At 69.2% G+C, this 54,414-nt stretch carries 59 protein-coding genes and 3 pseudogenes (1 of these 62 only partly in view); 25 read left to right on the top strand and 37 right to left on the bottom strand.

Annotated elements, in window-relative coordinates; genetic code table 11:
- The 4 genes from R6U01_RS04905 to trxA all read right to left on the bottom strand — a co-directional run.
- Window positions 1–145 carry the start of a DoxX family protein gene (locus R6U01_RS04905; RefSeq protein ID WP_410285341.1) on the bottom strand. It extends 956 nt beyond the left edge of the window, so only the first 145 of its 1,101 coding nucleotides appear in the window; it begins with the start codon at window positions 143–145; its stop codon lies off the left edge, out of view.
- 183 nt (window positions 146–328) lie between these two features.
- On the bottom strand, window positions 329–886 hold the full coding sequence (locus R6U01_RS04900) for a class I SAM-dependent methyltransferase (RefSeq protein ID WP_410285340.1): 558 nt from the start codon (window positions 884–886) through the stop codon (window positions 329–331).
- Between the two features lie 87 nt (window positions 887–973).
- Window positions 974–2,113 carry an aminotransferase class V-fold PLP-dependent enzyme gene (locus R6U01_RS04895; protein WP_410285339.1) on the bottom strand — a complete coding sequence of 380 codons (1,140 nt, stop codon included), beginning with the start codon at window positions 2,111–2,113 and terminating at the stop codon, window positions 974–976.
- Complete coding sequence (gene trxA / locus R6U01_RS04890) at window positions 2,114–2,455, bottom strand: thioredoxin (protein ID WP_410285338.1); 342 nt, start codon at window positions 2,453–2,455, stop codon at window positions 2,114–2,116.
- Window positions 2,456–2,598: 143 nt separating this feature from the next.
- On the opposite strand from trxA, the gene R6U01_RS04885 reads away from it, so the two are divergent.
- Complete coding sequence (locus R6U01_RS04885; protein WP_410285337.1) at window positions 2,599–3,876, top strand: AGE family epimerase/isomerase; 1,278 nt, start codon at window positions 2,599–2,601, stop codon at window positions 3,874–3,876.
- Between the two features lie 76 nt (window positions 3,877–3,952).
- Here R6U01_RS04885 and R6U01_RS04880 read toward each other — a convergent pair whose 3' ends face one another.
- The 6 genes from R6U01_RS04880 to R6U01_RS04855 all read right to left on the bottom strand — a co-directional run bounded on the left by R6U01_RS04880 (window position 3,953) and on the right by R6U01_RS04855 (window position 9,653).
- Window positions 3,953–4,972: a sulfite exporter TauE/SafE family protein gene (locus R6U01_RS04880; RefSeq protein ID WP_410285336.1), complete on the bottom strand. Its 1,020-nt coding sequence runs from the start codon at window positions 4,970–4,972 to the stop codon at window positions 3,953–3,955.
- Window positions 4,973–5,131 (bottom strand): hypothetical protein, encoded by a 159-nt coding sequence (locus R6U01_RS04875; protein WP_410285335.1) that lies wholly within the window; start codon window positions 5,129–5,131, stop codon window positions 4,973–4,975.
- Window positions 5,132–5,515: 384 nt separating this feature from the next.
- A complete protein-coding gene (locus tag R6U01_RS04870) occupies window positions 5,516–6,133 on the bottom strand; it encodes a metal-dependent hydrolase (RefSeq protein WP_410285334.1) in 618 nt (205 codons plus the stop codon).
- 116 nt (window positions 6,134–6,249) lie between these two features.
- Window positions 6,250–7,035, bottom strand: a complete 786-nt coding sequence (locus R6U01_RS04865) for an ABC transporter permease subunit (RefSeq protein ID WP_410285333.1) — start codon at window positions 7,033–7,035, stop codon at window positions 6,250–6,252.
- Window positions 7,028–8,065, bottom strand: a complete 1,038-nt coding sequence (locus R6U01_RS04860; protein WP_410285332.1) for an ABC transporter ATP-binding protein — start codon at window positions 8,063–8,065, stop codon at window positions 7,028–7,030. The genes R6U01_RS04865 and R6U01_RS04860 overlap by 8 nt, the downstream gene beginning before the upstream one ends.
- The gene (locus tag R6U01_RS04855) at window positions 8,055–9,653 is read right to left on the bottom strand and encodes an NEW3 domain-containing protein (protein ID WP_410285331.1); all 1,599 of its coding nucleotides are present in this window, start codon (window positions 9,651–9,653) and stop codon (window positions 8,055–8,057) included. The genes R6U01_RS04860 and R6U01_RS04855 overlap by 11 nt, the downstream gene beginning before the upstream one ends.
- 186 nt (window positions 9,654–9,839) lie before the next feature.
- On the opposite strand from R6U01_RS04855, the gene R6U01_RS04850 reads away from it, so the two are divergent.
- Entirely contained in the window at window positions 9,840–10,943 is a 1,104-nt protein-coding gene (locus tag R6U01_RS04850; protein WP_410285330.1) for a pyridoxal-phosphate-dependent aminotransferase family protein, read from the top strand.
- A gap of 111 nt (window positions 10,944–11,054) precedes the next feature.
- On the opposite strand, the gene R6U01_RS04845 is transcribed toward R6U01_RS04850, so the two are convergent.
- Window positions 11,055–11,306, bottom strand: a complete 252-nt coding sequence (locus R6U01_RS04845; RefSeq protein ID WP_410285329.1) for a hypothetical protein — start codon at window positions 11,304–11,306, stop codon at window positions 11,055–11,057.
- Between the two features lie 172 nt (window positions 11,307–11,478).
- On the opposite strand from R6U01_RS04845, the gene R6U01_RS04840 reads away from it, so the two are divergent.
- A complete protein-coding gene (locus R6U01_RS04840; RefSeq protein ID WP_410285328.1) occupies window positions 11,479–12,498 on the top strand; it encodes an aldo/keto reductase in 1,020 nt (339 codons plus the stop codon).
- A 126-nt stretch (window positions 12,499–12,624) separates the two neighbouring features.
- Window positions 12,625–13,509 (top strand): succinylglutamate desuccinylase/aspartoacylase family protein, encoded by an 885-nt coding sequence (locus R6U01_RS04835; RefSeq protein WP_410285327.1) that lies wholly within the window; start codon window positions 12,625–12,627, stop codon window positions 13,507–13,509.
- A 7-nt stretch (window positions 13,510–13,516) separates the two neighbouring features.
- On the opposite strand, the gene R6U01_RS04830 is transcribed toward R6U01_RS04835, so the two are convergent.
- The 3 genes from R6U01_RS04830 to pan2 form a co-directional block, all read right to left on the bottom strand.
- Window positions 13,517–13,894: a DUF5811 family protein gene (locus tag R6U01_RS04830; protein WP_410285326.1), complete on the bottom strand. Its 378-nt coding sequence runs from the start codon at window positions 13,892–13,894 to the stop codon at window positions 13,517–13,519.
- Window positions 13,895–14,019: 125 nt separating this feature from the next.
- On the bottom strand, window positions 14,020–14,565 hold the full coding sequence (locus R6U01_RS04825; protein ID WP_410285325.1) for a pyruvoyl-dependent arginine decarboxylase: 546 nt from the start codon (window positions 14,563–14,565) through the stop codon (window positions 14,020–14,022).
- A gap of 503 nt (window positions 14,566–15,068) precedes the next feature.
- Window positions 15,069–16,292 (bottom strand): proteasome-activating nucleotidase Pan2, encoded by a 1,224-nt coding sequence (pan2, locus tag R6U01_RS04820; RefSeq protein WP_410285324.1) that lies wholly within the window; start codon window positions 16,290–16,292, stop codon window positions 15,069–15,071.
- A 259-nt stretch (window positions 16,293–16,551) separates the two neighbouring features.
- Between pan2 and R6U01_RS04815 the strand changes: the two genes are divergently transcribed.
- Window positions 16,552–17,103 carry a response regulator gene (locus R6U01_RS04815; RefSeq protein WP_410285323.1) on the top strand — a complete coding sequence of 184 codons (552 nt, stop codon included), beginning with the start codon at window positions 16,552–16,554 and terminating at the stop codon, window positions 17,101–17,103.
- Between the two features lie 10 nt (window positions 17,104–17,113).
- On the opposite strand, the gene R6U01_RS04810 is transcribed toward R6U01_RS04815, so the two are convergent.
- The 5 genes from R6U01_RS04810 to R6U01_RS04790 all read right to left on the bottom strand — a co-directional run bounded on the left by R6U01_RS04810 (window position 17,114) and on the right by R6U01_RS04790 (window position 20,577).
- Window positions 17,114–17,398, bottom strand: coding sequence for an amphi-Trp domain-containing protein (locus R6U01_RS04810; protein ID WP_410285322.1), 285 nt, complete (start codon window positions 17,396–17,398; stop codon window positions 17,114–17,116).
- A 93-nt stretch (window positions 17,399–17,491) separates the two neighbouring features.
- Window positions 17,492–18,571, bottom strand: a complete 1,080-nt coding sequence (locus R6U01_RS04805) for an aminopeptidase (RefSeq protein WP_410285321.1) — start codon at window positions 18,569–18,571, stop codon at window positions 17,492–17,494.
- An 84-nt stretch (window positions 18,572–18,655) separates the two neighbouring features.
- Window positions 18,656–19,075, bottom strand: coding sequence for an acyl-CoA thioesterase (locus R6U01_RS04800; RefSeq protein ID WP_410285320.1), 420 nt, complete (start codon window positions 19,073–19,075; stop codon window positions 18,656–18,658).
- Complete coding sequence (locus tag R6U01_RS04795; protein WP_410285319.1) at window positions 19,072–19,803, bottom strand: haloacid dehalogenase type II; 732 nt, start codon at window positions 19,801–19,803, stop codon at window positions 19,072–19,074. The genes R6U01_RS04800 and R6U01_RS04795 overlap by 4 nt, the downstream gene beginning before the upstream one ends.
- Window positions 19,804–19,959: 156 nt before the next feature.
- Entirely contained in the window at window positions 19,960–20,577 is a 618-nt protein-coding gene (locus R6U01_RS04790; protein WP_410285318.1) for a LysE family translocator, read from the bottom strand.
- A gap of 95 nt (window positions 20,578–20,672) precedes the next feature.
- On the opposite strand from R6U01_RS04790, the gene R6U01_RS04785 reads away from it, so the two are divergent.
- The 3 genes from R6U01_RS04785 to R6U01_RS04775 all read left to right on the top strand — a co-directional run bounded on the left by R6U01_RS04785 (window position 20,673) and on the right by R6U01_RS04775 (window position 24,085).
- Entirely contained in the window at window positions 20,673–21,635 is a 963-nt protein-coding gene (locus R6U01_RS04785) for a DUF6293 family protein (RefSeq protein ID WP_410285317.1), read from the top strand.
- Window positions 21,636–22,173: 538 nt separating this feature from the next.
- Entirely contained in the window at window positions 22,174–23,622 is a 1,449-nt protein-coding gene (gene cofH / locus R6U01_RS04780; protein ID WP_410285316.1) for a 7,8-didemethyl-8-hydroxy-5-deazariboflavin synthase subunit CofH, read from the top strand.
- 133 nt (window positions 23,623–23,755) lie between these two features.
- Window positions 23,756–24,085: a DUF2250 domain-containing protein gene (locus R6U01_RS04775; RefSeq protein WP_410285315.1), complete on the top strand. Its 330-nt coding sequence runs from the start codon at window positions 23,756–23,758 to the stop codon at window positions 24,083–24,085.
- Between the two features lie 48 nt (window positions 24,086–24,133).
- On the opposite strand, the gene hmgA is transcribed toward R6U01_RS04775, so the two are convergent.
- Together hmgA and R6U01_RS04765 are read right to left on the bottom strand one after the other, a co-directional pair.
- Window positions 24,134–25,357: a hydroxymethylglutaryl-CoA reductase (NADPH) gene (hmgA, locus tag R6U01_RS04770; protein WP_410285314.1), complete on the bottom strand. Its 1,224-nt coding sequence runs from the start codon at window positions 25,355–25,357 to the stop codon at window positions 24,134–24,136.
- A gap of 61 nt (window positions 25,358–25,418) precedes the next feature.
- The gene (locus tag R6U01_RS04765; protein WP_410285313.1) at window positions 25,419–25,892 is read right to left on the bottom strand and encodes a GNAT family N-acetyltransferase; all 474 of its coding nucleotides are present in this window, start codon (window positions 25,890–25,892) and stop codon (window positions 25,419–25,421) included.
- Between the two features lie 236 nt (window positions 25,893–26,128).
- Here R6U01_RS04765 and R6U01_RS04760 point away from each other — a divergent pair, with 236 nt between their 5' ends.
- From R6U01_RS04760 to R6U01_RS04745, 4 genes are all read left to right on the top strand, one after another.
- Window positions 26,129–26,653, top strand: coding sequence for an archease (locus R6U01_RS04760; RefSeq protein WP_410285312.1), 525 nt, complete (start codon window positions 26,129–26,131; stop codon window positions 26,651–26,653).
- 69 nt (window positions 26,654–26,722) lie between these two features.
- The gene (locus R6U01_RS04755; RefSeq protein WP_410285311.1) at window positions 26,723–27,250 is read left to right on the top strand and encodes a hypothetical protein; all 528 of its coding nucleotides are present in this window, start codon (window positions 26,723–26,725) and stop codon (window positions 27,248–27,250) included.
- 85 nt (window positions 27,251–27,335) lie between these two features.
- Window positions 27,336–28,844 (top strand): RtcB family protein, encoded by a 1,509-nt coding sequence (locus R6U01_RS04750; protein WP_410285310.1) that lies wholly within the window; start codon window positions 27,336–27,338, stop codon window positions 28,842–28,844.
- A 123-nt stretch (window positions 28,845–28,967) separates the two neighbouring features.
- Entirely contained in the window at window positions 28,968–29,660 is a 693-nt protein-coding gene (locus R6U01_RS04745) for a hypothetical protein (protein ID WP_410285309.1), read from the top strand.
- A 36-nt stretch (window positions 29,661–29,696) separates the two neighbouring features.
- Here R6U01_RS04745 and R6U01_RS04740 read toward each other — a convergent pair whose 3' ends face one another.
- From R6U01_RS04740 to R6U01_RS04730, 3 genes are read right to left on the bottom strand one after another with little or no spacing between them, the layout of a single operon-like run.
- Entirely contained in the window at window positions 29,697–30,008 is a 312-nt protein-coding gene (locus tag R6U01_RS04740) for an MTH1187 family thiamine-binding protein (protein WP_410285308.1), read from the bottom strand.
- A gap of 25 nt (window positions 30,009–30,033) precedes the next feature.
- A complete protein-coding gene (locus R6U01_RS04735; protein ID WP_410285307.1) occupies window positions 30,034–31,032 on the bottom strand; it encodes an alpha/beta hydrolase in 999 nt (332 codons plus the stop codon).
- Complete coding sequence (locus R6U01_RS04730; protein ID WP_410285306.1) at window positions 31,029–31,406, bottom strand: hypothetical protein; 378 nt, start codon at window positions 31,404–31,406, stop codon at window positions 31,029–31,031. The genes R6U01_RS04735 and R6U01_RS04730 overlap by 4 nt, the downstream gene beginning before the upstream one ends.
- 292 nt (window positions 31,407–31,698) lie before the next feature.
- Between R6U01_RS04730 and R6U01_RS04725 the strand changes: the two genes are divergently transcribed.
- On the top strand, window positions 31,699–32,820 hold the full coding sequence (locus R6U01_RS04725; protein ID WP_410285305.1) for a DUF4013 domain-containing protein: 1,122 nt from the start codon (window positions 31,699–31,701) through the stop codon (window positions 32,818–32,820).
- Between the two features lie 25 nt (window positions 32,821–32,845).
- Complete coding sequence (locus R6U01_RS04720) at window positions 32,846–33,913, top strand: mRNA surveillance protein pelota (protein ID WP_410285304.1); 1,068 nt, start codon at window positions 32,846–32,848, stop codon at window positions 33,911–33,913.
- A gap of 323 nt (window positions 33,914–34,236) precedes the next feature.
- Here R6U01_RS04720 and R6U01_RS04715 read toward each other — a convergent pair whose 3' ends face one another.
- The 5 genes and pseudogenes from R6U01_RS04715 to glyA form a co-directional block, all read right to left on the bottom strand.
- Window positions 34,237–34,656, bottom strand: coding sequence for a CBS domain-containing protein (locus tag R6U01_RS04715; protein ID WP_410285303.1), 420 nt, complete (start codon window positions 34,654–34,656; stop codon window positions 34,237–34,239).
- A 105-nt stretch (window positions 34,657–34,761) separates the two neighbouring features.
- Entirely contained in the window at window positions 34,762–35,760 is a 999-nt protein-coding gene (locus tag R6U01_RS04710) for an ornithine cyclodeaminase family protein (protein WP_410285302.1), read from the bottom strand.
- A gap of 86 nt (window positions 35,761–35,846) precedes the next feature.
- Window positions 35,847–36,117 (bottom strand): annotated as a pseudogene (locus R6U01_RS04705) (hypothetical protein).
- Window positions 36,118–36,372: 255 nt separating this feature from the next.
- On the bottom strand, window positions 36,373–36,783 hold the full coding sequence (locus R6U01_RS04700) for a DUF3054 domain-containing protein (protein WP_410285301.1): 411 nt from the start codon (window positions 36,781–36,783) through the stop codon (window positions 36,373–36,375).
- Window positions 36,784–36,860: 77 nt separating this feature from the next.
- Entirely contained in the window at window positions 36,861–38,108 is a 1,248-nt protein-coding gene (gene glyA / locus R6U01_RS04695; protein WP_410285300.1) for a serine hydroxymethyltransferase, read from the bottom strand.
- A 309-nt stretch (window positions 38,109–38,417) separates the two neighbouring features.
- Between glyA and tbsP the strand changes: the two genes are divergently transcribed.
- The 9 genes and pseudogenes from tbsP to R6U01_RS04650 all read left to right on the top strand — a co-directional run bounded on the left by tbsP (window position 38,418) and on the right by R6U01_RS04650 (window position 46,306).
- The gene (gene tbsP / locus R6U01_RS04690) at window positions 38,418–39,224 is read left to right on the top strand and encodes a transcriptional regulator TbsP (protein WP_410285299.1); all 807 of its coding nucleotides are present in this window, start codon (window positions 38,418–38,420) and stop codon (window positions 39,222–39,224) included.
- Window positions 39,225–39,320: 96 nt separating this feature from the next.
- Window positions 39,321–41,012, top strand: a complete 1,692-nt coding sequence (locus R6U01_RS04685; RefSeq protein WP_410285298.1) for a YcaO-like family protein — start codon at window positions 39,321–39,323, stop codon at window positions 41,010–41,012.
- Between the two features lie 38 nt (window positions 41,013–41,050).
- Window positions 41,051–41,389: a cupin domain-containing protein gene (locus R6U01_RS04680; protein ID WP_410285297.1), complete on the top strand. Its 339-nt coding sequence runs from the start codon at window positions 41,051–41,053 to the stop codon at window positions 41,387–41,389.
- 540 nt (window positions 41,390–41,929) lie between these two features.
- Window positions 41,930–42,928 carry a beta-ribofuranosylaminobenzene 5'-phosphate synthase family protein gene (locus tag R6U01_RS04675; RefSeq protein ID WP_410285296.1) on the top strand — a complete coding sequence of 333 codons (999 nt, stop codon included), beginning with the start codon at window positions 41,930–41,932 and terminating at the stop codon, window positions 42,926–42,928.
- Window positions 42,929–43,013: 85 nt separating this feature from the next.
- Window positions 43,014–43,850 carry an RAD55 family ATPase gene (locus tag R6U01_RS04670; protein ID WP_410285295.1) on the top strand — a complete coding sequence of 279 codons (837 nt, stop codon included), beginning with the start codon at window positions 43,014–43,016 and terminating at the stop codon, window positions 43,848–43,850.
- A 124-nt stretch (window positions 43,851–43,974) separates the two neighbouring features.
- Window positions 43,975–44,849, top strand: a pseudogene (locus R6U01_RS04665) (hypothetical protein); the annotation flags it as partial.
- 15 nt (window positions 44,850–44,864) lie between these two features.
- Entirely contained in the window at window positions 44,865–45,284 is a 420-nt protein-coding gene (locus R6U01_RS04660) for a hypothetical protein (protein ID WP_410285348.1), read from the top strand.
- Between the two features lie 85 nt (window positions 45,285–45,369).
- Window positions 45,370–45,564 (top strand): hypothetical protein, encoded by a 195-nt coding sequence (locus R6U01_RS04655; protein ID WP_410285349.1) that lies wholly within the window; start codon window positions 45,370–45,372, stop codon window positions 45,562–45,564.
- Window positions 45,565–45,976: 412 nt separating this feature from the next.
- Entirely contained in the window at window positions 45,977–46,306 is a 330-nt protein-coding gene (locus R6U01_RS04650) for a transcription factor S (protein ID WP_410285294.1), read from the top strand.
- A gap of 44 nt (window positions 46,307–46,350) precedes the next feature.
- On the opposite strand, the gene R6U01_RS04645 is transcribed toward R6U01_RS04650, so the two are convergent.
- The 6 genes from R6U01_RS04645 to R6U01_RS04620 form a co-directional block, all read right to left on the bottom strand.
- Entirely contained in the window at window positions 46,351–46,923 is a 573-nt protein-coding gene (locus R6U01_RS04645) for a class I SAM-dependent methyltransferase (RefSeq protein ID WP_410285293.1), read from the bottom strand.
- 196 nt (window positions 46,924–47,119) lie between these two features.
- Entirely contained in the window at window positions 47,120–47,743 is a 624-nt protein-coding gene (locus tag R6U01_RS04640; protein WP_410285292.1) for a CocE/NonD family hydrolase, read from the bottom strand.
- Window positions 47,744–47,766: 23 nt separating this feature from the next.
- Window positions 47,767–48,165 (bottom strand): DUF5778 family protein, encoded by a 399-nt coding sequence (locus R6U01_RS04635; RefSeq protein WP_410285291.1) that lies wholly within the window; start codon window positions 48,163–48,165, stop codon window positions 47,767–47,769.
- 88 nt (window positions 48,166–48,253) lie between these two features.
- Window positions 48,254–49,222, bottom strand: coding sequence for an A/G-specific adenine glycosylase (locus R6U01_RS04630; RefSeq protein ID WP_410285290.1), 969 nt, complete (start codon window positions 49,220–49,222; stop codon window positions 48,254–48,256).
- Window positions 49,223–49,247: 25 nt separating this feature from the next.
- Window positions 49,248–49,901, bottom strand: coding sequence for a hypothetical protein (locus R6U01_RS04625; protein ID WP_410285289.1), 654 nt, complete (start codon window positions 49,899–49,901; stop codon window positions 49,248–49,250).
- A 102-nt stretch (window positions 49,902–50,003) separates the two neighbouring features.
- A complete protein-coding gene (locus tag R6U01_RS04620) occupies window positions 50,004–50,702 on the bottom strand; it encodes a haloacid dehalogenase type II (RefSeq protein ID WP_410285288.1) in 699 nt (232 codons plus the stop codon).
- Between the two features lie 258 nt (window positions 50,703–50,960).
- Between R6U01_RS04620 and R6U01_RS04615 the strand changes: the two genes are divergently transcribed.
- Window positions 50,961–51,968, top strand: a complete 1,008-nt coding sequence (locus tag R6U01_RS04615) for a tyrosine-type recombinase/integrase (protein ID WP_410285347.1) — start codon at window positions 50,961–50,963, stop codon at window positions 51,966–51,968.
- Between the two features lie 4 nt (window positions 51,969–51,972).
- On the opposite strand, the gene R6U01_RS04610 is transcribed toward R6U01_RS04615, so the two are convergent.
- Complete coding sequence (locus tag R6U01_RS04610; RefSeq protein WP_410285287.1) at window positions 51,973–52,743, bottom strand: hypothetical protein; 771 nt, start codon at window positions 52,741–52,743, stop codon at window positions 51,973–51,975.
- A gap of 248 nt (window positions 52,744–52,991) precedes the next feature.
- On the opposite strand from R6U01_RS04610, the gene R6U01_RS04605 reads away from it, so the two are divergent.
- Window positions 52,992–53,333 carry a DUF6176 family protein gene (locus R6U01_RS04605; protein ID WP_410285286.1) on the top strand — a complete coding sequence of 114 codons (342 nt, stop codon included), beginning with the start codon at window positions 52,992–52,994 and terminating at the stop codon, window positions 53,331–53,333.
- Between the two features lie 266 nt (window positions 53,334–53,599).
- Here the strand turns inward: R6U01_RS04605 and R6U01_RS04600 are convergent.
- Window positions 53,600–54,349 (bottom strand): annotated as a pseudogene (locus R6U01_RS04600) (transposase); the annotation flags it as partial.
- Window positions 54,350–54,414: the final 65 nt, after the last annotated feature.

Raw genomic sequence — 54,414 nt, 5'->3', positions numbered from 1 at the left:
AGACCTCGACGGTGAACGCCACCGCGTCGAGCGGGTCGCCCGAGTCCTCGGTGACGTAATCGACGTGGGCCGCGGCCGGTCGCGCGGCGAGCGTCGCGAACAGGGCGAACGCGGCGACGGCGACCGATCTGGAGCGAGCGGACATGCGTTTCCTACGAGCCGCACGCACCTAACGGTGTTTCCTCATGGACGTTCGGGAGCGACTCTGACGCGGCCGATATATCGAAAAACCCGTCGACCGGGGCGCGCTCCCCGCTGGTGGACGACGCCGCTCGGCTTCCGGCCGTGTATATAAAAGAGTGGGACGGAAATCTGTGGAGGAGGGAAGCTACGGCGCGCGGGCGACGACGCCGAACGTCTCCGTCCGCGTGGCCGCCGAGACGACCTCGAACCCCGCCGCCTCCAGCGCCGCGACCGCGTCGTCCGCGGTGAACCGCTCCTCGACCGGCGGACCCTGCTCGCCGGTGCCGTCGCCCGCCCAGTCGAACGTCACGACGAGGCCGCCCGACCGGACGACGCGCGCGAGCTCCGCCACCGCCGCGTCGCTCGCGAACTCGTGGTACGTCATCGTCGAGAAGGCGCCGTCGAGCTCGCCGTCCGCGAACGGGAGGTCGGCCACGTCGCTCGCGACGAGCTCGACGTTCTCCGGCGTCCCATTCTCGCGGTACCGGTCGTGCATCTCGGGCTGCACGTCGACGCCGTAGACGGTCTCGACGTGCGGCGCCACGTCGTCGGTATAAAAGCCGGTGCCGCTCCCGAGGTCGGCGGCGACCTCGACGCCGGCCTCGACGAGCGGGCCGACCAGTTCCTCTGCGGACACCCAGCGGTAGCGGTCGAGACGGTCCAGCCGCTCCGCCTCGGAGGCGTCGAACGTGTGGAAACCCATGCGCGGTCTTGGGCGTCGAGTGCTAAAACGCGTCCGGTCGGCGCCCCCGAGCGATCGGGGTCGCCCGCCGGGCGGCCGGGACCCGTCTCACCACTCCGCGTCGAGCGCGTCGACCAGCCGGTCGATCTCCGACTCGGTGGAGACGGCGTGGACGGAGGCGCGGATCCCGTTCGGGTGCGGCAGCGAGCGCACGACGATGTCCCGCTCCGCGAAGCGCTCGACGGTCGCCTCGGGGTCGTCGACGTCGATCGTGACGAGCCCGCTCTCGAACTCGCGGGGGCTCAGGAGCCGGTCGGCGGGGACGCCGTCCTTGAGCCGGTCGGTGAGCGACTCGATCCGCGACTCGATCCTGTCCAGCCCGACCGCATCGATCGCGTCGAGCGCCTCGACGAGGCCGACGTGGGCGGCCGCGGTCGTCGATCCGATCTCGAACCGCTTCGCGCCCGGCTTGAACTCGATCTCCGACGCGTTCGGGTCGTCGACGCTACGGTAGCCGACCGCACGGGGCGCGAGCCCGTCGGCGGCCCCGCGGTCGACGTAGAGGAAGCCGGCGCCCCACGGTCCGAGGACCCACTTGTGGCCCGCGGCGGCGACCGCGTCCGCCCCCCACGCCGAGACGTCCATCGGCCCCTGCCCGGGCGACTGGACGGCGTCGACGAGGGTGAACGCGCCGGCCTCGTTCGCGACCTTCACGAGCTCGGCGACGGGCAACCGCGTTCCGTGGGTCCACGTAATCGCGCTGAAGCAGACGAGGCGCGCGTCGGCGACCGCCTCGGCGTACTCGTCGCGGTCGACGCGACCGTCCTCGGTCTCCAGGACGCGGACCTCGATCCCCTCGCGTTCGAGTCGCTTCCACGGGAGGATCCCGGCCGGATGCTCCAGGTCGGTCCGGACGACGACGTCGCCCGGCTCCCAGTCGATCGCGCCGGCGATCCGGTTTATGCCGTCGGTCGTGCTCTCAGTGAGGGCGATCTCGTCGGGCTCGCTCCCGACGAACGCGGCGATCCGCTCGCGGACCGACTCGTACGTCTCGAAGGCGTGACCGTAGGGGTCGGTCGCTGCCGAGCCGTACTCGTGGTCGGCGATGAACGCCGACGCGGCCTCGACGACGTACTCCGGGCTCGGCCCGTGCGCGCCGAAGTTGAAGTACGCCGCGTCACCCAGCGCCGGCACGTCGGCGCGCAGCTCTCGCGGCGTCATCGCGTCCCAGTCGGACTCGAGGGACATTCAGGCCGCGTGCGCCGCGATCGCGTCGGTCAACGCGTCCTCGGTCTGCGCGCCGACCATGCGGTCGGCCAGCTCGCCGTCGGCGAACACGAGCAGCGTCGGGATGCCCTGCACGCCGTACTCGCCCGCGAGCGACTGATGGACGTCGACGTCGACCTTCACCACGGCGGCGTCGGTCTCCGCCGCGACCGCCTCCACGGCGGGCTCCATCATCCGGCACGGGCCGCACCAGTCGGCGTAGAAGTCGACGAGCACCACGTCGTACTCGGCGACGAGGTCGTCGAAGTCGTCGGGGTCGGACAGCTGGATCGGTTCCGCGGGAACGGACTCGGTCGAACTCATACGCACTCGTACGCCCCGGGCGCTGATAATAGTTTTGGGTATTTCATACAATACCGTGTGGGCGAGTGTCAGTGGCCCGCGTCCGATTCGAGCGGTCCGCTCGCCGACAGTCATTAAACGGTGAGGTCGCGTCGTTGGAAGCGATGACCGACGCGACGGAGACGGACGCGACCCAGACCGACGCGACGCCGGAGGACGCCCGACGACGGGCCCGGTCGAACCGGGCGCGGCTGCTCGCGACGCTGCGCGTGCAGTACCCGGACGCGCTCGCCGACCGCGGATACCGACTGCTCCACCCGGAGACGGGGGACCGCTACACCGGCGACCGACGACATCTGGTCGCCACCTGTCGGTCGATCGCAAACTTCGCGCTCGGCGCTCTCGCGGACGGCCCGGACTGGTGTCTCCCGGCCGCGGAACACGGCCTGACCTTCCTCCGCGAGGGTCACCGGAGCGACGGAGACGGCGGCTATGACCTCGTCGTCTCGGCGGACGGCGCTCCGGTCGATCGAACCCGGTCGGCGTACGGTCACGCGTTCGTCCTGCTGGCGTACGCACGCGCGACCCACGCCGGGGTCGACGGCGCCCGCGAGAGGCTCGCCGCGACCCACGCGCTGGTCGAGGAGCGGTTCCGCGACGACGCCGGACTGCTCCGGAGCGACTGCGACGAGGAGTGGACCGAACTGGAGCCGTACCGCGGACAGAACGCCAACATGCACGCCTGCGAGGCGTACCTCGCCGCCTACGAGGCGACGGACGAGGCGGCGTACCTCGACCGGGCGCGTCACCTCGCCGCGGCGATCGCGGTCGATCTGGCGGCCGAGACGGACGGGCTCCTCTGGGAGCACTACACTCCCGAGTGGGAGCACGACTTCGACTACAACGCGGACGAGCCCCGCCACCAGTTCCGGCCCCCGGGCTACCAGCCGGGCCACCACGTCGAGTGGGCGAAGCTCCTCGCGCTCCTCGACCGCTACGACGAGGGGGAGGAGCCCACGGAATCGGGCGACGGCGCCGGCCGCGACTGGTACGAGCGCGGACTGGAGCTGTTCGACGCCGCCGTCGACTACGGCTGGGCGGAGAACGGGTTCGTGTACACCCACGCGGCCGACGGCGCCCCGCTCGTCGAGGACCGGTACGGCTGGGCGCTCGCGGAGGCGATCGGGGCCGCCGCGGCGCTCGCCGAGCGAGCGGCGGCGCGCGGCGACGCGGACGCGGCCGCGCGGCTCCGGCGCTGGCACCGGCGGTTCCTCGTCAGAACGGACCTGTTCCGCGGGCCGGCGGGGGTCTGGTACGAGAAGCGGCTTCCCTCGGATGCAGAGGGAGACCTCGTCGCGCCGGAGCCGCCGGGCGTCGAGCCCGACTACCACCCCGCCGGCGCGTTCTTCGAGAGCTGGCGGTCGGCACGTCGGAACGCGTGACGGCGCCGGTCGGGCGCCGGAGCGTTCACCGCGCCCGAGGGGCGTCAGCGCGCGGCCGACCGCTCGTCGACAGCCGTTACACGGAGGGCGCGACGTCCCGGCGCTCTCGGATCGCGAGCGCGCCGTGGTAGAGGATGACGACGCAGACCAGAAGCGCCGAGCCGATCAGCAGGACGAAGCTGACCCGGTCGAGGACCGGCATCGAGAGCCACGCCGAGACCTCCCCGAGCGCGACGGCGAGACTCGCTATCAGGAGCATGAGCCCGAAGTAGATCGTCACGTCGTCCTCGTCGACGTACGCGGTCGCGCCGGAGCCGATCCGGGCGCCGAGCGCGCTGCCGAGCAGCAGCGCGGTGACGATCCCGACGTCGATGACGCCCGCCCGGCCGTAGGTGAACGCGCCGACGGCCCCGGACATCAGTCCGCCGAACAGGCTGGTTCCGACCGCCGCGGCCAGCGGGGTCCCGATCACGTAGTAGATCGCCGGCATCCGGACGAACCCGCCGCCGACGCCGAGGAACCCGGAGATCAGGCCGACGCCGCCGCCGACCCCGGAGATGGTCCACAGCGACGCCTTGCTCCCGTCCGCGAGCGTCATCATCGGCGGGATGTCGTACGACTTGATCTTTCGGGCGATCTCGGGGACGTCGTCGTCGGGAGCGTCGTCGTCGGCCTCGTCTTCCGCCTCCGTCTCGTCGCCCATCGCGCTCCGGGTAAACAGGATCCCGATGGCCGCCAGCAGGAGGACGTAGGCGACGCCGACGACGACGCTCGCGATGCCGAGCACCTCCAGGCCGAACACGAGTCGGCTTCCGAGCTCGATGCCGAGGGTGATCCCGACGAACATCAGCGCGCCGAGCCGGTAGTCCACCTGCCCGGCGTCGTGGTGTTTCAGCGTCGCGATCACGGCGGTCCCGAACACGAACGCCATCGTGCTGCCGATGGCGACCGGCGCGGGGTACCCGAGGATCAACAGCGCGGGCGTGACGAGGAACGCTCCGCCCATCCCGAAGAAGCCGAAGAACACCCCGACCATGAACCCGAAGACGACGAACAGCGCGAAGACCTCCGCGCTCAGCCCTAGTAGTTCCAACATCTATATCTGTTGTATCCGTTTGAAAACGGCCGGTGCCAACACGTCCTCGAGTATCCCGTAGACGGCGTACAGCAGCACCGCTTCGACGAGGACGAGCCCGATCACGACGAGCGCCGCGACGGTCGGGGACGCGCCGGGGAGCAGCTCCGTGCCCGTCATCGACTCCTCCCTCCGACTCCGGCGTCCGCGTTCGACGGTCGCGTCGGGTACGTCTCTGTCATATACCAGTCCGTAGCGCGCCTGTGCTGATAATAGTTTTGGGATTAACGCACAATACTATATCCGCATGACGGACCGAACACTGTCCATAACTTATGAATGAGTTATTGACTCGATGACCCCGTTCGCTTCCGAACGGACCATCGACCGAGCAGTCCGGCGGTCTCGGCCGCGAATCTCTCGCCGATCGCACCGGATCTCAGAACGGCGGTCGGTTCGCCGACCGATCGGCCCGGATCGCTCCCGACGCGTGTGTCATGTATTGTCACTCAGTACCACGACCAGTGGACCGAGCCGCGACCGGGGCGAACGGGGGACGACGGACTACTTGCCCGACTCCATGTCCGCGTATCGGTCCGGGAGGTACGGTGTCAGCATCGCCGGGACCAGCGGGATCAGGAGGGCGGCGAGCTCCGCGAGGTGCCGGCGGAGGACGGTGTACACGGCGGCGACGAGCAGCGTCCCGCCCACGATCAGCTGGAGCGGCCCGTCGAGGAGGTAGAGGAGCGGGAGCGACAGCCCGACGGAGAGCGCGAGGTCCTCGGCGGCGCCGTCGTACCGAACCCCGCGGCGCGGCGCGATCCAGCGCTTCTGGTAGTGGTCGTACACCGCGCGGTCGGAGTTCCCCTCCCAGGGCCGCAGCTCCAGGCCGCCGCCGTGCATGTCCGAGACGCTGTGGAGCGCCGCCCCGAGGAAGAACAGGGCCGCGGCGACCGTGAGCGCAGACGGAGCCGCCAAGGCGACCATTAGGAAGACGCCGGCGAGCGCGGAGTAGTAGACGGGGTAGTGGAGGGTCTTCCGGTGACCGACGTACATGTCGAGGTCTGGGAAGAGCCCGCCGAGGAAGCCCGCGACGAACCCCACGGTCGCCAGCTCCGGCGCTACGCGCACGAGCGGCGCGGCGAGCAGCATTCCGGCGAGCACGTGGGTCGGGAGCATCATCGTGGCGGAATGAAAGCGACAGAAACATTTGAACGTGTCGGCCGGCGTGGCGCCGATCGATCGTTCGAGCCGCCCGATTCGACCGAGGGGGCGCGAACCCCCCGCGATCCCCCGGCTCAGATGTCTCGGCGCTCGAACAGCGCCTGCGAGAGGATGATCAGGCCGACGAACGCGACGAGCAGGATGGCCGAGTCGATCAGCTCGTAGGAACCGTCTATCAGGATCGGCGTCGGCTCGTAGTACTGCGTCGGGCTCAGGTACTGTATCCAGTCGTAGGCGTCGGCGCCGCCGACGACGGACTCGACGAGATACAGGAGGAACACGACGCCCGCGGCGCCCCGTTCGGCGATCGCGGCGCGGTCGACGGCGACCGAGAACACGAGGCCGATCCCCGCACAGACGAGGAGAAACGGGACCGACAGCAGGTGCGCGAGGAACAGGTGATCGAGCGGGAGCGTCTCCCCGACGGCGACGACGAACAGGTAGATGATTGGACCGCCGAGCGCGTTGACGGCGATTATGGGGACGAGCAGCGCGGCGAACTTCTCGACGAGCAGCCGGGACCGCGTGACGGGAAACGACAGGAGGAGGTCCATTCGCTCCGTCTCGATGTCGCGCGCGACGGTGCCGCCGGCGACGTACGCGAAGTACAGGCCCAACCCGAGGAGCCAGACGAAGTTGAACACCTGCGCGCCGAGAAACCCCTCGATCGTGGACAGGTTTTCGATGCCGAACGCCTCCACCATCGCCGGGGGCAGGTCCTGGAGGACGTCCTCGTAGTCGACGCCCTCCAGGACGGAGAAGTACCAGATGATGAACCCGGCGTACGCCCCGACGCCGGCCGTGAGGATCGCGGCGCCGCGGAGCCGCCGCCTTCCCTCGTACCGAACCGTTTCAAGCATTCGTCGCCCCCGCAGCGTCTCCCTCTTCCGTCGACCCGCCGCTCTCCTCCGCCGACGAGCCGCTCTCCTCCGCCGACGAGCCGCTTCCTTCCCCTGTCTCCGTTCGTCCGTCTCCCTCCTCCGCTCGCCTGTCCCCCTCTTCGCTCCCGTAGTAGTGCGCGAACACGTCCTCGATCGGGGGCTCGCCGACCTCCACGTCGCGCACGTCGTGAGTCGCGAGTTCGCGGAGAAGCGCGTTGACGTCGCCGGCGTAGATGAACTGGACGCCCGCGGCGAACCGGTCGGGGTCGACGACGCCCTCGAGGTCGGCTATCGCCGCGACCGCCGAATCGTCCGCGTGAACGCGCACGTGTTTCCCGCTCCGGTGGAGCAGCGCCTCGACGTCCTCGAGCTCGACGAGCGACCCCGCGCGCAGGATGCCGACACGGTCGCAGACGCGTCGGACCTCGCTCAGCACGTGCGAGGAAAAGAACACGGTCGTGCCGCGGTCGCGCTCGTCCCGGACGAACTCGTTGAACGCCTCCTGTTTGAGCGGGTCGAGCCCGGCGGTGGGCTCGTCCATGATCACGAGGTCGGGGTCGTGCATGAACGCTTGCACCAGTCCGAGCATCCGCTTGTTCCCGCTCGAGTACTCCCGTATCGGCCGCTCGACCGGCGGAGTGAAAAGCTCCAACAGCTCCTCGCGGCGACGCTCGCCCTTCATCGCGCCGTGGTAGTCAAGCACCGCCTCGCCGGTCGCCTCCCCGTCGAACCCGAGAGTCGCCGGGAGGTACCCGATCCGGCGCTTCGCCTGGGTCAGCGCGGCCTCGTCGCGGATGTCGGCGCCGAGCACTCTCGCCGTCCCCGAAGTGGGCTTCAACAGCCCGAGCAGCAGTCGTATCGTCGTCGACTTCCCCGCTCCGTTGGGGCCGAGGAAGCCGAACACCTCCCCCTCGTTCACGGCGAACGACACGGCGTCGTTCGCGACCACGCTCCCGAAGTCCTTCGTGAGGTCCTCGACGACGAGGGGGCGGTCGGGGTCACCGGACATAGAACCACCACGCGCCGGCGACGACGAGGATAAGCAGGACGATCAACACGCCGGCCTCGATGGGGACCTCGCCGCCGGACGACTCGACGACCGAGGCGGCGACCGTCGCCGTGTCGCCGGTGACGCGGACGCCGCCGGAATCGGTGTAGGCGACCTCGACGGTCGCCGGGTACCGGCTCACCGGCGCGTCGCCGTCGACCGTGAGGTCGAACGCGACCCGTCCCGTCTCTCCGGGCGCCAGCGACGGGATCACGGTCGTTCGGAACTCGCTCTCCAGGGGCGGGTCGACGGTGAGGCGCAGTTCGACGTCGCGCAGTTCGACGTCGCGGCGGTTCGTCACGTCGAGCCGCAACACCCCGTCCTCGCCGGCCGCGAACTCCGAGTCGACCGGGGACACCGTCACCGCGTCCCGGCGTTCGGCCACGGGCACGCGCACCGTCTCGCGGGTCGTCCGTTCGGTGTCGGCGGCGCTCCGGTAGCTCGTCGAGAAGGCCACCTGCTGGGGGACCGAGTCGGCGTCCGCCGGGACCTCGCCGCGGAACCGGAAGGCGGCGCTCTCGCCGGCGGCGAGGTCGCCGACGGCGTACCGGGGACTGCGAGGGGCGAACGCCCCGTCGTCGACCGCGAGCACGACCCCCCGAACGTCGGCCGGTCCGTCGTTGCGGATCGTCCCGCTGACGGTTCCGTTCTCGCCGACGCGGAGCGTGGAATCGTCGACCTCGACCGAGAGGGACTGCTCCGCGCGCGGTCGGAGGCCGACCGGGATCCCCTCCTGAGCGTCACGGATGCCGTCGACGCCGGTGTATCGCACGGTGCCGGTGAGGTCGAACGACTCCGCCGCGGCGTCCTCCCGGACGCTCGCCGGGAACCTGACCGTCGCGTTCTCGCCGGGGTCCAGCCGGTCGATCCGGGCGGTGTTCCGGTCCGTCTCGCCGAGCGCGAGGTCGGGACCGTTCGCGGCGAGCTCGACCGAGAGGTCGCGGGCGGGCTCCCCCCCGACGTTGGTCACGTTGGCGACGAGCGTTCCGGAATCGCCGACCTGCACGTCCGAGTCGACCGTCCGCATCGCGAACCGCGGCGCGTCGTCGACGGTCACCGAGACCGACTCGGTCTGCGTTCGCGTCCGGTCCTGGACGACCCCGCTCCGCGGCGCCGAGAGGAAGGTGTGCGAGTACCGGAGCCGCACGTCGAGCGAGTACCGTCCCGGCTCCGCGTCGGCCGGGGCCCTGACCGAGACTGGCACCTCCCGGACCTCCCCCTCGCCGATCGACCCGACGGCGAACCGCCCCGTCTCGACGACGAGCGGCGAGTCGTCGTTTCGAACTGAGACCACGACGCTTCGCGCGGTCGTGACGGTGGCTCTCCGGGCGTCCGACCCCGCCTGCACGTCGCCGTCGTTCGCGATCTGCACCGTGAGGTCGGTCGTCGTCCCCGGCGACACCGTCGAATCCGGGACGTACACGTCCAACTCGGGCTCGCCGCGCACGAACGGCGGCTCCTCTTGGGCGACGGCGAGCCCCGTGAACGCCCCGACGAGGAGGGCGACGACGGCGATGCCGGCGAGGATCGGGAGCGACGGTCGGGACATTCACCTCACCGGCCCGGTGGCCGCGGTGCGTCTATCGGCCGATCGAACCGGTCTCGCTCGACAGTGACGCACGAGTGTCATGTCTCTCTTTCTACCCGCCGATCGTATATGTTTACGTGTGGATACACGTCCGGTCCGATTGAGCCCGTACGGGACGCTTATTTCCGTGGAACCGAGTGTGGACGTATGCTCATGACGCCGGGACCGACCGCGGTCCCCGCCCCCGTCCGCGACGCGATGAGCCGCGAGCTGATCAACCCCGACGTGGACCCCGAGTTCCGCCGGATATACGACCGGCTCACCGACCGGCTGGAGACCGTGTACGGGGTCGAGTCGCGTGGAACGGGTGAGGGGGCCGGTTCGGCCGACGCGCCGGGCCACGACGTCGTCGTCCCCGGCGGCGAGGGAATTCTCGGGTTGGAGGCCGCGATCGCCTCGCTCGTCGAACCGGGCACCGAGGTGCTCTGCCTGTCGAACGGGCTCTACGGCGACGGGTTCGCCGACTTCGTCGAGTCGTACGGGGGCGAGGCGACCTTGGTCTCGACCGCCTACGACGAGCCGCTCCCGCTCGCGGAGCTGGAGTCGGTCCTCGCCGCCGGTGACTTCGAGGTCGCGACGATGGTCCACTGCGAGACGCCGACGGGGACGCTGAACGACCTCGGGCCCGCGCTGGACCTGCTGGCGGGAGCCGACGGGGAGATCGTCACCGTCGTCGACGCCGTCTCCTCGCTCGGCGGGGTGGAGGTCCCCACCGGGCAGATCGACGTGTGTCTGGGCGCGTCCCAGAAGTGTTTCAGCGCGCCGCCGGGGCTCGCCACGGCCGCGATCAGCGAGCGCGCGTGGGCGGCGATGGAGGACAGAGACCCGCACTCGCTGTACACGAACTTCCTGCCGTGGCGGGACACCTCGGAGGGGTTCCCGTACACACACCTCACCACCGAGGTGGTCGCGCTCGACGCGGCGCTCGGCCTGTGGCTGGAGGAGGGGCTCGACGCGGTCCGAGAGCGACACCGGTCGGCCGCGGCGCGGTGTCGCGAGCGCGGCGCGGAACTGGGGCTGGAGCCGTATCCGGACCCCGAGCGCAGCTCGCCGACGGTGACCGCGTTCGAGGTCCCCGGGCGGGCCGAGGAACTACAGGAGCGACTGCGCGAGGAGCGCGACGTGCTCGTCGCGACGGGGCTCGGGGAGTTGGCCGGGGACATCCTGCGCGTCGGACACATGGGCCACAACGCGCGGATCGAGCGCGTGGACGAGACGATGGACGCGCTGGCGGCGGTGCTCACAGAGTAGTGCGGGGGGTAGCGGAGGGCGATTCGCGGGCGTCGGTCGGACCGATCCGCCGGCGACCGGGACCGAGAGACGCCGACCGTCGAGGGCCTCCCCCGAAGTCGACGGACCCGCTCAGTCGGACTCGACGGGGAACCCGCTCTCTTCGAGGTGAGCGAGGGCCGCGTCGAACGCCTCGCCGACCGTCTCGAAGCTGCCCTTGTGCTCCCACTCTCCGTCCGGTGACGCGGTGTACACGTCGAAGTCGCCGCCACGGTACTCGTGGGACTCGACGTACAGTTCCTCCTCGACGGCGCCGTCGTCGAGGAGCAGCCAGACGCCCAGTTCCTTCCCGCCCTCCAGGTCGCGTCGTCTCCGCCAGTGCATGGGCGATCGTTGTCCGTCGACCGCCTAAACGCTGACCCCGCCCGAACGGAGCGCTGGCCGTCGAGGATCCCGACGACGCCGCCCGTCTCCGACCGTCGCGGGCGGCGGTCCGCCCCGACGCCCGCGGTTCCGGCTCCGCAACGTCCTTGCGTCCGCCCGTTCACGTGCCGGTATGAACCACCGCACGCTCGGAGCCGTCGGCGCGGTCAGCGAGGTCGGCTACGGCTCGTGGCAGATCGGGAGCGACTGGGGCGACGTGAGCGAGTCCGAGGCCGTCGCGGCCGTCGAGACCGCCCGCGACGCCGGGATCGACTTCTTCGATACGGCCGACGTGTACGGCGACGGCCGCTCGGAACAGATCCTGGGCGACGTCCTCGAAGACGACATCGCCCGCGGGGACGTGACCGTCGCGACGAAGGCCGGCCGGCGGCTCGACCCCCACGTCGCCGACGGCTACACCGAGGCGAACCTCCGCCGGTTCGTGGACCGCTCGCGTGAGAACCTCGGCGTCGAGACGCTGGACTTGGTCCAGCTCCACTGTCCCCCGACCGATGTCTACTACCGACCGGAGACGTTCGACGCGCTCGCGACGCTCGCGGACGAAGGACGGATCGCGAGCTACGGCGTCAGCGTCGAGCGCGTCGAGGAGGGGCTCAAGGCGGTCGCGTACCCCGGCGTCGAGACGGTCCAGATGATCTTCAACCCCTTCCGACAGCGCCCGGCCGAGCTGTTCCTCGACGAGGCCGCCGCCCGCGACGTGGGCGTGATCTGCCGGGTGCCGCTCGCCTCCGGCCTGCTGACCGGCGCGCTCTCGCGCGACGACGAGTTCCCGGAGAACGACCACCGCAACTACAACCGCGATGGCGACGCCTTCGATGTGGGCGAGACGTTCGCGGGCGTTCCCTACGAGGTCGGCCTCGACGCGGCCGACGCGCTCGCGGACCGCGTCGACGTCGTCGCCGACGATCCGACGGACCCGACCGGCGACGACCTGTCGCTCGCGGAGTTCTCGCTCCGCTGGATCCTCGATCACGAGGCCGTTTCGACCGTGATTCCGGGATCGACGACGCCCGGGCATATCCGGTCGAACGCGGCCGTCAGCGACCGTCCGTCGCTCGACGACGCCGCTCGCGAGGCGGCCCGCGAGGTGTACGACGAGTACGTCCGCGAGCACGTCCACCACCGCTGGTGACCGAGCACGTCCACCGCTGGTGACCGGTCCGGACGAGGTCGGCCGTCTCCCGGGCCGGTCGGGTCGAACAGACTCGTGACCGACGGTCCTCACCCTTTATTATTCGACCGGCGCGTATCGGTTTCCATGCAAACGATCGAGCGCGGGTCGGCCGGCTCGGCTCGCGTCGCGATTGTCGGCGGGATCCACGGCGACGAGCCCGCCGGCGAGCGGATCGTCAGTCGCCTCGCCGACGAGCTCGACGAGAGCGCCTCGGGGAGCGGCGGCGTTCGGCTGATCATCGCCAACGAGCGGGCGCTGGCGGCGGAGACGCGCTACACGGACGCGGACCTGAACCGCGTCTTCCCGGGCGACCCCGACAGCGACGAGTACGAACGGGCGCTCGCGCCGCGCCTCGCGGCCGAGCTGGAGGGGATGGACGCGGTGCTCGCGCTTCACACCTCGCACAGCGCGCCGCCGCCCTTCGCGATCTACAGCGACCTGACCGAGTCGGTGCGCCGCACCGTGACCGGGATGCCGGTGGAGTACGTCGTCGACTCCAGTCGCCTGCGGTCGACGACGCTCGACTCCGTCGTCCCGCACACCGTCTCGATCGAGGTCGGCAGACAGGGGAGCGAGGAGGCGGTCGAGTTCGGCTACGAGGCCTGTCTGGCGTTCCTCCGGGCACACGGCGCGCTCGACGACGAGCCGCCGACGTTCACCGAGAAGACGGTCGTCGCGGGCGACGAGGAGGTGCCGAAAGGCGGCGGCGTCCCGCACGTCTACTTCGCGAACTTCGAGGAGATCCCGCGCGGCGCGGTGTTCGCCGAGGACGACGTGTACACCCACCGCGTCGACGAGGACGGCGTCGTCCCCATCCTCGCGAGCGAGCACGGCTACGAGGAGATATTCGGGATCTACGGCCGCGTGCAGGGGATCTTGGAGCCGCCGGCGGACGGGACGACGGCGAGGGGAGAGACGGCGGACGAGCTCGCGACGGATGAGTCTGGGGGAGAGGAAACGGCGGAGTAGCCCGCGCTCACTTCGCGGTCGGCGTGACGTCGCCGACGGCGTCCATCACCTGCATCGCGGCGCTGGCGGCCAGCCCGCGGGCGACCTCGTCGGTGTCGGCGTCGGCGATCCCGGCCTCCAGCTCGTCCGGATCCGGCGTGAAGCCGGCCGAGACGGGGTGTCCCGCCGGCGGGTTGACGGCGACGGTCGCCTGCGGCCCGTTCGCGCCGACAGACAGCTCCGAGCCGACGACGTAGCTGTTCGGGAGATACGACTCGGTTCGCGAGACGATTCCAGCGACCGCGCGCCGGAGGCGCCGTTCCTGGTCCGGAGAGAGGTCGACGGACGCGGGCTCGCCCGCGTTCGTCACACCCGGTGCCCCGGCGTACGGGTTGTTGCCGTTCATCGAAGACACGCCAGATACGCGGAGCCGGTTCAAAAAGGCGTCGGCGGGGGCGATCCGGGTCGAGTCCGGTTGACGGCGGCCGCGTCTCCGGGGCGACGGTTGTCTGCAGAGACGGGTCCCGCTCGCTACAGGATCGGTTTCGACTCGCCGTACGCGGCGATCACGACCGCCGTCGTGTACCGCTCCGGGGCCGAGGCGGCGGTCTCCACGCGGACATCGCGGTTCGGCAGGTCCCAGTCGCGTAGCTCCGCGCCGGCGTCCAACCCGGTCTCGATGCGCTCGCGGACGTCGTCCGGGTCCTCGCCCGTCACCTCGTAGAAGAGACCGGGTCCGGGCCCGGTCGCCCAGCCCAGTCCGGCGGCCACGTCGGGGTGGCGTCGGGGGGCGCGCTTCGACTCCGCGTCCTCCGCGCCGGCGCGGCCGCCCTCGCGGAAGTCCACCTCGTCGTCCGGGCCGACGGTGCGGCGCGCCTCGACCACGGTGAGCCGGTTCCCGGCGGGACCGAGGTCGGGCACCGTTTCGACCGCCTCGACGGTCGCCTCGGCGGGGACCACGGAGGAGACCGCGACGAGGTTGTAGTTGTGGAGGTTCGCGTCCGCGAGCGCCGCGTCGTAGGAGGCCATCGCCGTGTCGGCGACGCCGACGCCGCCGGCGACGTGGATGGTGTTCATTACGACCAGATCGGCGGCCCCCGCGCTAAGGGGTTACGAAGCGGTCCTGTTCGAGACATCGGCCGAGGCAGGCTATTGAGAACTAATCGTGGTGGCGCGCGCCACCGAGCGGCCGCCAGAGGCGGGCGCGAGGTGCGCGTGCGAGGGAGTCGCTCGCCGTAGGCGAGCGACGAGGTTGGGGAGGCGTGAGGTGCGGTCGCTGTGTGGGGCGGGACTCAAAGGGGCAGGCGCGAGGGCGAAGCCCACCGACGTAAGCATCGCAGCGAGTGAGCGGAGCGAACGAGCGAGGAGCGCAACGAGGTGCGCGAGCCCTCGCGGCTGGGGCTTTGGAGATGTTCACCGTCGTTCTGCGGTCAACTATTTATACACGAGCCGCTGGGACGGCAGAGGGCCCAGAGACTGGCCAGCGAATATAAATAGGCGACTACGAGTCCGAAGAAGCTCACGGCCGATCCGGTGTCAGAACCCCTCGACCGCCCGAACGCGACTGCCGACCAGTACCGTTAGTACTGGTAGTTGATGACCTGCTCTTCGGTCTGTTCCGCGTCCTGGAGCTTCTCGCGGGCCACCTCGAAGTCGGCCTGCGTGACCTCGGTGCGCCCGTCGCGGATCGCGAACATCCCGGCCTCGGTCGCCAGCGAGGCGATGTCGGCCCCGCTGTACCCGTCCAAGTCCGCGGCGACCTCCGAGACGTCGGTCCCCTCGGCGACGTTCATCTCCTCCGTGTGGATCTCGAGGATGCGAGCGCGCCCCTCGGTGTCGGGCTCGGGCACCTCGATGAGGCGGTCGAACCGACCCGGGCGCAGGATCGCCTCGTCGAGCATGTCGAAGCGGTTGGTGGCGGCCATGATCCGCACCTCGCCGCGGTCGTCGAAGCCGTCCATCTCGGAGAGCAGCTGCATCATCGTCCGCTGGACCTCGGCGTCGCCGGAGGTCTTCGAGTCGGTTCGCTTCGAGGCGACGGCGTCGATCTCGTCGATGAAGATGACGGCGGGCTCGCGCTCGCCGGCAAGCTCGAACAGGTCGCGGACGAGCCGCGATCCCTCGCCGATGAACTTCCGGACGAGCTCGGAGCCGGCCATCTTGATGAACGTCGCGTCGGACTCGTTGGCGACGGCCTTCGCGAGCATCGTCTTCCCCGTGCCCGGCGGGCCGTGGAGCAGGACGCCGCTCGGCGGTTCGACGCCGACGGCCTCGAACTGCTCGGGGTTCTCTAAGGGGTCCTCGACGGCCTCGCGCACCTCGCGGATCTGCTCGTCGATGCCGCCGATGTCGGCGTACTCGACGTCCGGGGACTCCGTGACTTCCATCGCCTGCGCCCGGGAGTCGGTCTCATCGTCGAGCACCTGCTGGACCGCGAAGGAGTCGTTGATCGCGACGCGGTCGCCCGGCCGGAGGTCCTCGTCGAGCCGAGCAGACGCCTGCGTCAGCACCTCCTGATTGTTGCCGTGCTGCTTGATGACGACGCCGTCGTCGGTGATCTCCTCGACCGACGCGATGTACAGCGAGGACGTCTTCAACACCTCGTTCTCGCGTTTCAGTTCGTCGACGTCGGTCTTCAGCTCGCCGCGGCGACCCTGCGCGTCGTCCAGCCGCTGCTCCAGTTCCTCGTTCACCTGGAGGATCCGCCGGTAGTGCTGGCGGATCGCTTCGAGCCGTTCCGTCTCGCTCATGTCCGGATCGAGCTCCAGACGCGGACGGTCGGGCAGTGAGGGGCTATGAGACATTCGTTGGTCCACGGTACGGAGCGCGCGTAAATGTGCCTTTGGGTCACGGTGGTTCGACGGTCCGACCGCGGGGACTGCCACCCCGCTCCGCTCGGAAGGCGTCGCCCGCGCCGCCGCAACCGAATATCAACGCCGATACTCGAGGGTCAACGTTTTAACAGGAGGTGTCCGTATCGCCCTACATGAGTGCACGAACAGCGGTCGGTCGCGCCGGTGTGACCTTCTCGGCGGGCGACTCGCAGAGTGAGGGCCGCCGGCCATGACCGACGAGGTGACGGTGCTCGCCGTCGACGACGAGCCCGACCTCGCGGAGCTGTACCGGGTGTACCTCGATTCGGCGTACGACGTCCGGGTCGCCACCGGCGGCGAGTCGGCGATGGCGCAGATGGACGAGTCGGTCGACGTCGTCCTCCTCGACCGGCGGATGCCCGACATGTCCGGCCACGAGGTGCTCTCGGCCATGCGCGAGGCCGGCTACGACGCCCGCGTCGCGATGCTGACCGCGGTGGAGCCCGACGTCGACATCGTCGACATGCCGTTCGACGACTACAAGACCAAACCGGTGACGAAAGAGGACCTCCTGACGCTCGTGGAGGTGCTACTCCACCGCGCGAAGTTCGACGAGCACAGTCAGGAGTTCTTCGCGCTGGCCTCGAAGAAGGCCGCGCTGGAGGCGACCGCCGCGACGGACACCGACGAGTACGAGGATCTCATCGAACGAATGGAGTCGGTCCGTGAGCGCGTGGACGATACGCTCGACCACCTCTCGGCACGGGACGCGTTCATCGAGGTCCCGGGCGGTGTCCCGTAGTCGGAACGCCTCACTCGATCGTCAGGTCCTCGTCGGCGTCGCCGGTCTCCCCGTTCTCGTCCCACTCCAGCTCGAACTCGACGCTCAGCTCGCCGGGACCGCCGGCGGGTCCCTCGCGCTCCGCTTTCACCTCGAACGTCGGCCGGGCCGGGGGAGCCATCGTCACCGACTCCTCGCCCCGGGTCAACGTGATCTCGCTCCCCGACTCCAGCGAGTCGGCCACGGTCCGGAGGTACGCGGCGATCTCTTCGCGGCTCCGACGGCTCTCCGATTCGAACAGGACTTCTTCTGGCATGACTGAGTGTACGTCACACCGCCGTATAAAGCCGCACGCCGTTGGGAGGCCGTCTGTGGTCCCTGTCGGCCGCGACCCCGAAGCGCCGCTCCCTCAGAACCCGTCCTCGAACACGAACGTCCCGTTTCGCTGGACGATCTCGCCGTCGACCTCGATGACGGAGTCCTCGCTCATGTCGACGATCATGTCGACGTGCTCGGCCGACTCGTTGATCTCGTTCTCCTCGCCGACCGTCTCCGGGTACGCGGACCCGACCGCCATGTGGACCGTGTCCCCCATCTTCTCGTCGAACAGCATGTTGTAGGTGAACCGGTCGATCTGGCGGTTCATGCCGATTCCCAGCTCGCCGAGCCGGCGCGACCCCTCGTCGGTGTCGAGGATCCCGGTCAGCAGGTCCTCGTTGCGCTCGGCGGAGTGCGAGACGACCCGTCCGTCCTCGAACCGGAGCCGGACCCCGTCGATCTCGCGGCCGTAGCGGTACAGCGGGAGGTCGAAGTGGACCTCGCCGTCGACGCCGTCGCGCACGGGCGCCGTGAACACCTCGCCGCCGGGGAGGTTCGCCTCGCCGTCGTCGTTGAGCGTCGCGTTGCCGGAGACGTCGAGCGTGAGGTCCGTCTCCTCGCCCGACCGGATCCGGATCTCGTCGGCGTCGTCCAGAATCGCGACCATCTCCTCCTGGAACGCGTGCTGTTCCTCCCAGTCGAGCGAGACGGCGTCCCAGACGAAGTCCTCGTACGCCTCGGTGCTCATACCGGCGAGCTGCGCGTGGCTCGCGGTCGGGTACTGGGTGAGACACCAGGTCTTCGAGAGGCGCGTCCGCTTGACGTCCTCCATCGCCCGGTTGTAGGCGGCGTTCGTCTCGGGGTCGACGTCGGCGTCCTCGGTGGCGTTCGACCCGCCGCGCGCGATGATGAACACGTCGGCCTCTCGATACAGCGCGAGCCGGTGGTCCGGTTCGGTGAACTCCTCCGACGAGCGCTTGAACGCGCGCTGAGCGCGCTTCGAGTAGTTGAGGTACACCGGGTTGGCGCCGCGGTCCCCGCAGACCTCGTGGAGGGCGACCGCGAGGTCCTCGGCCTCGGCCGGCAGCTGGATGACGACGTTGTCGCCCGACTCGATACCGGTCGAGTGGTCGGCGATGATCTCGGCGTGCTCGCGGATGCGTGCGTCCATACGCACCCCTCTCACCGCGGGGAATTACGGGTTTTGGAAGCGGCCGTCGCCGGGGGTCGCTGCTCGTCCCCGACGCGAACCCGGCTACAGCCCCTCGTGTTCGGTGATCGCGGCGCGCCACGCCGCCGGGATCGGCGCGGGGTCGCCGGTCTCCGGGTCGGTGTTGACCTGGACCGTCTTCGCGACGGCGGCGACCGTCGCGTTCCCGGAGTCGGGATCCGTCGTCCGGATCTCGTACTCCATCGGCACGCTGGAGGTGCCCAGCCGCGGGACGCGGACCGCGACTGCGACCGTTTGATCGCGGGTGATCTCCCCGCGGTACTCGATCTCCAGCGTCGCGACGACCGTGTCGAGCGTCTCGAAGGGGACGCCGACGATCTCGTCGTAGTAGCCGCCGCGCGCCTCCTCGAGATACCTCGCGTAGGCGACGTTGTTCACGTGACCGAGGGTGTCGAGGTCGCCGAATCGAACGGGGACCTCCCTGACGTAGCCGAACGCGCTCATGTCCCGTCGTCCCCTCGGGGGGTGAGCGCGTCGGCCAGCGCTTCCGTGTCGGGAACGGTGAGATCCGGCTCGTGGATCCAGCCGCCGTACGGGTTCTCGTGTCTGTTGAGGAACGCGCCGCGCATGCCGACCGCCTTCGCGCCGACGAGGTCGAACGTGTGCGCGGTCACGAACACGACCTCGTGGGGCGCGACGTCGAACGCCTCGCAGGTCAGGTCGTACGACGCCCGGTGTGGCTTGTACGCGCCCGCGTCGGCGACCGACACCACGCCGTCCAGTTCGGTCTCGAAGTTGGGGCGGACCGCCTCGAGCATGTCGGGGTCGCCGTTCGAGAGGCCGACCAGTTGGTAGTCCTCGCCCAGCCGGTCCAGCGCCGCGTCGACGTCGGGGTACGGCCGGAGGGTCTTCCACTGCCGGATGACGGCGCGGACCTCCTCGTCGGGGACGTCGAGGCCGATCTGCTCGAGCCGGTACGCGAGGGCGCGCCGGCTGATCTCTTTGAACGGCGTGTGGGGGCCTGCGATCAGCGAGTCGATCATCGAGTCCCGGAAGTGCATGGCCAGGTACCGGCGGAGTAGGATCTCGGGGTCGTAGTCGCTCCCGTGGTCGTCGAGCAGCGACTCCAGCGCGGGGACGAGGGTCGCTTCGCGGTCGAGCAGCGTGTCCCACAGGTCGAACGCGAGCACTTCCGTCTCTTCTCGGAGCGTCTCCGCGGCGATTTCGGACATATGACGACTGTCACACCGACGGTGTGAGTTATCAAACTACGCGTCGCGGAACGGCCGGGCGACACCAACAGCGACGGACGGCGACCGGGATCGACACCCGGTCAGCGCCCACGCTTACCCGGTCAGCGCCCACGCTCACCCGATTAGCGCCCACGCTCACCCGATTAGCGTCCACGCGCCGATCAGGAGTAGGACCCCGCCGGCGACCCGGTCCAGCCAGCGTCCGGTCCGCTCGGACCGGAGGGCGTCGGTGGCCCCGTCGGCGACGACCGCCACGGCGCCGAGGTAGAGGGCGGTGAGCGTGGCGTAGGTGGCGCCGAGGACCGCGATAGACGTGCCGCCGTCGTCGCCGGCGCTTCCCGCCGCGAACCCGGGGAGAAATCCGAGGAAGAACAGCGCGACCTGCGGGTTGAGGGCGTTGACGAGGAACCCGTCGCGAACGCCGCTCCCCGCCGGCGACGGCCGGTCGGTCCCGGCCGACCGCAGCGCGTCGACGCCGAGGTACAGCAAGAAGAGCCCGCCGACGACCCGAACCCCCCGCTCGGCGCCCGGCACGGTCCGATAGACGGCCGCGACGCCGATCGCGACGAGCGCCGTGTGGAACAGGATCCCCGTCGTGACGCCGAGCGCGGCGCGGAGCCCGGCCCTTCGGTCCTCTATCCCGCGAGAGAGCACGAACAGCGTGTCGGGGCCCGGGGTCGCGATCAGCGTCGCCGCCGCCAGTACGAACAGGGCGTACGTTGAGGGGTCGACAGCGAGGGCTGCCCCGGTCATTACCTCGGTGCGCGGGCTCCGCGGAAAAAAATCGACCGGCCCGTCGCGGTCCGCGAGACTCCGTCTTTTTATAAGCGCCGCGCTCACTCCCACGTATGCAGACACACATCGTGCCGGTCGGCTTCGACTACGACCGCATGATCGCCCCGCTCATCCGAGACCAGTTCGACGTCGACCGGGTGATCCTCCTGGAGGGGACGGTCGGCAGCGAGGCCAACGTGGAGTACTCGCGGAACATCGCCCGGAAGCTCGAACAGGACTTCCGGAACCTGCTCGGCGCCGAGACCGTCCGCGAGCGCCTGACCGACGTGTACGACTACGACGCCGCCTTCGAGCGCGCCTTCGACCTCATCAACGCGGAGCTCGACAGAGACGAGGTCACCGGGGGCGGCGAGGACGGCGACGCCGCGGGCGACGACGCCGCGGAGCGCGAGGTGTGGGTGAACCTCTGTTCGATGCCCCGTCCGGTGTCGTTCGCGTTCGCGACCGCGGCCCACTCGATCATGGTCGAACGGCAGGACGACCGCGACCGCATCCACACCTACTACACCGCGCCCGAGAAGTACCTCGAGACCGAGCTCGCGGAGGAGCTCCGCGCGAACCGAGACCTCCTTCGGGAGCTGGCCGAGAGCGGCGCGGTGGACGACGACCGCGTCGCCGACCGGCTCGACACGACGACGGAGCTGTTGGCGGAGTTCGACGAGCGCGGCACCACCATCGGCGCGAAGCGCATCGGCGACAGCCACGTGATCGAACTGCCCGTCGCCTCCTTCCAGAACGTCAAGCCCTTCGAGGAGCTCGTCCTGTTCACTCTGGGCGAACACGGCGAGTTCGCGTCCGTCTCCGAGCTGGCCGAGACGCTCGCGGCCGACCTCAACGAGGAGTACACCGACTCGTTCCGCTCGAAGGTGATCTACAACGTCGACCGGCTCGGCCCCGGCGGGAAGGGGTACATCGAGCAGGAGGAGCGCGGGAAGTCCTACCGGACGACGCTCTCGCGGATCGGCCAGCTCTGGGTCCGGGCGCACGCGGACGACGACCGGGAGTTGGCTCGATAGAGCGGGTGAGACATGGTCGGGGTGTTTCGACGCGCGGTCGAGTATTTATAATTCGTTACGGATCGACGGCGAACCACCCAAAGCCCCAGTCGTTCGGTTATAAACGGTTGACTGCGGATCGACGGCAAACACCTCCGAAGCCCCAGTCGCGAGGCGGACGCACGCTCGCTGCGCGCTTCGGTCGCTCGCGGTGCTCGCTCCCTGCAGTGCTTACGTCGCCTGCGCCCGCCTCGCGACTGCCCCTTCGAGTCCCACCCGACCGCACCTCGCGCCTCCCCAGCCTCGTCGCTCGCCGCAGGCGAGCGACTCCCTCGCGCGTGCCCCTCGCGGCCGCCACGGGCGGCCACTCGGAGGCACGCGCCACCGCGATTGTTTAATCCGGAACCGAGACGCTCCTCGCCGAGTGATAACCACCGTCGCCGTCGGCGGTTCGACCCCCCGTTTCTCCCGCACCTCGCGCGTTCGGCTCGCGTCTCACTTTTGAGATGGGATGCCGTGACCCTCCCGTTTTTATTCGTGGGGCGGGGACGATTATCCGATGACTCCGGCGCGGGACCCCGACGCTGACGGCGCCGACGCGGGCGCGGCGAGCGGCGCGGACGCGCTCGACCGAGACGACTTCGGCTTCGCCGAGCCGTCCACCGACCAGTCGTTCGAGAACGCGCTGGCGAAGGCCCGCGACGGCGTCCGACTGTCCGTCGACGACGCGACCGAGCTCCTCGCGACGGGCACGGACGCGGACGGGATCGACCCGGTCCGCAAAGAACGGGTGTTGGAGGCCGCCGACCGCCGCCGCCGCGAGACGGTCGGCGACGGGGTGACCTTCGTCGCCAACCTCAACAACAACGTCACGACCGCCTGCAACACGGGCTGTCTGTTCTGTAACTTCAAGGACTCCGCGCACGCGTTCGAGGCCGACAGCGACGCGGACCACGCCGGCTTCACCAAGACTCCCGCGGAGTCCCGGCGGATCGTCGAGGACGCCCTGGAGATGGGAATCTACGAGGTGTGTTCCGTCTCCGGGCTCCACCCCGCGCTGGCGCTGAACGAGGAACACCACGAGATTCTCGCCGGGTACGACGATCCCGCGAGCGCGGTGAACTACAAGCCGCCCGAGCGGTACGCCACCGACCCGGGCACCTACGTCGACCAGCTCGACGCGATGTCCGTCGGCGGGGTCCACCTCCACTCGATGACGCCCGAGGAGGCGTACCACGCCGCCCGCGGCACCGACTGGGACTACGAGACCGTCTACCGCGAACTGGCGGCCGCGGGGCTCGACTCGGCGCCCGGCACCGCCGCCGAGATCCTCGTCGACGAGGTCCGCGACGTGATCTGCCCGGGGAAGATCCGCACCGACGGCTGGGTCGAAGCCATGGAGGGCGCGACGGCGGCCGGCCTCGACGTCACCTCGACGATGATGTACGGCCACGTCGAGACGGTCGCCCACCGCGCGAAACACCTGAACGTGATCCGCGACCTCCAGGACCGCACCGGCGGCATCACCGAGTTCGTTCCGCTCTCGTTCATCCACCAGAACACGCCCCTGTACCGTCAGGGCGTCGTCGACTCCGGGCCCTCGCGCGACGAGGACGAGCTCGTGGTGGCGGTCGCGCGCCTCTTCTTGGACAACGTCGACCACGTGCAGGCCTCGTGGGTGAAGTCGGGCGACGCCCACGGCCTGAAGCTGCTCAACTGCGGGGCCGACGACTTCATGGGCACCATCCTCTCGGAGGAGATCACGAAGCGCGCGGGCGGCGAGTACGGCGAGTACCGGTCGTTCGACGACTACGTCGAGATGATCACGGCGATCGGTCGGACCCCGGTCGAGCGCTCCACCGACTACCGCACCCGCCGTCGGATCGACCCCGACGACGGCCCGCACGGCCCGCGCCTCGGCCCGCGGGCTGACGGCTCCCCGATGCTCCCCGATCGGTCGCCCGCTGACGGCGCCCCCGACGGCGAGTCGGCCGGCGCCGACGACTGACATCGCCCCCCAGGTGGCGAGTCGGCCGGCGCCCCCCTCGGTGGCGAGTCAGCTGACAGGACGACTGACGCCTCCCAGCGAGCGGGAACGGACGGAAACTCCTTTATATTCCTACCCGGTTCTATACGTAATCATGCCCGCGTCAGACGCGCCCGCCGCGGGTCCGAGCGAGGACCCGCGGCCGGAGGGTGAGGGCGACGGTCGGCACCGCGAGTTTCCGAGCGCGACGCCGGAGCTCACGCGATCCGACGAGCGCGTGCTCGCGTACCTCGAGGACGCCGGAACGGACTACCCGGCCTTCGTCGCGAGCAACACGGGACTGTACGCCGACCACGTCGAGTCGCGGCTGGACGCGCTCGAGACCGCCGGCCTCGTCGAGCGGGTCACGGGCGAGACGGTGTACCGGATCACCGACCACGGTCGCGGCGCGCTCCGCGACGACTGCGCGGTGTGGTCGGACTGAGCGCTCTCCTGTCGCGTTTATAAATAGCCGCGCCGGCGTGAGTCCCTTCTACCGGCCGAGCTCCGCGTGCGCCGAGGAGAGGTGTCTGGAGCCGAGCGCCGCGAGCAGCGAGAGCTCGCCGGCGAGGGCGCCGACCGCGACCGCCTCCGCGAGCGCGTCGCCGTTGCTCCCGGCGGGGTCGCCGCCGCCGCGGACGCCGAGCACGTCGAGCCCGGCGGCCTGCGTCGGGAGCTTCGTCCCGCCGCCGACCGTCCCCACTTCGAGGCTCGCCAGCGACACGGAGCAGTAGAGGTCGCCGTCGGGCGTCGTCTCGGCGGTCGTGATCGCGTTCGCGCCCTCCACGACCTGCGCCTCGTCCTGCCCGGTCGCGAGGAACATCGCGGCGACCGCGTTGGCGACGTGGGCGTTGAATCCGAGCCCGCCCGCCTTCGCGGAGCCGACGAGGTTCTTCCGGGTGTTGATCTCTGCGACCGCCTCGGGGGTCGTGTGGAGCCGCTCCTCGACGACCTCCCGCGGGACTTCGACGTCGGCGCTCACCGACCGGCCCCGCCCCTCGACCGCGTTGATCGCGGCGGGCTTCTTGTCCGAACAGAGGTTCCCTGAGAGCGCGACGAGCGCGGCGTCCGTCTCCGCCTCGATCACGTCGCAGGCCTCCCGCGTCGCGATGGTGGCCATGTTCATCCCCATCGCGTCTTTCGTGTCGTAGCGGAACCGCAGGAAGACGTTGTTACCGACGACGTACGGCGTCACGTCCAGCAGCTCGCCGTGGCTCGTCGTCGACTCGGCGGCCTCTCGGAGCGCCTCCTCGTTGTCGCGGACCCACGCGACGAGCGCCTCCGCCTCGGCGACGTCGGCGACGCGGAAGACGGGCGCGCGGGTCATCCCGCTCTTAGTCACCCGCGCGGTCGCCCCGCCGGCGTCGTTGACGACCGAACAGCCGCGGTTGATCGAGGCGACGAGCGCGCCCTCCGTGGTCGCCAGCGGGAGGTACCGCTCGCCGTCCAGCGCGCCGCCGTCGACCGAGACGGGTCCGGCGACGCCCAGCGGCACCTGCACGGCGCCGACCATGTTCTCGATGTTCGAGCCGTGCGCGTCGGCGGCGTCGAACGCGTACTCACCCAGAATCTCGACGTCGGCGTCCGTCGCCTCGCTCACGAGGCGGCGGCGGGCCGCCGCGGCGACGTCGGCGTCGGCGTGTTCTTCGAGCTCGTGGAAGCGGACCTCGTCGTCGCGGACGCGCTCCGCGAGCGACGCGGGGGTTGCGTCGGTCATGTCCGCGTCTCCTCGCGGCGCGTGCTAATGGTTGTCGATTCCGAGAGGGAGCCCGACCCGGTCAGCGGCCGACGAACCCGGAGAGTCGCTCGCGGAGCGTCTCGTCGCCGAGCTTGAGGTAGTAGGCGTCGCCGCCGTCCTCGTAGTAGTTGTCGATGCGGCGGACGACCTCGAACCCGAGGTGCTCGTAGAATCCGAGCGCTCGCTCGTTCGTCGTGCGGGCGTGGCAGGTGACCGACCGGTGGTCGGCGGCGACGTCGGCGACGAGCCGCTCCGCGTGGCCGCGCCCTCGGTGATCGGGGTGAACGGCGAGAAAGAGGATGTACCCGTCGCGGCGGACCGAGGCGAACGCGACGAGCGCGTCGTTCTCGACCAGGAGGTGCGTCGTGGAGCGCCGGTAGGCGTCGGTGAAGAAGCCGCGGCGCTGTCGGAGGACCCCCTCCTCCGTCCGGATGCGCTCCTTGAGGTCCCACGCCGCGGCGGCGTAGTCGGATTCCCCGGGGGAGTCCGTCCGTTTTTCCACGTTGACGCTCACTGCGAGGAGATAACACGCCAGCGGAATATAACTCCACCGCCACCGGGCAGGGTTGCGGTCGGAGCGCCCGGGACGGGGGGCGCTCCGACCACGCCAGACGACGGAAGCGTTTTGGTCGGGTCGGTCGTGGTGTCGACAATGGCCGCCGCCTCGTCGCCGGAGCGGGGACGCCTCAGACGGGGAATTCTGCCCGGACTCGCCGCCGAACGCGCCACGACCGGCGGGGGGGTCGTTCCGTGAGCTTCGAGCTCCGCGACCACACCGCCGACGTCGCGGTCGAGGCGACCGCGCCCACTCTCGCCGCGCTGTTCGAGTCGGTCGCCGACGGGCTCACAGCCGCGAGCTGCGAGACGGTCCCCGAGACGGGGGAGCGCTTCTCGCTGTCCGTCCGCGCCGAGAGCCGCGAGGCGCTGCTGTTCGACTACCTCGACCAGCTGATCTACGAGCGCGACGTGCGACTCGTGCTCCCGGCCGCCCACCGGTGCGTGGTCTCGGGACCGGACGAGTCGGCGACGGCCGGCGGGCGGGGCGACCCGGCGGCGGCGGACGAGTCGGCGGCGGTGGACGAGTCGGCGGCGGCGGACGACCCGGACGACTCGGCGACGGCGGACGACGCCGACGAGTGGACCGTCGACGCGACGGCTCGCGGGGTCCCGCTCGGCGACGTCGCGGCCCGCGAGATCAAGGCCGTTACCTACTCGGAGATGACCCTGGAACGCCGCGACGGCGGGTGGTACGCGTACGTCGTATTCGACGTCTGAGACGCGACAGAAGCCCGATCACGGCCGGTCCGTGAAAACGGTTATCCGTGTCAAGTTCATTGTTACCGTATGTCACAGATAGGAGACGCAGCGGCGACCGACCGGCACTGGCGCTCGGGCGCGCTCGGCGGCCTCGTCGCCGGTGTCGCGATGGGCGTCGTGCTGCACGGCGCGTTAGGGCTCATGCCGACGATCGGCGCGCTCGTCGGCGTCGAAACGGTCCTCGCCGGGTGGGCGGTCCACCTGTTCAACAGCACCCTCTTCGGGGTCCTGTTCGTCGCGGTGTTCGACCGCGCCTTCTTCGACGACCTGCGAGCGGACGTGGGGGGCTGTCTCTCGCTCGGCGTCCTCCACTCGGCGCTGCTCGGGATGATCACGGGCGGGCTGCTGCTGCCCACCGCCATCGCGCTCGAGGGCGCGACGTCGCTGCCGATCCCGACGCTCCCGGTTCCCGGGCTCACCGCGGGCTTCGAGTTCGGCGCGATCATCGCCGTCGCGCACCTGATCTACGGGCTCGTCCTGGGGCGCGTCTTCGCCGCGTTCACGCTCGCCGAGGGGGCGGTCGGCTGGCTGCCGTTCGATCCGGTCGACCGGTAGGGGTCGCGGCGGACCGCCGTTTCCGCCCCGTCCCTCGCGCCCGCCTCTCGCAACGCCCTTGCCCACCCGCGCCGAACGACGGGGTATGACCACGCGCGAGTTCGACGGGATCCGACTGGAGAGGGTGCGCGACTACGTGTGGGAGATCCCCCGCGAGGGCGACATGAACGTCGCCGCGCGGGTCCTCGCCAGCGAAGCGCTGCTGGAGGAGATCGGCGAGGACGACTCGCTCCAGCAGCTGAAGAACGCGACTCACCTCCCGGGCATGGTCGAGCCCGCCCTCTGCATGCCCGACGGCCACCAGGGGTACGGCTTCCCCGTCGGGGGCGTCGGCGCGATCGACGCCCGAACCGGCTGTATCTCGCCCGGAGCGGTCGGCTACGACATTAATTGTGGAGTAAGAATGGTGAAAACAAATCTCACCTACGACGACGTGCGCGGCCGCGAGTCCGAGCTCGTCGACGCCCTCTTCGAGGCGGTTCCCTCCGGGCTCGGCGGCGGCGGGGTGATCGAGGGCGACGCCGACGCGATCGAGGGCGCCCTAGAGCGCGGCGTCGAGTGGGCCGTCGAGCGGGGGTACGGGATCGAGAGCGACCTCGCGCGCTGCGAGGACGAGGGGCGACGGCCGGACGCGCGACCGGAGTACGTCTCCCAGAAGGCGACCGACCGCGGCCGCAACCAGATGGGGTCGCTGGGCTCGGGCAACCACTTCCTCGAGGTCCAGCGCGTCACCGACGTGTTCTTACGGGACGTCGCCGAGGCGTACGGGCTCGAGGAAGACGGAATCGTCGTCCTGATCCACTGCGGGAGCCGCGGGCTCGGCCACCAGACCTGCAACGATTACCTGCGGCGGATCGAGCGGGAGCACGGCGACCTCCTCGCCGGGCTGCCCGACAAGGAGCTCGCGGCCGCGCCCGCCGGCTCGGAGCTCGCCGAGGAGTACTACGGCGCGATGGGCGCGTGCATCAACTTCGCGTGGGTGAACCGCCAGCTGATCACCCACCAGGCCCGCCTGACGTTTGGCGAGGTGTTCGACGCCGACCCGATCGACGACCTCGGGATGGAGCTGCTGTACGACGTGGCACACAACATCGCCAAGAAGGAGACCCACGAGGTCGACGTCGACGCGGACGGCCTTCCCGCAGTCGGCGACGAGGCCGTCGACCGTGCGGAACGAGAGCTGTACGTCCACCGAAAGGGCGCCACGCGCGCGTTCCCCGCGGGCCACGAGGACGTGCCCGCGACCTACCGCGACGTCGGCCAGCCCGTCATCATCCCCGGGAGCATGGGCGCCGGATCCTACGTGCTCCGGGGCGGCGCGGAGTCCATGTCGGTGTCGTTCGGCTCCACCGCCCACGGCGCCGGTCGGCTGATGAGCCGGACGCGGGCGAAACAGGAGTTCTGGGGCGGCGACGTGCAGGACGACCTCGAATCGGGCCAGCGGATCTACGTGAAGGCGCAGTCGGGCGCGACCATCGCCGAGGAGGCGCCCGGCGTCTACAAGGACATCGACGAGGTGATCCGCGTCAGCGACGAGCTGGGCATCGGCGACAAGGTCGCGCGGACGTTCCCCGTCTGCAACATCAAGGGATAGCGACGGTCCCGCTCCCCGCCGAGCTCTTCTCCCCCCGAGCCCTTCCCCTGCCGAGACTTCCCCCCGTCGGGCCCCTCTCACACCGAGGGCTTATATCGGATGCCGCGGCCACGTCGCACCGAGATGAGCGACCACTCGCGGACCGGCGGTTCGGTCGAAGCGGTCTCCAGACGATCCGTGCTCGGCGGCGTCGCCGCCGTCACCGGCGGCGGCCTCGTCGGCCTCGGCGGCCTCGCCGCGTCGAGCGAACCGGCGGCCGCGGTCGAGGGCGACCCCGCCGCCTTCGAGGCGGGCGACGCGCCGACCGTCACCAGCAACGACGGTCGGATCGAGTCCGTCTACCTCTCGCCCGCCCTCGACGTGTCGTGGACCGACTTCTCCGACGGCGTCGAGCGCGTGACTCTGGTGCTCGCCGTCGGAAACGACGCCGGCGTCGACGAGGTGTACCGGGAGACGCTGACCGCGTCCGACCCGCGCGCGACGCCCGGCGACGTCGCGGCCGTGGGGAGCGTCGACGACGCGGAACCGGACGGGGCGGCGCCCGACTTCGACGCGGTCGACGGCGGCCTCGCGGTCCGGTTCGAGCGCGCCGACGCGACCGCCGGCGGCGACGCGGTGACGAGCGAGTCGCTCGGCGACCCGGACCTCTCCGGCGGCGAGACCGCGACGACGACCCTCGACGTCGTGTTCCGCGCGGACGTCGCCGGCGGCGGCGACGAGGCGACCGTCGTGCGGACGACGACCGTCGACGTCACCGTCGAGAACCCCGCCGGCGACGCGGGAGCGGGCGGCGAGGTCGGCGTGGACGCGGCGTGACGAGCGTACCGGCTGCCGTCAAGACACCGCCGCCGGTCAGCGCTCTCGCTTCGCCTCCCGGCCGAGCTCCTCCTCGACGGCTTCCACCTTCCGGTCGGCGCTCGTGTCCGCGGTCCGCTTGTCGTCGATCTTGAGCACCGTCGAGACGCGGTCGCCGTCGACGGCCTCGTGGGCGGCCGCGGCGGCGGCGAACACCGTCTGAGCGTCGTCGGCCTCGATCACCGTGCCCATCGGGTTCGTCTCGTAGCTCACGTCGAACTCGTCGAGCGCGGCGACGGCCTTCGCGACCTCGCCAGCCATGCTCCCCTCGATCACCGGTGCGACGCTCAACAGCGCGACTGTGGTCATGGCCGCGGATCCGCGCCGCTGGTACTTAAATCAGGTCGGAGGGGTGTGCATCACCGGTCGAGGGCGTCCACTCGCCCGGCGTCCGTTCCCGGTCGAGGGCGTCCCGCAGGAACGACAGCTGGTGGCCGACCGCCGGCTCGAAGTCCTCTCCGAACGGCGAGAAGTGGTCCGCGGGCATGGTGACGACGGTCCCGCGGGACAGCGTTTCGCCCGCGTCAACGACCGACTCGGTGTCGACGACGGGGTCGTCGGTCCCCGCCAACAGCAGAGTCGGCGCCCGGATCTCGTCGAGCCGCCCGACGGGTCGGTAGTTCGCCACCCGAAGCAGCGACCGCGCCGCGGTCTCGTTGCGCCACGTCGACTCGCGGTCCACCAGATCGAGGTACTTCCGCTTCGTCCCCGGCTCCGTGATCGCCGCGATCTCCTCGGTCCCGCCGACGATAGGCACGGTTCGCCCGCGACCGAGCCGGTGCCCGATCAGGTCCCGGAGCCCGGCGGCTCCCGAGCGTACGAGGTACTTCACCCCCCGACGCCGGGCGATCGATCGCCCGTCGAGCATCGGGACCGCGCCGATCACGGCGTCGACGTCGCCGCGGTCGGCGCCGAGCGTGAGGACGTGTGCCGCCGACAGCGACGCGCCCCAGAGCACCAGCTCGCGGCCGATGGCATCGACGCGACGGACGCGGTCGATCGCGGCCGCGTAATCGGCGCGCTGGCTCTCGGGGTGGATCGCCTGCGAGTCGCCGTCGGAGGCGCCGAACTCGCGGTAGTCGAACAGGAACGCCGCGTAGCCGGCGTCGGCGAACCGCTCCGCGACCGCCGGGTAGCCGAAGCTCCGCTCCGCGCCGAGTCCCGGCGCCATCACGATCACCGGCGGGTCGTCGCCGTCGCCGCCCGGCAGGTAGAGGGTGCCGCGACAGGTGTCGCCGTCGACCTCGAACGCGAGCGCGCGGGTGGCGAACCGCTCGCGCGGCGGTCGGTCGAGGCGTCGCTGCGCGCGGTTCACCGGGTTCCGCCGGGTCACGATTGTCCCTCTGACTCCGCGGGTTCGTCGGCGTGCGACAGCGTCTCGAGGACGCGCGTCGAGAACTCCGCCTCCGAGATCTCGTACGTCATCAGCGCTTCGAACCACTCCGGCTCGGCGTGCCACGTCCCGAGGACGTCGCCGGGAGACCGCACGACCGTCGCCTCGACCCGGACCGGGTCCCACTCGTCCGCCTCGGCGCGGTCGATGAGCGTGTTGAGGGCGCGTCCGATCTCGCCGTGGTGCACTTCGCGGCCGGGGAACGCCGTCATGTACGTCAGCTCGAGGGGGTCGCCCCCGTCGATCTCCTCGACGCTGATCCCGTAGCTGCGGAGCGCAGACTCCACGTCGGCCGTCTGCTCGTCGCCGGTCATACGGGACGGTCGACCGGGCGGGATAAATCGCTACCGGCGCGACCGCCGCTCGCGACTGGAGAGTGGGACACGCCTTCGAAAGCCGCGGACGGGGAGTAGCCGCCGTGACGGCGGCTGTCGTCGGAGTTGTCAGAGGCACACGATGTTCCCGCGCGGCCGTCTAGTGATATTCGGGGAAATCATATAAACGCTCGGGAGGCGGCGGTTCGACCCGACCGCAGGCGTGTCAAGCCGTCCCGTACCACCCTCGCGACCGGGCATCCTTTATCCCTGTCGCAGGACTGGATCGGGTATGCTCCGGGGCGCGATATCCGCGCTGTCGCGGTCAACCGACAGCGTCGGTGTGCTCGTCGTCGGCGGCCTTCTGACGCTGCTGACGTGGGTCGTGACACCGGTCTGGGTCGTCGGCGTCCTCGCGTTTCCGCCGCTCCTCGTTCTCCTGCCGCTCGCGCTCGCGCCGGCCTTCGTAGCCCGTGGCTACCTGGTCCGCGTCGTCGCCGGCGGCGGCGCGACCGGGAATCGCGCCGGCGTGCCCTCGTTCGTCGCGTGGAACGAGCTGTACCGCGACGGCCTGAAGTCCGCCCTGCTGAGCGCGCTGCTCCTCGCTCCCTTGGCGGTGCTTCTCGCGGTCGTCGCCGCCGTCGGCACCGCTGCCGGGGCCGGTCTCGTCGGTATCGGACCGGCGCTCGGGGCCGTCGAGCGCGCGCTCGGTCCCGACGGCGTCCCGGCCGTCCTCGGCGCGGGCGGCGGGCTCCTGGCCGTCGTCGCCGCGGCGTACCTCCTCGCGTTCGCGTACGTGAGGCCCGCGGCGCTCGCCGCGTTCGCCGCGTCCGGACGGCTCCGCGACGGGCTCCGGCCGGGGCGAGTCGCCGCCGTCGCCGGTTCGGGCGCGTACGCGACCGCCTGGGCCGTCGCGATCGCGACGCTCGGCGCGGGGTACGCGCTCGCCGCGCCTCTCGTCCCGCTCGTCGTCGGCGTTGCGATCGTCTTCGTCGCTCGGGTCGTCGCGCACGCCCTGTACGGTCACGGCGCCGCGGGCGCGGTCGAGTTCGGCACCGCGGAGCCGGTCGCTTCGCCGACGGGGGTCGCGGCGCCCGACTCGCCCTCTGATCGCGCCGACCAGCCGTCCGGCCGCGCAGCACCGGTTTCGGACCGTCTCTCTCCGTCGCCCGACCGGCCCGACGGCGGGTTCCGACGCTCGATACCGGAGCCTCCGGCGGCGGTACAGACGGGCCGGACGGTTCCGATCGGCCACGACGCCGGCGACGCGAACGCCGGCGGCGCGAACGCCAGCGACCCCGCCGGCTTCCGGTGGGACGTCGACGTCGAGGCCGGCGGGGACGACGACCGAGCGACGCCGACTGACGACGACTTCGAGTGGGGCGCCGGCGACGACCCGGAAAACAAGAGTTGATACGAGCGCGGGCGAACGGTCGGGTATGCGCATCTCCGACCGGGGCTACGGCGAGGAGGGCCGCGAGCGGCTCACCCTCGTCCCCGAGAACGTCGACGACCTCTGGCACCTCGCGCACGTCCTCGAACCCGGGGACCTCGTCGAGGGGGACACGACCCGCCGGATCCAGCGGAACGACGACCAGATGCGGGACACCGGCGGTCAGCGCGAACACCTGTTCGTCACGCTGGAGGTCGGCGACGTCGAGTTCGCTCGGTTCGCCAACCGGCTCCGCGTCTCGGGCGTGATCGTCGGCTGCTCCCGCGAGGACCAGCTCAACGCCCACCACACGCTGAACGTGGAGGAGCACGACGAGATCACGGTGGAGAAACACTTCAAGCCGGACCAGACCGAGCGGCTGGAGGAGGCGACGGAGGCCGCCGAGAACCCCGACGTGGCCATCGCGACCGTCGAAGAGGGGGCCGCCTACGTCCACACGGTCCAGCAGTACGGCACCGAGGAGTACGCCTCGTTCACGAAGCCGACGGGGAAAGGCGAGTACTCGCGCCCCCGCGAGGAGCTGTTCGCCGAGCTCGGCGAGGCGCTCGCGCACCTCGACGCCGACGCCGTGATCCTCGCCGGCCCGGGGTTCACCAAGGCCGACGCGCTCGACTACATACAGGAGGAGTACCGCGACCTGGCCGACCGGATCAGCACGGTCGACACCTCCGCCGCCGGCGACCGCGGGGTCCACGAGGTCCTGAAGCGCGGCGCGGTCGACGAGGTGCAGAAGGAGACGCGGATCGCGAAGGAGGCGACCCTCATCGACGACCTCACCGCCGAGATTGCGCAGGGCGCGAAGGCGACGTACGGCCCCGAGGACGTGGCCGAGGCGGCCGAGTTCGGCGCGATCGAGACGCTGCTCGTGGTCGACGACCGGCTCCGCACGGAGCGGCAGGGCGACGGCGACTGGTCGATCGACGTCAACGAGGTGATCGAGTCGGTCGAGCGGCAGGGCGGCGACGTGGTCGTCTTCTCCTCGGAGTTCGACCCCGGCCAGCAGCTCTCCAACCTCGGCGGCATCGCCGCGATCCTGCGGTATCGGTTACAGTAGGAGATCGGCCGGTTCTGTCCGTCCGATTCTCGAATGTCGATCCGAGCGGTCGTCCCCGGAAGTCGAGCAGAGAGACGCAGGAGGAGCAGTTCGACACGACGGTGAGACCATCTCCTCCGTCTGAGTTCGCACGCGACGTCGAACCGGGGAGTTTAGGGGTGCGGTTTCCCCCCCGGTATCGCTCACCAACCGGACTTCTCCGGACCCGAGCCGATCGGCGGCGTCACGTCACGCGTCGGCGTCACGTCACGCGTCGGCGTCACGTCACGCGCCGCGATCACCGCTCTCGTCGCCCGTCTTTCGGGTTGGCCCGTGTTCTCCCGTCAGTATTCGGGCCGCTGAGCCCGGATGATATCCCCCAGTTGTTGTTGCTCGTCGGCCAGCAGTTCGGTCAGGTCATCGGCGGTGATGATTCCGACGAGCGTCTCGCCCTCACAGACTGGCAGCCGCCGGACGCCGTGTTCGGCCATCAGGCTTGTCGCCTCGTAGAACCCCGCGGCGGCCTCGATCGTACAGAGATCGGTGGTCATCACGTCTTCGGCGGTCAGCGTGGCCGGGTCGGCTTCCGCTCCGAGGACGCGAACGGTCAGGTCCCTGTCCGTGACGATCCCGACGGGCGCCTCGTCGCTCGTGATCACGACGCTTCCGACGCTCTCCTCGTCCATGGTCGCCGCGAGTTCGACCACGGGCGTCTCGGGATCGGCAGTGACGGTGTCGCTCCGTGCAAGGTCTTCGATGGGCATGGGAAATCCCTCCACCAGCACGTACGCAGACGAGTAACTTCAAATACATCATGATTCTTAACTTCCAAGAACAGCGGTGGCTCGGGCAGCTCACCTCTCGGAGACTCACTTCCCGGTCAGCGCCTCGCTCGCGGGCGCGACGTCGATCGTCGTCCCCCGTCCCGCCTCGCTCGCCCGCTCGTAGAGCATGTGCGCGGCCGCGACCGTCTCGATGCCGGTCCCGCCGGAGTCGAACACGGTCACCTCGTCGTCGCTCGTCCGGCCCGGATGCTCGCCGGCGACGACCGCCCCCAAATCGGCGGCGACGTGGTCCTCGTCGACGAGCCCGGCCTCGACTGCCGCCAGGAACGAGCCCGCGTCCTGCGTGGCCCGCTCGCGGATGTCGGGGACGTAGGTCGCTCGGGCGATCAACTCGGGCGGGAGCTCGTTCTTCTTCGGGTGGTACTGCCCCATCGACGTGACGTGGGTGCCGGGCTCGACGTCCGCGTCGTCGATCACGGGGTCGCTCGCGTTCGTCGCCGTGACCACTACGTCGGCGCCGGCAACCGCCTCGCTCGCGCTCGCGACCGCCGAGACCTCGGCGTCGATTCGCTCGGCGAACTCGTCCGCGAACGCCTCGCGGTGCTCGGCGGTCGGCGAGAAGACGCGGACCGCCTCGAACTCCCGCACGGTCGCGATCGTCGCGAGCTGGCCGCGGGCCTGCGCCCCGCTCCCGATCACGGCGACCTCCGTCGCGTCCTCGCGGGCGAGCGCGTCGACCGCGGTCGCCCCCGCCGCGCCGGTCTTGAACGGGTTCATCGAGGCGCCGTCGAGCAGCGCGAGCGGCTCGCCCGACTCGGCGTCGAACAGCGGCGTCATGAACCAGGCGTCGCCCGCGCCGAAGCCGGCCGAGTAAGTGTACCCGCCCATTCCGCCCGTCTCGGGTAGTATCGCGGTGTAGGAGGTCAACATGCCCGGCGGGTCGCGGTTGTACAGCTTCGTCCGGGGCTTCGCGGGCGCGCCCTCGCCGATCTGGCGGTACGCGTCGCGGACGGCGGCGACGTAGTCCGCCGGCTCGGCGAGGTCGTCGACGTCGGTACTGGAGAGGAACAGCGTTTCCGTCATACCCGCCCTCTCGGGTGCAAGGGATTAAACGGTGTAGGGAAGCGGAACCCTCGACCACTCCTGACAGCGCCGGAGCGGGTACCGGTTCAGTCGGACGCCTCGCCGGAGTGTGACCGTCCGGAGGTACGGTGGCCCGACCGTCCGGTTAACCGGCCCGGGCGAACGCGCGTGCTCTCGCTGACCGAGTCGGCGACTGGGTTTCGGACGAACAGCGCGTGGACCATGACGGCCCCCCGCGACGACGGCGCCCCCGGGAAGCGCGGCCGTCAACGACAGCCCGACCAGGTTCAGGAAGGCGGTCACACCGATCAACGCGGCCGGGATGAGCCCGAGAACGTAGTCGTAGTACCCGGTCATGTTCCGGTTGAATGTATTACAATACCACTATTAAATCTTTCTCAGAGTTCGACGTGATACCTCAGATAATCACTTCAAATGATTTCATAAGTTATGGAGAGGTATTCGCCGCTCACGGTGGCGGCCCGACCTGCCGGCGATCAGCGGAACGCGCTCCGGACTAGCGGTGAGAAGCGGGCGCGAGACCGGTAAAAAAAGGCCGTCGAGGCGTCGAGAATTCCAGGCGTCGGAGCGTCGGTTCGTCGAGGCGGCTCCCTACCGGAGCTTGAAGTACAGCGCCCGCCAGCCGCCGAGTACGACCGTTCCGGTCACGAGCATGACGACGACGAACGCGGGCGCGGCACCGCCCCTGAAGACGAACGCGCGCAGCGCCAGTCCGACGAGCGCGGCCGGGATCCACGACCGGATCACGAGCGGGACCGACGACTTCGCGGTCTCGACGGCGCCGGCCGAGTACGCGCCCACGATCGGCGCGACCAGCGCCCACGCGATCAGGAACGGCGCGTACACCTCCAGCAGGTACAGCGGGTTCGACGACAGGAACTCGACCGTGGTGTGGCGGAGCGTGCCGGCGGTCAACAGGACGATCAACGCGATCAGGTCGCCGATCGCGAGGGGGACGGCGCCGCGGTCGAGGCGGGTTGCGAGGAACGACGAGTCGGCCATGTCGACGTTTCGGAGCCCCCCCTACTTTGTACGCACGGATCCGTCCGGCGGTCGGGACGCCGCCCGTCGGTGCGCCGTCACTCGTACAGCGGATGCTCCTCGCAGAGCTCGACGACGCGCTCGCCGACCTCGTAGATGACGTCGTCGCTGTCGACGTCGTCGACGACGCGGTAGATGAGGTCGCCGACCTCCTCGATCGCCGCCTCGTCGAAGCCGCGGGTCGTGAGCGCGGCGGTCCCCGCCCGGATCCCGGAGGGGTTGAACGGCGAGCGCGTCTCGCCCGGCACGGTGTTCCCGTTGAGCACGATGTTCGCGGCCGCGAGCGCGTCCTCGGCGTCGCCGCCCGGCAGGTCCGGGTGCGAGTCGCGGAGGTCGACCAGCACGAGGTGGTTGTCGGTGCCGCCGGACACCAACGAGAACCCGTGGTCGGTCAGCGTCTCGGCGAGGACCTCGGCGTTGTCGACGACCTGCCGCGCGTAGTCCTCGAACTCGGGCTCGAGCGCCTCCTTGAACCCGACCGCCTTGCCGGCGACGTTGTGCATGAGCGGACCGCCCTGCCCGCCGGGGAACACCGCCTTGTCGATGTCGTCGGCGAACTCCTCGTCGCACATCACGATCCCGCCGCGGCCGGCGCGGATCGTCTTGTGCGTCGAGCCGGTGACGAAGTCCGCGACGCCGACCGGCGAGGGGTGGACGCCGGCCGCGACGAGCCCGGTGATGTGCGCGATGTCGGCGAGGTGATAGGCGTCGACCGCGTCCGCCGCGGCCTGGATCTCCTCCCAGTCGACGGACCGCGGGTACGCCGAGTAGCCGGAGACGATGATGTCCGGCTCGAACTCCTCGGCCGTCTCCCGGAGCCCCTCGTAGTCGATGTACCCCGTCTCGGGGTCGACCTCGTACTGCTCGACCTCGTAGATCTGCCCGGTGAAGTTCGCGGGGTGGCCGTGCGAGAGGTGGCCGCCGTGGTTCAGCTCCAGCGACAGGATCTTATCGCCCGGGTCGAGCGTCGCGTAGTACACCGCCTGGTTCGCCTGCGTCCCGGAGTGCGGCTGGACGTTGACGTGTTCGGCCCCCCACAGCTCCGTGGCTCGCTCGATCGCGAGCTCCTCGACCTCGTCGGCGTACTCGCAGCCGGCGTAGTATCGGGCGCCCGGGTAGCCTTCGGCGTACTTGTTCGTGAGGACGCTCCCCTGCGCCTCCAGCACCGCCTCGCTGACGTGGTTCTCGCTGGCGATCATCGCGAGCGTCTGCTCCTGCCTGTCGCGCTCCCCGGCCAGCGCGTCGGCGACCGCCGGATCGACCTCCCGGACGTGCTCGTTGTCCATATTCGAATGCGGGTGCGATCGCGCATTAATCCTTCCGTCACGGCGTCGGTCTCCCGTCCGTCACGGCGTCGGTCTCCCGTCCGTCACGACCCCACACCCTCTGAGACTCGCCCCCGGTGGATCCCTCCCCGGCGACGCAGCCGGGGGTGTGGCGTCGCCTCCGCGCTCGCCGAGGGTCCTCGTACGCCCCGTTCGTTACTGATCTGTGAATCGTTCGTTTTCACGCGTTTCGAGGCCTGAAGCGCCGTTGTTCACTCCCTTAATCCCGTTAATATTAAATAGATATCTGGCTTTTATCCGAGAAGATAAATGGTGTCGAATTTACTGGAGACAGACGTCGAGAACGTCCTCGACACGGCGTTTGGCGGCGACGACGAGGAGCTCCTCGTCGTCGACCCGTCCGCGGAGACGATCGTATCGCTCGTGGAGGCGGCGACCGGCCGCGACGACCTGCCCAAACTGTCGATGCTGGCGGCCGAACGCACGCTGAAGGAGATCACGGACGATTTCCTCGTCGCGTCGAAGGCGGCCGACCTCATCGCCGACGGGTCGCTCGGGCTCCGCGTGCTCTCGGCCGAGGTGGACAACGCGCTGTTCGTCTCCCCCTCGCGGGTCGTCGTCCTCGTGAGCGCGGGCGAGCACGTCGCCGCGCTCTCGACCGAGGAGGTGGAGTTCGTCGACGAGGTGTTCGCGACGCACCGCGACGCCTTCGAGACGGCCGAGGAGTACGGGCTCCGGACCCCGGCGCTCAGCCGCGTCCGCGAGACGATGGCGGCCGAGATCGGCGAGGACACCCGCGACGACTTCGACGCCGTGCTCGCCTCGATGGAGTCGTCGGACGCCGCGCTCGACGAAGTGACCGTCTCGCTGCTCGTCGCCGCGAAGAACGACGTGCTCCTCTACGACATCTCGAAGTGGGGCGAGGACGTCGGCATCGCCTCGAAGGCGACGTTCTCCCGGACGAAGACCCGGCTCGAGGACCTCGGGATCCTCGACACGGAGAAGGTCCCGATCGACGTCGGTCGACCGCGCCTCCGACTGAAGCTCGGCGACGAGCGCCTCCAGGGCGTCGACGCCGACGAGCTCGCCGCGGTGGCGAGCGACCTGATGGCCTGAGCGAGGACCCGGTTCGATACGTCCGTCTCTCCGACACGCTCTCACCGAGACGCCTCTACCCGCGGCTTTTTTTCGCTCCTTCGCGTCGGACGGGGCATGGACATCGGACTTGTCGGCGAGGGCCCCGCGGTCGACGCCGTCGCGACCGCGCTCGGCGACGTCGACGTGAACGTGATGCCCGTGGAGCCGGGGCTGCTGGATGGCTTCGACCTCGCGGTCGTCGTCGACACCGTCGGGTCAGGGGCGTTCGCGGCCGCGAACGACGCGCTCGATCGGTGGGTCGGGATCGAGGTCGGCGGCCTCGGCGGCGTCCCGCTCGCGGACGTGGACGCCGCGGTGACCGTCTTCGACGAGAGCTGCCACGACTGCCTCCGTGCTCGCGTCGCCAGTGGCGGAGCGGAGCCGGCGGACGCCCCGAGAGGCCGGCGGTCGGCGGTGCGCTTCGCCGGCGCGCTCGCCGGGCGCCGCGTCATCCGGCTGCTCGCGGGCGACCCGGTCGCCGACACGGTCGTCGAGGTGCCGGGCGCCGAACGGACCCTTCTCCCGGTCCCCGGCTGCGGCTGCGGCGACGACCCGGGCGACGCGCTGCCGCGGGAGCACGCTGAGCGCTCGCTCGACGAGTCGATCGACCGCGCCGAGCGAGCGGTCGACCCGCGGATCGGCGCGCTCTCGGAGGTCGGCGAGGGGGAGTCGTTCCCGGTGCCGTACTACGTCGCGCGCGTCGCCGACACCACGCCCTTCTCCGACGCGCGGGCCGCCGAGTTCGGCGGCGGCGTCGACGCCAGCTGGGACGCCGCGTTCATGAAGGCGCTCGGCGAGGGGTTAGAGCGGTACGCGGCGGGCGTCTACCGCGAGGCGTCGTTCACGCGCGCGCCGGCCGCGAACGTCGAGAACCCGGTGCCGCCGGACGCGTTCGTGCGACCCGACGACGCCGAGACCTACGACCGCGACGACCGGCTCGCGTGGGTGACCGGCGAGGACCTCGCGACCGGCGAACCGGCGAGTCTCCCGGCCGAGTTCGTTCACTTCCCGCCGCCGGAGCGCCGGTACCGCCCCGCGATCACGACCGGGCTCGGGCTCGGCAACTCCGGGCCGGAGGCCGTCCTCTCGGGGCTGTACGAGGCGGTCGAGCGCGACGCGACGATGACGAGCTGGTACTCGACGACGGAGCCGCTCGGGCTGGAGGTGGCGGACCCGGTCGTCGACGAGCTGGAGAAGCGCGCGCGGGCCGAGTCGCTCTCGGTGACGCCGCTGCTCGTGACGACCGACGTCGACGTGCCCGTCGTCGCCGTCGGCGTCCACCGCGAGGGCGACTGGCCGCGGTTCGCCGCCGGGTCGGGCGCCGACCTCGACCCGGTCGCGGCGGCCCGGAGCGCGCTCGCGGAGGCGCTTCAGAACTGGACGGAGCTCCGGTCGATGGGGCCCGAGGCGGCCGCGGAGGAGGGCGCCGCGATCGGCCACCACGCCGACTTCCCCGACGAGACGCGGGCGTTCTTCGACCCGGACGCGAGCGTCGCCGCCGACGCGCTCGGCGAGCCGGACCTGACGGGGGCCGCCGAGCTGGACGCCGTCGTCGGGCGCGTCGAGACGGTCGGGCTGGAGCCGTACGTCGCCCGGACGACGACCAGAGACCTCGCCGGGATGGGCTTCGAGGCGGTCCGGGTCTTGGTCCCGGACGCCCAGCCGCTGTTCACGGGCGAGCCGTTCTTCGGCGACCGCGCCCGCGACGTGCCGCGGTCGATGGGGTTCGAGCCCGACCTGGAGAAGGAGTACCACCCGTTCCCGTAGCCGGCCTATTTAAGTCGTTCCCGGTCGCCCGCTCTCCCATGGACGTCGTATCCGACGCGGACGTCGAGGCGGTGGAGGCGGTCGACGACGTGTTTCTCACGCAGGGCGCGGTCGGCGAGGAGACCAGCATTCAGCGGTTCGTCCTCGAGCCAGGCGCCGCGGTCCCCGAACACGACCACCCGCACGAGCAGGTCGGCGTCGTTACCGAGGGGGCGATCACCTTCGTCGTCGACGGCGAGGAGCTGGTCCTCGAGGCCGGCGACACCTACGTCATCCCCGGCGGCGAGCCGCACGCCGCGCGCAACGACGGCGACGAGACGGTCGTGGGGTACGACATCTTCTCGCCGCCGCGCGCGAACCCGGACTGGCAGGAGTGAGCGGCGACTGAGTACTTATAAACAGACGGTGAAGCGGCGGCGCGCGCCTCCGAGCGTCCACCGGGCGTGAGGAGCGCGTGCGAGGTCGCCGGCGCGACGCGCCGGCTGCCAGAGGGACCTCCGGTCCCTCGCTGGAGTCGGTGGTCCGGAGCGAAGCGAAGGACCACGGACGAGGCTGGGGAGGCGTGAGGCTGCGGCGCTGTGCGGACGGGTGGGATTCAAAAGGGCAGTCGCCGACGGCAACGCCGCCGGCTGCCAGAGGCGCGAAGCGCCTCGCTGTCACCGGCGCTACGCGCAGGTTGCAAGCGAGAGCTTCGCTCTCGCCCTGCCGCGACGGCTCGCGCACCTTGTTGCGCGCTTCAGTCGCTCGCTCCGCTCGCACCTTCCAGTGCTTACGTCGGTGTGCTTCGTCCTCGCGGCTGGGGCTTTGGAGGTGTACGCCGTACCCGTGTCAATCAACGAGTACCGAACGCGGTCAGGGGCAACGTCCGCCACTGTCACGCACCCTTTACCAATCGACTCCCAAACGGGCACAACGCGATGGCACGCGCGAGCACCGGGGCCCGCCTCCACTTCGGCTTCTGCAACCTCAGCCTCTCGCACGAGCGGCTGTACGGCGCCCTCGGCCTCGGCCTCGCGGAGCCGCGCGTCGTCGTGGACGCGGAGCCTGCGGACGGGGTGACCGTCGACTCGGTAGACCGCGTCGACGCCGATCCCGCCACCCGCGACGACCTCCGCGGGTACGCGCGCACCGCCGCCGACCTGCTCGGCGTCGACGGGGCGCGCGTCGCCGTCCGCGCGTCGCTCCCGCGCCACGCCGGGCTCGGGAGCGGGACCCAACTGGCCGCCGCGACGCTCGCGGCGGTCGCGGCGGCGCACGGGAAGGACCCCGAAATTCGGGAGCGCGCGCCGGCGCTCGGCCGCGGCGGGCGCTCGGGCGTCGGCGTCGCGACCTTCGAGGCGGGCGGGTTCGTCCTCGACGCCGGCCACCCCACCGCCCGGTTCACGACCGACCGCCCCGCGGACGGCGAGTGGACCGTCCCGCCGGTGGCCGCCCGCCACGGGGTGCCCGCCGACTGGCGCTTCCTGCTCGTGCGTCCCGACGCCGACCCCGGTCGGAGCGGGGACGCCGAGGACGACGCGATGCGCACCGCGGTCGAGCGCGCGGACCCCGGACTCGCCGACCGCATCGGCGGGATCGTCACCCGGCGGGTGCTCCCCGCGGTCGCGACCGGAAACGCCGAGCGGTTCGGCGCCGCGGTCGCGGAGATCGGCCGACTCAACGGCGCCTGGTACGCCGACGAGCAGGGCGGCGTCTACCGCCCGCCCGTCGGCGACGTGGTGGCGTCGCTGTCGGCGTCGGCCGCCGTCTTCGGCGCGGGACAGTCCTCCTGGGGTCCGACCGTGTACGGCGTCACGGACGCCGCCAACGCCGACGCCGCGGCGGCCGCGGGCGAGCGCGCGCTGGGGGAGGCGGACGTGACCGGGTCGGTCGCGGTCGTCCGCGCGGCCGACGGCGGGGCGCGGGTGACGGAGTGACCGGGCGAGCGCGCGCTGTCCGCTCCCGCCCCGCGACCCCCGGACGAGCAACAACACTAAGCGGTGCGGCGACCCCGTACGGGACATGACGAGCGTTCCCTTCGGCGTCGCCCGCCTCGACTCGATCCTCGGCGGCGGCGCGCCACCGGGCACCGTCGTGCTGCTCGCCGGCGAGTCCGGGGCGGGCGCGCGCGAGTTCTGTTACACGAGCGCGGCGATGAACGCCCTCGGGCGCGCCGACCCGGCGCTGTTCGACCTGTATTACGGGGACCTCCACGCGGACGCCGCGCTTCCCGACGAGGTCCACTACCTCTCGTTCACCGCCGACACGGACGCGCTCACCCGCGAGATGGGGTACACGATGACCGACGAGATCGTCGACGCCGCGATCGACGGGATCGCCTTTCGGGACCTCTCGCCGGAGTACTTCCAGCTGAGTCCCATCCCGCGCGACTGGTACGAGGACGAGACGACGTCGATCACGGAGCTCGGCGACCGCGGGGAGTACGAGGACGTGCTCACGGCGTTCGGCGACTACCTCTCTGCGAACGCCGACGGGAGCGTGGTCTGTATCGACTCCGTCACCGACCTCGTCTCGATGGTCGACGAGGACACGGAGTGGAGCGACGTGGCGATGGTGATGAAGGGGCTCAAGAAGGCGGCCTACCAGTGGGGCGGGCTCATCCTCGTGTTGGTGAACACCGACTCGATCACGGAGAAGGAGTTCGGCGCCCTGATGGACGCCGCGGGCGGCACCCTCCAGTTCACGTGGGAGAGCGGCGGCTCGCAGCGCGCCCGGACCATGTTCGTCCGCGAGTTCCGCGGCGTCCTCTCGCGGCTGGAGGCGGAGAACATCGTCCGGTTCGAGACCGAGATCCACGAGGGGGGCTTCGACATCAGCGACGTGCGAAAGATCCGGTGAGGGCGCTCGCGAACGGCACGGAGCCACCTCCCGGGGAGCGTCGCCGAGTATCGATCCAGAGAACGGCGCGACAGATTACTTAAGGCTCCTCTCTAAACGGGGCGTAGATGACGGGGGACCCGCGATGAGCGACCTCGATCCGATCGACGGGGCCGTCGACGCCGCGATCGAAGCCGCCGCCGGTGAGGCAGGCATCGGCCGCGAGGAACTGCTGAAACGCGCAGTCGTCGCGCTCGCGGAGGACGAGGGGATCGACGTCCCGGACGCCGAAGAGGTGGCGGCGATCGAGTCGCGGCTCGACGCCCTCGACGCCGAGGTCGACGAGAAGGTCGACGACCTCCGCGGGCGCTTTGTCAAGCTCTACCGAGATCTCGGGGCGAAGGCGCCCGCCGACCACGCGCACGCCGAGACGACCGACCGGCTGGACGCGCTCGCGGACGACCTCGACCGGATCGCGGACCGCCTCGACGACCTCGAGGCCGACGCGGCGACGCGGTCGACCGGCGACGAGGCGATCGAGGAGCGCGCCGGCGACCTCGGCGACCGCCTCGCCGACGTCGAGGCGCGGGTGGACGACCTCGCCGAGTTGGAGGCGCGCGTCGACGCGATCGACGCCGACGACCTTGACGACAAGCTCTCTCGGGTCGCGAGCGCGGTCGTCAGGGTCCGACGCCGCCTGGAGGCGGCCGAGCGCGACCGCGCCGACCGCGAGCGCCTCGACGCCCTCTCGGCGGCTGCGAACCGCAACGGCGTCCGGGAGGCGGCCTGCACCGACTGTGGCGAGACCGTCGACGTCGGCCTGTTGACGACGCCCGAGTGTCCCCACTGCGGACGGGCGTTCGCCGAACTGGAGCCGAATCCCGGATTCTTCGGCACCTCACGGCTCGTCGCCGAGGACCGATCGGCCCTCGACGGCGACGTCGACGACGAGAGCGGGGCCGTGAGCACCCGCGACGCCGGGGGAACCCGATGAGCGACGGGGGGGACGGTCAGCGGCGTGACTCGGATTCCGACGTGTTCGACTCCCTCGGCGAGCCCGACAACGACGCCGCCGACCCGTTCGAGCAGATGGACGCCGCCGACCCGTTCGAGCAGATGGACGTCGACGACCCGTTCGAGCAGATGAACGTCGACGATCCGGCCGAGGAAGACATCTGGCAGTCACTCGACGCCGACGCCGGTACTGCCACCTGGTCAGACGACGGCGCCGAACGCGGCGGGGAGACGTCGGCTCCCGGCGAGGGCGACACCGAGCACGTCGTCTCCAAGCGGACGTACTGCCAGCAGTGTCCGCACTTCACTCCGCCGCCCGAGGCGGCGTGCGCTCACGAGGGAACGACCGTCGTCGAAGCGGTCGGCTTCGACGAGTTTCGCGTGCGGAACTGCCCGATGATCTCGGAGGAGGACCCCACGTTCGACGTCGACCGATCATAACCCCTATCGGTTACCCTTCGTCGGAGCGCACACGTCGACGGTTTCTGAACAGCCTCAAGCTTCCCATGCGCAGATCGGCGCAACGGTGGGAACCGTCGTCAAAACGTGGACACGCGAGATCGAGTTCGGGCCGGGGGCGCTCACCGGGTCGATAGGGGATTCGATTACGGTCATCCCGCTCGTCGCCGCGCTGGCGACCAACCTCGGCGCCGCGTTCCTCCTGGGGATCGTCGTCCACCTCGCGTGGGTGCGGATCGGCGAGAACGGCGACAGTTTATAAACGGACGGCGGTGCGGTGGCGCGCGCCTCTGAGCGCCCGAAGGGCGCGAGGAGCGCGCGCGAGGGAGTCGGTCGCCGCAGGCGGCCGACGAGGCTGGGGAGGCGTGAGGAGCGGTGCTGTGCGGGCGGGCGGGACTCAAAGGGGCAGTCGCCGGCGGCAACGCCGCCGGCTGCCAGAGGCGCGAAGCGCCTCGCTGTCGCGAGGACGAAGCACGGCGACGGAAGCACCGCAGCAAGGGAGCGAAGCGACCGAGCGAGGAGCGCACCGAGCCGCGCGAGTCGTCGCGACTTGGGCTTTGGAGGCGGTCATCGTATCGTCAGCGCGATCCACTCATAAATACAGTCCTAACCGATACTTGTACCGAGCGTAGTCACGGGAGCTAAACCGCTCGATACCCTACCCTGACGCATCTATGCAGTTCTGTGACGACTGCGGCTCGATGATGGTCTCTCGGGACGGAGAGATGGTGTGTCAGAACGACGACTGCGGCGGCACCGCCGAGCGCGACGAGGCGCTCGCCGCCGAGTTCGAGTCGACGGCCGAACAGACCGGCGACGAGGTGATCGAGACGGAGGAGGGCGCGAACTTCGAGGGGAAACCCACCGCGACCGACGTCGTCTGCGACGAGTGCGGCCACGGCGAGGCGTGGTACACGATCAAACAGACCGGCGCCGCCGACGAACCCCCGACGCGCTTCTTCAAGTGCAAGGAGTGCGGCCGTCGCTGGCGCGGCTACAACTGAGACGGAACCCGAGCGTGCGTCGGACGGGCGATGACCGGACCGGTCTACGGGTCGATCCGTTCTAACGCGAAGCTGCTGTGACCGTGTGATTCGAGCGAGAGATACGTCAACTTCATGCCGTTCTCCGCGCAAAACTCGTGAACTGCGGCGATGACGCCGTACCACTGCCCCCGAGGGACATCACCGAGGCAGTAGTCGTGTCCGGCGATGACGCCGTCGGATTTTACCTTCTTTCTGGCGATCTCCAGCTCTTTCAGGGTTCGCTCGTACGCGTGGGTGGTGTCGATGTACACCCAGTCGAAGAATCCGTCTTCGAAGCGTTCGAGTGCGACGTCCGGTCGCTCCGACAGGACTTCTACGGTTCCGTCCGCGATCCGGTCCGCACATCTGGCTTTCACCTCCTCCACGCTCCGGTCGCTGTACTCGTTCGACTCCCAGACGTCGATCACGTACAGTTCGTCGGGGTCGGTGATCGAGAGGATCTTCTCGGAGAACGACCCCTCGTCAGCCCCCAACTCCGCGACGCGCCCGCCTTGCGGGAACGCTTCCAGCATCTCCTCTCGAGACGGGACGACCTCGGCGTCCCGGACCTGTTCCTCCGAGAGCGTCTTCGGCACGGAGTCCCGCCCGTGAGGGGTTTTGACCCGATCCGGTTCGTAGAAGACCGAAGCGTGTGCGCCCCTCAGTACGGGATACGCTCGCTCCGGGATGAGATCCACGACCCCCCCCTTCAGTTTATTGAGGAATGTTGTCACGAGCCATAACAGTTGTCCGTGTCGGTCTTATAACTGTCCCCTCGTTGACCGCTACGTGTTACTCGCCGCGCAACCGCGGCCCGAAAAACGCCGCCACCGCCGCTCCCACGTCACCGGACCGCCCGACGAAGAAGTGGTCCGACTCGAACGCCTCCGTCTCGATTCCCAGCGCTCTCGCCCGCTCGACGACGGGCTTCCAGTCGGCGGTCGAGTCGCGGGTCGCGTACAGGATCCGGGCCGGCACGTCCAGATCGGCGAGCCCGTCGAGGGCGGCGACCGCGTCGACGTCGGGGTTCAGTCGGGCCGTCGGCGCGAGCGCGCAGACGCCGGCGAGTCCGGGGCGCGAGGCGGCCATCACGAGCGCCACCGTCGCCCCGAACGAGAAGCCGAAGAGCCCCACGCGGTCGTAGCGCTCGACCGCCCACGCGACCGCATTGTCGGCGTCCGTGCTCTCGCCGTACCCCTCGTCCCAGTCGCCGTAGTCGAACCGGAGGCAGTCGACCCCGCGCTCGGTCAGCGCGTCGCTCGCGGCGGTCAGGCGCTCGTCGCCGCGGTGGCCGCGCTGCTGCGGGTGCGGCGGACAGGCGACGACGACCGCGTCGACCCCGGACTCGTCGTCCGCGGCGCGGTCGAGACTCGCGCGCACATCGCGGCCGCCGGGGATGAGGACGGTGTCGCTCACGGGACTAACGGGCGTGTCGCCGGTTAGGGCACCTGTGTCACGCGGTCGACGTCGTCGAGCGCGGCCAGGTCCTCCGCGAGCGCCTCCTGGTCCACGCCGGCCTCGTAGTAGAACACCAGGTCGAAGGTCCCGTCGCGGAGGAGCTGCTGGCACTCCCAGACGAACTCCTCGTCCTCGAGGGTGAGCCCCTGGAACTGGTTCGAGGAGAAATTCGTGTCGTCGTTGCCGGCCTCGATGTACGCCTCGCCCTTGTCGGCGTGGTCGGCGATGACATCGTTGACGGCGACCGTGAGCTCGTGCATCTCCAAGTCCTCCTGCCCACCGAGCGTCGTGTGGACGATACAGCCCACGAGTTCGATGTCGCCCGGCTCCAGCAGGGCCTTCGTCCGCGTGTAGAGGTCGGAATCGACGGTCTCGCTCATGGTCGACCCTTCCGGCTCCGGTGATAAACGGGTGACGGTTCACACGTGAACGGTATCTTCCCGGCGAGCGAGCGGAAGCCGCAGCCGCTCAGTCGCCGAGGCGAACCACCGGACCGTCGGACCCCTTGTCAACGTCGACGAGCCCGTCGTCGGCGAGGTCGTCGACGAGCCCGCGGAGCCACTCCCGCCCGTATTCGCCGTCGGGTGCGTAGTCGACGCGAACGCGGGGACCGAGCTCGTCGAGCGCCAGCGCGTCGTACTCGCCGAGCGTCCGGACGACCCGCCCGCGGAACTGCCGGCGACTCCCCTCGAAACTCGGCTGCTCGGGCACGTCGGGCGCGGTGAAGTCACCGGTTCGGTAGGCGTGACACCAGCCGCGCCACGGACACCCCGCCTCGTCGCAGCGCGGCGTCGTCCCGCAGGCGACGCCCCCGAGCTCCATGATCGCGTTGTTCCAGACGCGGGACTCGCCCTCGGGCATCACCCCAGAGGCGACCCGCGCGAACGCCGTGTCGTCGTCCGAAACCGCGAACGCGCGGTGGAGCACGCGCTTCACGTTGGTGTCGACGACAGCGTCGCCGTTGTCGAAGGCGAACGAGGCCACCGCGTTGGCGGTGTAGGGGCCGACGCCCATCAGCGCCTGCAGTTCGTCGGCGGATTCGGGGAACTCGCCGCCGTAGTCGTCCTCCACCTGGCCGGCGGCCTCGTGGAGGTACTTCGCCCGGTTGTTGTAGCCGAGCGAGTGGGCAGACCAGAACGCGACCACGTCGCCGCGGTCGGCGGCGGCCAGGTCGGCGGTCGTCGGCCACTCGTCGAGGAAGTCCTCCCACGCGGAGACCACCCGACCGAGCTGCGTCTGCTGGCTCATCACCTCGCTGACGAGGATCTCGTATGGGTCCTCGGTGCGGCGCCACGGGAACTCTCGGTGGTCGGCCTCGTACCAGTCGGTCAGCGCCTCGCGGACCGCCCCGAGGTCGGCCGGCAGTTCCGGGGCGTCGCCTTCGGTGAGTCCCTCGGTGCCGCCGTCCGTGCGGAGGGGAGCGTCCGAATCGGTCATTGCTGTCGGTCGGGTCGGCGGTCGTTTATCGGTGCTGGTCCTCGTCGGAACGGGTCGGGATCATCGAGCGCGGATCGCGGTCGGGACCGGGGTACGTGCCGCCGACAACTTCGGGATAGAGGCTCTCTGCCGAGAAGACGGTCGCGAACGCCCGCGGCTCCCGGACGCTCACCGGGAGGCGGTCGCGGAGCCCGGCCGCGGTCCGCGCCCCGGTAAGCGACGGGTCGAGGCTCACGACCTGCATCGCGGCGCCGCGGTACGCCGACGCCAGCGCCGGGTGGTCGCCGGCCGGGTGGGCGACCGGCTCGCGCCACGCCTCGACCGCGGCGCGCCAGTCGGCCGCGAGGTCGGCGTCCGCGAGCGCGGAGACCACCGCCGCCGCGTCGTCGAGGAGCGCGTCGCTGGCGACGAGCGTCGTCCACGAGTGGGCTCGGAGCGCGTCGAGCGCCTCGCGGGCCGCGCCGCCGACGAGGAGGTCCGCCGCGAGGGCGTCGGCGTCGACGACGACGCGGGCGGGACTCGGCTCGCGGTCGACGGGGGAGAGGTCGTCGTCCTCGGCGCCGGCGTCGGACTCGTCTCCGTTCCCGGGGCTCGACCGGCGGTCCGCGAGCGCGGCGCACACCGCGTCCTCGGTCGCGTCGTACTCGGCGGCCCGCTCGAACAGGTCGACGAATGTCATGGCTGGACCGAGGTCGGCCACGGATATCGGTGTTGCGACTGCGCACGCGGACGGCCCCCCTGATGCCCGTCAGCGGCCGCTCGGTCGATCGGGTCCGAAGCCTCACTCGAGGCGGTCCGCGAGGTCGTGGAACCCCTCGATGACGATGTCCGGATCGGGACCCAACTCCTCCGTCGGCAGCGTCTTTCCGGGACGGGAGACCCACGCGGCCGACATGCCGGCGTGTTTCGCGCCCCAGACGTCGCGCATCCCGCCGCCGGACGCGTGCAGTATCTCCCCGATCGGCGTGTCCGTCCGCTCGGCCGCGTGTTCGTAGATCCGCGCGTCCGGTTTGTACGTCTCGACCTCGTCGGCGCTGATCGCGTCCGTCACGACGTCGCCGAGGCCCGCGGCCGCGACGAGGTGCTCCAGCATCTCTGGCGAGCCGTTCGAGACGATGTACACCTCGTAGCCGGCGTCGGTGATCCGCCCGATCCCGTCCTCGACGTCGTCGAAGATCGACAGCTCGTCCTCGTACACGGTGCGCCGGATCTCGTCGCGCGTCGCCTTCGGCACGTCGTGTCCGTTCGCTTCGAGGGCGTATCGGAGGCCCTGTCCGATGAGTTCCCAGAACGGTTGGTAGGCCTCGATGTCGTTCGCGATCATCGAGTACTGGAGGTACTGCGCACGCCACAGCTGTGAGACGCTCTCGGCGTCTTCGAGCCCCTCGACGTGCGCTTCGAGCACCGCCTCCTGCGAGCCGATGTCCACGAGCGTGCTGTACGAATCGACGGTGACGGTCGAGACGGAATCGAAGTCCATGGTCGTGGGACCGCGCCACACACCATAACCATGGTGAAGCCGGCTATGACGACCATCGGCCGATCGATCGTCGCGGGTCAGCGGGAGTCCTTCCACCGACGTGTAGACAGAGCTGTGTTCGTGCAAGGGGTGGACGACAGAAAGAGCCTAGGCCGAGATTTGAACTCGGGGTCTCGTCGCACCGTCGGGCGGTTTCACGCCCTCGGTGCTGAGTCACCAACGGACGCGCCGTTTACGCGGGCTGTACCCAGACAGCCTATGAGCCTGAAACCGACGCCGCCGCACGAAGCCAAGAACCGATTCCTCAACGACAAGAAGCCGGGCGTCACTCGGAAGACGCTCAAGAACTACCGGACGTCCCTACGCCAGTTCTGTGACTGGCTAGACGACCAGCAACTCACGAACCTCAACGACCTCGACAGCGAACTTATCCAGCGATACAAGGAACACCGGTTGTCCAAGGTCAAGGTCATCACGGCCCGACAGGATATGATGACCATCAAACAGTTCATCGAGTTCTGCGAACACATCGCGGCTGTTCCACGGGGAATGGCCGATATGGTTCGGATACCCTCGGTCAACGAAAACGACGAAATATGTGACGACCTCCTCACCCGGAACGAAGCCACCGAGCTGTTAGACTTTCTCGGGAAGTACGAGTACGCCAGCAACCGACACGTCACTCTGCTACTCCTCTGGAAAACGGGGATGCGTCTTAGCGGTCTCCGGACGCTCGACAAGGGGGACTTTGACGAAGGACGTCCGGCGCTGGAACTCCGCCACCGACCCATGGAGGGAACGCCACTCAAGAACAAGGAACGGAGCGAGCGAGACGTACTGACAACTCCAGAGGTGGCCGACGTCGTCCGTGACTACATAGATATGAACCGGAAGGACGTCACTGACGACCACGGCAGAGAGCCGCTACTGACGTCCAAGAGTGGCCGCATCGTAGAGACGACTATACAGCGGTACGTCTACACGGCGACCCGTCCCTGTACCTACAACGGCGGGAACTGTCCGTTTGACCGAAACCCTGAAAATTGCGAGGCTATGTCGTGGAACGCCTCGTCTAAATGTCCCGGTTCGGTTAGCCCGCATGCTCTACGTCGGGGCTATGTCACGGCGGCGCGGAACGCGGGACAGCCCAAGGACGTGACTGGGGAACGAGTCAACATGAGCGGGAAGGTGTTGGACAAACACTACGACAAGGGCTCAAGCGCGGAGAAAGCTAAGAGACGGAAAGAACATATCAGAGATATCTAAAGGGCTATACCCGCAGCATACTATCTTTTCTTAGTTCACGTCCAATTCCCGGAATTTCTTCCTCTGGGCCAACGTGTAGTCTTACTTCGCTTCGAGACCATACCAAAAATACACGGAACGTCTCGGCCTCCTCAAATCCATCTAAGTCAACCTCGGCTCGCCCCATCCCAGTTTCAATGTCATCGTGAGTGAAAGCAAGTTTGTTTTTTGATGTCTTTGTAAGCCGCATAATTGAGCGACCAGATGAAGAGTGAACATCTAGAATCCTCAGAAATCCCTCTTCAGAGAATAGGTTTCCCCGGCTCATGCGAAAATCAAGAGTTGCCTCCGTCTGGTCAAGTTGCTCTCGAAAACTCTCTAGTCGTTCTTCAGAAAAAGACGCGTCCATATCATCAGATATCGGAGATGGCTCAACCATAGAAGACGGGTCAGATTCGCCTCCATACTCATGGACTTCGCCTATGTTGATTTGATTGTTTACATAGTCACCGCCGGAACCACCCGAACCAATGAAACCCCCACCGCCACCGCCGCCCGCTCCACCAGAATTAGAGTCAGAACCACCTCCACCGCTACCGCCCGTACCACCGAACAGACTCCACCCAGTTCTAGACATAACAGCCTCTGTGCCGGAGATAATTCCAATAGTCAGGCTTGTGGCACCTATCATCACTCCGACTACGGTGATATATTGCCAGTCTGTATTCATCGCAATCGGCCATGAAAGGGAAAGAGAAATACCAAGTGCGACCACCGCCTTCAGAATATCTTTCACAAGTAAATCGAATCTGTAGGTCAGATGATTTAATTGTTATTCTATCCTGTGTACTGTAGCTAAAGGGAATCCTTCATAGGCAAAGGACTGCGCTCAACTGGACCATATCCAGCGGAAACACAGGCAGGTTAGGCTCTGTTGAAATCATCAGCGAGTGACATATTTTGACCCAGTCGCGGTCAGTACATTGGAAGGGAGTACCATGATTCACCCAGAAATTTTAATAAATGTATGACTGAGTAAGATGCGTGACAGAAACGACAATAATACGTCAGGAGGTCAGGCCGGATAAAGTAAACAAGCTGAAAGGGTGGATGGAAGAAGCCAATGACTGGAAGTCGGAGATAATCGAAACCTTACAGCATGAGGGTGTGAAAACGGAATCGACATTTTTAGAAGAATCTTCAGACGGCACATTTCTTGTGACTTATATGGAAGCAGAGAACCTACAGGAAGTTCAGGAAGCATTTGAGGATTCTAATTACGATATCGACATAGAATACAAAGAACTTGTCCAAGAGTGTTTAGTTGACGGTCAGCCAGTAGGCAATTTTGAGCCACTCTATCACGCCACAAATCCTGATAGATAAGCAGCTCTCATCGACCGGCTGTTTCACATGATATTATGTCTGAAGAATGGGATTTCAACAGAGCCGGAGGTTATTACACCACTCTGGAAGGGGGCTTCCTGACCTACGTTACCTGTCTCTCAACGACAAGCGGTTTCCCGTGCGCGTAAGGCCGTTTAGTCGCCTAAAGAGGCAGGAACGCGGCTCACCGTCATTCTGTAATATGCTGATAGTCCTACCAGAACCGCCTCATTCTGCTCTATTGAAAATGCGGTACGGGAGCGGGATCATAGTGTTTTAGTGAGCTTCTTGAGGTTGTTGAGGGCGAACGAGAGGATGATCTCACGGAACTGTCGGTACCAGAATTGCGAACGCAGGGCGGAGTCCTGCGTTCGCTTGACCGTCGAGTAGGATGTTTCCGACATCCACCGCTGTGTATAGCCTTTTGCCCGGATCAGCGCGTTGTTTGCTGCTGCCTTCGGGGTCGATCCACGGTACTGAATGAGGTAGTCCACATCTAATGCTGCGATCTCGTATTCGGTGTGCCAATCTTGAAATCCGTTATCGGCAGCGACGGCCCGCAGGTCGTCCGCGTTCCGGCGGACGACCCGCGGGCCAGCCTTCGTGTCGTGTTCACGCTCGATACAGCAATGCACGTCCAGCACCGCTAACGACTCTGTATCGGTCAGCGTCGTCGCTTTGATCGTTTTGACGCTGCGGCCACGCCGCTGGCGGTAGTACTGCGAGGCTTGGTTGCGTTCGAAGAACGTGCTGTCCAGCGCGACGTGACCAGACTGCGGGTGTTGCTGCGCGGAAATGCGCAGCAACGCCCGCCAGATGTACATCGCGTAGCGGTCGAACGAGTGGTAGAACGTGGTTGGATCAGGCGGCGCATCCGGGTGGATACCAAGGCGGTCGCAGACCGCCGGCATGAGACTCAGCCGGTCAACGAGTTCGGCGTAGCTGTGTCCCTCTTCCTTGCGAATACAGTGAGCGACGATATGGGCCTCGCGGGCTTGCCCGCGAGGCCCATATCGGCGCTCACTGTATTCGCAAGGAAGAGGTACAAAGCTACGGCGTACGAGTTGGCCAGCTTAAGCTG

Origin of the sequence: Halorubrum sp., assembly GCF_046498025.1 — an archaeon.
GTDB lineage: Archaea > Halobacteriota > Halobacteria > Halobacteriales > Haloferacaceae > Halorubrum.
The sequence above is the reverse complement of the archived record's forward strand: the minus strand, read 5'-3'. Positions and strand labels throughout refer to the sequence as shown.

Excerpts from the sequence above, each read along its gene's own strand:
- R6U01_RS04900 (WP_410285340.1), bottom strand. The coding sequence starts at position 886 with ATGGGTTTCCACACGTTCGACGCCTCCGAGGCGGAGCGGCTGGACCGT.
- R6U01_RS04895 (WP_410285339.1), bottom strand. The coding sequence starts at position 2,113 with ATGTCCCTCGAGTCCGACTGGGACGCGATGACGCCGCGAGAGCTGCGC.
- trxA (WP_410285338.1), bottom strand. The coding sequence starts at position 2,455 with ATGAGTTCGACCGAGTCCGTTCCCGCGGAACCGATCCAGCTGTCCGAC.
- R6U01_RS04885 (WP_410285337.1), top strand. The coding sequence starts at position 2,599 with ATGACCGACGCGACGGAGACGGACGCGACCCAGACCGACGCGACGCCG.
- R6U01_RS04880 (WP_410285336.1), bottom strand. The coding sequence starts at position 4,972 with ATGTTGGAACTACTAGGGCTGAGCGCGGAGGTCTTCGCGCTGTTCGTC.
- R6U01_RS04875 (WP_410285335.1), bottom strand. The coding sequence starts at position 5,131 with ATGACGGGCACGGAGCTGCTCCCCGGCGCGTCCCCGACCGTCGCGGCG.
- R6U01_RS04870 (WP_410285334.1), bottom strand. The coding sequence starts at position 6,133 with ATGATGCTCCCGACCCACGTGCTCGCCGGAATGCTGCTCGCCGCGCCG.
- R6U01_RS04865 (WP_410285333.1), bottom strand. The coding sequence starts at position 7,035 with ATGCTTGAAACGGTTCGGTACGAGGGAAGGCGGCGGCTCCGCGGCGCC.
- R6U01_RS04860 (WP_410285332.1), bottom strand. The coding sequence starts at position 8,065 with ATGTCCGGTGACCCCGACCGCCCCCTCGTCGTCGAGGACCTCACGAAG.
- R6U01_RS04855 (WP_410285331.1), bottom strand. The coding sequence starts at position 9,653 with ATGTCCCGACCGTCGCTCCCGATCCTCGCCGGCATCGCCGTCGTCGCC.
- R6U01_RS04850 (WP_410285330.1), top strand. The coding sequence starts at position 9,840 with ATGCTCATGACGCCGGGACCGACCGCGGTCCCCGCCCCCGTCCGCGAC.
- R6U01_RS04845 (WP_410285329.1), bottom strand. The coding sequence starts at position 11,306 with ATGCACTGGCGGAGACGACGCGACCTGGAGGGCGGGAAGGAACTGGGC.
- R6U01_RS04840 (WP_410285328.1), top strand. The coding sequence starts at position 11,479 with ATGAACCACCGCACGCTCGGAGCCGTCGGCGCGGTCAGCGAGGTCGGC.
- R6U01_RS04835 (WP_410285327.1), top strand. The coding sequence starts at position 12,625 with ATGCAAACGATCGAGCGCGGGTCGGCCGGCTCGGCTCGCGTCGCGATT.
- R6U01_RS04830 (WP_410285326.1), bottom strand. The coding sequence starts at position 13,894 with ATGAACGGCAACAACCCGTACGCCGGGGCACCGGGTGTGACGAACGCG.
- R6U01_RS04825 (WP_410285325.1), bottom strand. The coding sequence starts at position 14,565 with ATGAACACCATCCACGTCGCCGGCGGCGTCGGCGTCGCCGACACGGCG.
- pan2 (WP_410285324.1), bottom strand. The coding sequence starts at position 16,292 with ATGTCTCATAGCCCCTCACTGCCCGACCGTCCGCGTCTGGAGCTCGAT.
- R6U01_RS04815 (WP_410285323.1), top strand. The coding sequence starts at position 16,552 with ATGACCGACGAGGTGACGGTGCTCGCCGTCGACGACGAGCCCGACCTC.
- R6U01_RS04810 (WP_410285322.1), bottom strand. The coding sequence starts at position 17,398 with ATGCCAGAAGAAGTCCTGTTCGAATCGGAGAGCCGTCGGAGCCGCGAA.
- R6U01_RS04805 (WP_410285321.1), bottom strand. The coding sequence starts at position 18,571 with ATGGACGCACGCATCCGCGAGCACGCCGAGATCATCGCCGACCACTCG.
- R6U01_RS04800 (WP_410285320.1), bottom strand. The coding sequence starts at position 19,075 with ATGAGCGCGTTCGGCTACGTCAGGGAGGTCCCCGTTCGATTCGGCGAC.
- R6U01_RS04795 (WP_410285319.1), bottom strand. The coding sequence starts at position 19,803 with ATGTCCGAAATCGCCGCGGAGACGCTCCGAGAAGAGACGGAAGTGCTC.
- R6U01_RS04790 (WP_410285318.1), bottom strand. The coding sequence starts at position 20,577 with ATGACCGGGGCAGCCCTCGCTGTCGACCCCTCAACGTACGCCCTGTTC.
- R6U01_RS04785 (WP_410285317.1), top strand. The coding sequence starts at position 20,673 with ATGCAGACACACATCGTGCCGGTCGGCTTCGACTACGACCGCATGATC.
- cofH (WP_410285316.1), top strand. The coding sequence starts at position 22,174 with ATGACTCCGGCGCGGGACCCCGACGCTGACGGCGCCGACGCGGGCGCG.
- R6U01_RS04775 (WP_410285315.1), top strand. The coding sequence starts at position 23,756 with ATGCCCGCGTCAGACGCGCCCGCCGCGGGTCCGAGCGAGGACCCGCGG.
- hmgA (WP_410285314.1), bottom strand. The coding sequence starts at position 25,357 with ATGACCGACGCAACCCCCGCGTCGCTCGCGGAGCGCGTCCGCGACGAC.
- R6U01_RS04755 (WP_410285311.1), top strand. The coding sequence starts at position 26,723 with ATGTCACAGATAGGAGACGCAGCGGCGACCGACCGGCACTGGCGCTCG.
- R6U01_RS04750 (WP_410285310.1), top strand. The coding sequence starts at position 27,336 with ATGACCACGCGCGAGTTCGACGGGATCCGACTGGAGAGGGTGCGCGAC.
- R6U01_RS04745 (WP_410285309.1), top strand. The coding sequence starts at position 28,968 with ATGAGCGACCACTCGCGGACCGGCGGTTCGGTCGAAGCGGTCTCCAGA.
- R6U01_RS04740 (WP_410285308.1), bottom strand. The coding sequence starts at position 30,008 with ATGACCACAGTCGCGCTGTTGAGCGTCGCACCGGTGATCGAGGGGAGC.
- R6U01_RS04730 (WP_410285306.1), bottom strand. The coding sequence starts at position 31,406 with ATGACCGGCGACGAGCAGACGGCCGACGTGGAGTCTGCGCTCCGCAGC.
- R6U01_RS04725 (WP_410285305.1), top strand. The coding sequence starts at position 31,699 with ATGCTCCGGGGCGCGATATCCGCGCTGTCGCGGTCAACCGACAGCGTC.
- R6U01_RS04720 (WP_410285304.1), top strand. The coding sequence starts at position 32,846 with ATGCGCATCTCCGACCGGGGCTACGGCGAGGAGGGCCGCGAGCGGCTC.
- R6U01_RS04715 (WP_410285303.1), bottom strand. The coding sequence starts at position 34,656 with ATGCCCATCGAAGACCTTGCACGGAGCGACACCGTCACTGCCGATCCC.
- R6U01_RS04710 (WP_410285302.1), bottom strand. The coding sequence starts at position 35,760 with ATGACGGAAACGCTGTTCCTCTCCAGTACCGACGTCGACGACCTCGCC.
- R6U01_RS04700 (WP_410285301.1), bottom strand. The coding sequence starts at position 36,783 with ATGGCCGACTCGTCGTTCCTCGCAACCCGCCTCGACCGCGGCGCCGTC.
- glyA (WP_410285300.1), bottom strand. The coding sequence starts at position 38,108 with ATGGACAACGAGCACGTCCGGGAGGTCGATCCGGCGGTCGCCGACGCG.
- tbsP (WP_410285299.1), top strand. The coding sequence starts at position 38,418 with ATGGTGTCGAATTTACTGGAGACAGACGTCGAGAACGTCCTCGACACG.
- R6U01_RS04685 (WP_410285298.1), top strand. The coding sequence starts at position 39,321 with ATGGACATCGGACTTGTCGGCGAGGGCCCCGCGGTCGACGCCGTCGCG.
- R6U01_RS04680 (WP_410285297.1), top strand. The coding sequence starts at position 41,051 with ATGGACGTCGTATCCGACGCGGACGTCGAGGCGGTGGAGGCGGTCGAC.
- R6U01_RS04675 (WP_410285296.1), top strand. The coding sequence starts at position 41,930 with ATGGCACGCGCGAGCACCGGGGCCCGCCTCCACTTCGGCTTCTGCAAC.
- R6U01_RS04670 (WP_410285295.1), top strand. The coding sequence starts at position 43,014 with ATGACGAGCGTTCCCTTCGGCGTCGCCCGCCTCGACTCGATCCTCGGC.
- R6U01_RS04650 (WP_410285294.1), top strand. The coding sequence starts at position 45,977 with ATGCAGTTCTGTGACGACTGCGGCTCGATGATGGTCTCTCGGGACGGA.
- R6U01_RS04635 (WP_410285291.1), bottom strand. The coding sequence starts at position 48,165 with ATGAGCGAGACCGTCGATTCCGACCTCTACACGCGGACGAAGGCCCTG.
- R6U01_RS04630 (WP_410285290.1), bottom strand. The coding sequence starts at position 49,222 with ATGACCGATTCGGACGCTCCCCTCCGCACGGACGGCGGCACCGAGGGA.
- R6U01_RS04625 (WP_410285289.1), bottom strand. The coding sequence starts at position 49,901 with ATGACATTCGTCGACCTGTTCGAGCGGGCCGCCGAGTACGACGCGACC.
- R6U01_RS04620 (WP_410285288.1), bottom strand. The coding sequence starts at position 50,702 with ATGGACTTCGATTCCGTCTCGACCGTCACCGTCGATTCGTACAGCACG.
- R6U01_RS04615 (WP_410285347.1), top strand. The coding sequence starts at position 50,961 with ATGAGCCTGAAACCGACGCCGCCGCACGAAGCCAAGAACCGATTCCTC.